Consider the following 57,671-nt stretch of genomic DNA (forward strand, 5'->3'; position numbering starts at 1 on the left):
ACGATGGCTAAAGAAATATTTTGGTGCAACATAGTAGCAGTGTAAATAAAAGCTAGTCGCCAAAAATAAAATATTAACGAAATGAGATATACCCGAATATGGTTTAAATTCGGCAATCTTGTCTGGTTGGTAGAGGTAAGTAATAAACGGAAGAAACAATAGTATAGTCCAGATGACAATATGCAAATAGAACTTTTTGAAGAATCTACCAATCATAACATTATTTTAAGCCAGAAAATTCTCTGATATTTCAAAAATATAAAATTATTCAACATTATTTCGAAAATTCATGATAACATTTATATTCGTATCGTATTGTAAGTGAAAAATGTTTTAAAACTCTTTCATTAAAAATTAACGCAACATGTTTACATTAGAACAGATCAATGAAGCTCATGGTAAAGTTAAAACAGGAGCGGGGTTTCCCTATTTCATAAAAGTAATTAAAGCTTTAGGCGTTATGCGCTATGAAGCTTACATAAAAGATGGACATATTGATTATTATGGTATTCATAATCATATCGTAAAGGCTGGTGAAACATACGAACCACTAGTAATTGCCAACAATGTAAAAAAAGAAAAATTTAAGACCGAATTATTAGCGCATCAACAAGGTGAAACAGATTTTTTAACTTTTATTAAAATGTGTGCTCAGGTTGGGATTGATAAGTGGGTTATTTGTATGGATAAGATGACATGTACCTATTATGATCAAGCAGGCAATGAAATTTTGGTGGAGGATATTCCTCCTATCTAAATACACTAACATGTGGTATACTCATGCTGAGTCAATTGATGAAGTCAATCTGCACCTTTAATTTCTTTATTTTACGTTATTTTTCTAAATAATTTCGTGTCGATTGTGGATCATTTTAATATAAATAGCATCATTAGGATAGAAGTGCCTTTTCTTTTTTATAATTACTGATACAGACATTCCAATCTACAATACCCGTTTGTGCATTAAATTCTGCTATTATATTTCCATTACGTTGCGCGTTGTTATATGAAGCCAAAAGGTTCCAGATTTTTCCTGATAAGCGGGGCTGTCATTTTTTATGGTTTTACTTCCTATCCAAAACATATGGCATTCGATAAAAAATCAATACGAAGCAAAAATGTGTTGTAAAGGCTGCACTTTTATTAAAGTAAAGTAAAACTATTGATTTGTTTGCATAATTCTCTTCATTATTTGTCAAATTTGTGATCAGGTTTATATTTACATCTGTTTTGTAGAGATATTACTTTTCTTGAAAATTTATCTTTATAATAATGATCTACAAGATATAGGATCTTAAAAGATCGCTTTATTTCTTATGTAAAATGTTTAGTATAATTACACGGTAAAGAAAAAATACAATATCAACAATTAAATGAGTATGATGAACTTGAATGTACCTGCAAAGACCTCAGAGTCAGTAAAAAAAATACTTCCGATCATTCTTGCGACTTCAATATTTATGCAGATGCTCGATTCAACTATCCTCAATACTTCCTTGCCAGCTATTGCCAAAGATCTGAATGAATCACCATTAAATATGCAGAATGCCATTATAAGTTATGTCCTTACTTTAGCTGTTTTTATGCCTGTAAGTGGATTTCTGTCAGATAAATTCGGTACAAAGCGTGTTTTTATTTTCTCTATCATACTCTTCAGTGCTGGTTCCTTATTTTGTTCGCTTTCTCAAAATTTGATGCAACTCGTAATCGCACGGGTGGTACAGGGTATCGGTGGTAGTTTGATGACTCCAGTAGGCAAATTGGCCCTCATCAAAACTTTCCCAAAAAAAGAATTACTTAAAGCAATGAATTTTGCGATCATTCCAGCTTTGATAGGGCCTGTATTAGGTCCTTTGGTAGGTGGGTATATGGTCGATTATCTTTCTTGGCATTGGATCTTTCTAATTAATATACCAATTGGTCTAGTAGGTCTCCTGTTGAGTCTGCGATATATGCCCGATTACAGATCAAATATCATTAATTTTGATCTAAAGGGATTTCTTATCTTTGGTGCCGCATCATTACTACTTTCGATTTCCCTAGAATTATTTGGCAATACCGCTCACCTAACACCAGTTTTACTCGTGGCATTAAGTGGATTTTTTATGCTGTATTTTTACTATCGCCATGCGGAAAAAGATGATAATCCTATTTTTCCTTTAAATTTATTTCAAGTGAGAACTTTTCGGGTCGGGATTTTAGGCAATCTAGCTACAAGATTGGGGATTAGTTCTATTCCATTACTATTGCCCATGATGATTCAGATTGCTTACGGTCAGTCTGCAGTGACATCAGGTTGGATCGTGGCTCCAATGGCGTTAACAGCTATCTTTGGTAAATCTGTAGTAATTGGGAGCTTAAATAAGTTCGGGTACAGAGCAACTCTGATGACCAATACATTTATTATTGGATTGCTGATCTGTTGTATGGCCATACCTGCAGTAAATTCGTCTATATATTGGTATGTACCTATTATAGCTACTCTTGGTTTTTTTAACTCTATTCAGTTTACATCGATGAATACCATTTCTATAGCCGATTTACGGCAGTACCACACCAGCAGTGGCAATTCATTAGTTTCTGTCAATCAACAATTGGCCGTTGGTTTTGGTATAGCATTTGGACTCATCGTATTGAAACTTTTTCAAGGTGATGTAAAATTGATTCATCATGAGATTCACAATGCCTTCAGATATACGTTTTTAGTAGTGGGAACTTTAACGATTTTATCGGGATTAATTTTTAGAAGATTGCATTTTAGAGATGGAGATAATATGAAGACCGAAGAGAATAAAGGCCAGTAATCAAAACGGTATTTTTGGACCATCATGACACTTTCAGTTCTATTCATGATATCTCTTAAAAATCAAACAGGAGATATCTGACTGCCTATCAGATATCTCCTGTTTAAATATCCTGTCATGAGCTTGTCCCATAAATATAGAATAGGTGATCATTTGTGCTTTGCTTGTATAACTGTAGTACTTGTTATAAAGAGTTTACATTTTATACAAAAGATCCCTCATGTTATTTTTTTCGAACAGCTTTAAAATTTCCGTTTGGCTGTTTGAATGTTAATGATACAGCTTTGTCATTGACCAGTTCAAATTGAAGGTTATATCCGGTTAATATATTAATTTTAAAAGTATGATTTCCAATAGCTGTAGTTTCATAATCCGTCTGTCCTGGAACAGAAGCGACCAGAATATTGCCCTTCAGGTATACCTTGATAAGAGTGCCTCCTAATATATATTCACCCACATACCGATCCATCACTTCTTTTGACAAATCGACTGCTTTGGGGCGGAAAGTAAAGAAAACAGATTTTCCGTCCATAGGTATTGTCAGACCTGCAATCTTTCCATCATTACCAAAGCTGAAATTGAATTTAAATTCACTATAAGCAGTATCAATTACTCCTTTTTTGTCGATATCTCTAGCCTCGAAGACATCATAATGAAAATGCTTCAGGAAAACATGTTCTTTTCCAAATTTTGAAAATAGTGAATCGCCTTTATGATAAACCTGAATTATTCCTGCAATAGGATTATCATAAAAACCGACATAACTGTCTACTTGGTGAGAGGGACTGGTATTTAAGATTTGTTCTTTTTCTGCTGTCAGGTTTTTATTTTCCTTTTTCTTAGCTGCTTCTTTTTTCTTATTCTGCTCAGCATTCCAATCTATCGGATTGATTTTTAAAATACGATCGGCAATGGTATTACTGATGATCGCTGGTACGGGTGAATTGCTTTGATTGCTCAGTACGACAATACCGAGTTTATCTGATGGAAAAAAGGATACACTTGCAGAAAAGCCATCAATATTGCCACCATGCTCTACTTTATAATGTCCACGGTAAGAGCTGATCATCCATCCTAAACCATAGCTGGCCGAATAAATATCCTTATGCTCTTTCGGTAAACCGCCCGCTATTACCATTTGTGCAGAAGCGGCTTGTTCTATGTAAGACGATGGTAAAATATCGTTACCCATATAAGATCCTCCACTAGTCCACATTTGCAACCAATGTGCCATATCATTTACACTGCTATTAATTGACCCAGCAGGCCCCATGCCCGATATATCATAATAATCCACTCTATCGATCAGGCTATCGTTTTTTAAGGTGTAAGGCAGCGAAGCATCCGAATCTTTTTGCATATCGTAGATACTGGTATTTGAACGTGTCATGGCTAATGGTATAAATAGCTTTTCTTTTATATTTTGCTCCCAAGTTTTTCCAGTTATTTTTTCAGCAATCATACCCTGAAGAAGAAACATATAATTATTGTACTGCCATTTTTCTCTAAGTCCCACATTAGGTTCCATGTACTTGATTCGTTGCATTAAGCTATCTCGATTTGGCGTATTAAAGAGATACCAAGAATAATCATATCTGGAAAGTCCCGTACGATGGGTCATCAGATCACGAACGGTTATTTTATTATTCATATCATCATTAATAAAACGCAAGTCCGGTAGATAGCTTGTTGCCTTGCCATCCAAAGATAGCTGACCGTCTTTTTCTAGTAAACCAAGTAGGGCACAAGTAAATGCTTTCGAGCTTGAGCCTATGGCAAAAAGTGTATTGGGTGTTACGGGCTTCTGTTCTTCAAAGTCCCGATAACCAAATCCCTTACTATAAATGACTTTATTTCCCTCAGTGATGGCTACAGCAAAGCCAGCAACTTTTTGATCATGTAATACTTGGTTTAATACAAGATCTAAATCTATAAGTCTTTTATCAAGCTTAACCTTTTCTTGTTGAGCAAATGTCGAAATGCTGATTAAAGAAAGGGAAAGATAGATAATCGTTCTTTTCATCATATTAAAATTTGTTTTGTTTTAATGGCCTTATTTTTTATAACAATCAAACTTATATGCCTATACATAAGAATTTTTGTTAAATCAATGATACGATATAATTATAATCTTTACAAGAAAAAAAATTATTGTATTGCAATATGGTATGGCTTGTGATTATTATTCATTTTTTATTACCTTTATTGATTGGTTTCATATGCAATGTTTGGTCATATTGCTACATATTAAAGCTCCAATAATCGAAATTATGCGAGATATAAAAGATGTCTTAAAACAGAAGCAACATGTGTTAGATGTTGGGTTTGCAGTGATTGAACAGATTTATTCAAATGAGGAAATAAATAGTATTTTGAATGCTATCCATAATGCCGATACTTCAAAACCTACATTCAGAAAAACAACAGACTTGTTCGCTATTCGTCAATTCTTAAAAGAAATTCCTGAAGTTTTGGCACTTATATTTACGGACAATCTAAAGAAAATCATTCGAGATATTATTGGCGACAATTTCTTTGTAGTAAAGAGCATTTATTTTGATAAACCTGAAAATTCAAATTGGTATGTGTCTTATCATCAAGATCTGACGATTTCGGTCGATAAGAAATTAGAAATTGAGAATTTTGGGCCTTGGACGACGAAACAAAATCAATATGCAGTACAGCCCACCATTGACCTATTAGAAAACATAATGACCATAAGAATTCATCTTGATGATACAGATGAACATAATGGAGCTTTAAAGGTTATTCCAAAATCCCACAGTAAGGGTATTTATCGCCCGGAGACAATAAATTGGGATAATGAGGTTGAAACAATTTGTTCCTTGAAGAGAGGAGGGATTATGCTGATGAAACCCTTGTTATTGCATAGCTCCAATAGAACTACCAATAATAAGAAAAGACGGGTCATACATATCGAATTTTCAAATTTAGAACTGCCGATTGACTTAAAATGGTCAGAACGTATAAATTTTAACTTCATGTAGACACGGGAGATAATCTCTTTTCCATTTTTGAAAGCGGTTTCGATTACTTATACAACTCAATATGAAATCCTCTATTTAGCATATACAGGATTGAGAGAATCCCATCCAAGTTGGAGGCTATCATGAACTGTTTAATAGATGATCTGGGAACTTTCTTTAATACTGTTCATGACGAAAATACTTTTTGTTTGTCCAATGCCCTCTATCTCAGAAAGCTGATTTACAAAAAAATCATGGAATTCATCCATATTCGGTGCTAGAATTTTTAACATAAAATCAAAGTCACCACTGATATTATAAAATTCCACTACTTCATTCAATTTGCTCACTTCTTCAATAAATTTAGATGCGGTCTTTTTGTTATGTGCATTTAAAGCGATCATACATATTACCATCATTCCTTTATCCACTTTTTTACGATCTAAAACAGCCGTATATCCTTTTATGATCCCCAATTTTTCCATACGCTTGATTCGCTCATGAGTAGGTGTTGAGCTTAGGTTAATTCGGCCAGATAGATCGCGGACACTAAGCTTAGCATCTTTTTGTAATAAACGTAGAATAGCGAGATCCTTTTCATCAAGTGTATAATTTTCCATTTGTTCTTTTATGAGGTTCAATATTAATATTTAAAGTGTAAATGTTCTTTATTTTGTTTTGATTATGATGTATTGTTCCAAATTTAATGAATAGTTTTATTATTTGTCCCAATAATTTTAATTTTGCAGGCAATTTGAATGATATGGGAACAAGGAGAAATATAATATTAATACTAGCATCGATAGGAACTTTTGTTGAAGCTTTGGACATTGCCATTATTAACTTAACTATTCCCTCCATTCAACAACAGTTTCATATTGGTGCAGATAAGGTACAGTGGTTACAGACCTTATATGTTTTATTTTTTGGAGGCTTTTTGATTATTGGAGGTAAACTATCTGATGAGATTGGGCGTAAAAAATTATTTCTTTTAGGCGGGTTGATTTTTATGTTCTCCTCATTAGGCGCAGGACTCTCTCCCAACTTTGAGGCGCTTGCCCTATTTCGTGCTTTACAGGGGCTTGGGGCCGCACTTATTATGCCAGCATCCTTGTCAATTGTCACCAATACTTTTACTGAAAATCAAGAAAGAAATCGTGCATTAGGAGTTTTTAGTTCATTTGCAGCGATAGGGTCTGGAAGTGGATTGTCGATAGGAGGGATCATCAGCACCTACCTGAGCTGGCACTGGGTTTTCCTGATTAATGTTCCCATTCTTTTCATCACGTTAATATTAGCATATCATTACCTGCCATCAGATGAAAAAAATAAAAATGTTCAGAAAACAGACGCTATTTCTGGATTATTATTGGTTTTAGGCTTATTAAGCCTGAACTATGGTACACATGAGCTTATCCATATCCATGAACATACCCTATTGGTAGTTGGGTCACTTGCATTGGCCGCATTTATATTAAGCACTGTATTTTATCGTTTAAAAACAGTGTCACAACCCCTAATCAACCTCGAGCTATTTAAATATAGATCACTGGTGGCTTCCAATCTTGCATTCTTTACTTTAGGAGCATTTTTCATAGGATTTTTATTTTTAATATCCTTGATGCTACAGAAAGATATGCATCATAGCGCAGCTTCAGCAGGTATCATGTTGGTACCTTTTAGTATCATGTCTGCACTAGTTGCTAAATTTATACTGCCCACTATTTGTCGAAAATTTTATCCTGCGCAGATGGGTATCTTAGGATGGTCTTTTATGTTAACAGGTGCCATATCTTTACTATTATCCATCTACTTTGGTCATCCGCTACAGATTGTTTTATTCGGCGCTGCATGTATTTCAGGAATTGGAATGACCATTTGTTTTACCAGTTTATCTATTTTAGGTATTCGTGATGTAGATTCCGTTCATTATGGTGTAGCTTCAAGTTTAACCAGTACGAGCTACTTTTTGGGAGCTGGAATCGGTCTTTCATTTATGACCCTAATGAGTCAGCTTTTTCCTTCAAAATTAGCCGTGGATCATTTAAGCTTAACTATTTTGGCCTGTTATGCTGTGATTGCTATGGGCATTTTGAGGTATTTGATCATTAAAGAATTAAAAGCTGAGAAAACTCAAGTTGCTATTTAAATGGAGTTACAGAAATGGAGTAAAAACTATGCCTAGCATCCTGTACAGTCTATTTTTATCAAACAAATAGAATACTGTCTTGGAGATAAGGGTATCCATTTTATCTTAAACTATGATCATGATCGTTTAAATATTTAAAAAGGAATGATTCAAGTGGAATGCCTATTGTGTTGTAAATCATATAAATAAAAAAATCCTCATTTAGAAATGAGGATTTTAAGCCGTGCTCCCAACTGGGCTCGAACCAGTGACCAAAAGATTATGAGTCTTCTACTCTAACCAACTGAGCTATAGGAGCGGTATGTAGCCTTTTTGATGGCTCTGGTGCAAAGATAATAAATTCAAATTTATTATAAAACAATAATTGATAAAAGGTTAAAATAGTAAGTATCGTATATGTTATCATTTCAATTTTAACTTTCAATCCTTCGTTTTTTATCATATCAAAATAGGGAAGGAGAGTCCAAAAATATTTTTTTCAGCGTTCTTGGATAGACCCATAGTGATATCGAAATTTTAAAGAAATTAATAAATTAAAATTCGCTTAAAGATATTGCACATTAAAATTTTTACCTTTACAAACGTAAAAATCATAAAATGGAACAAAATAAATCAATGTCGGCCACCAGATTGTTTATTCTTGCGTGGGTATTTGGACTTATATTCTATTTTTTAGATTATGTGATACGTTCTTCTCCAGCAGTTATGCTACCTCAATTAGCCGAACAGTTTAAGGTAACTCCTGTTACTCTTGTTACGATAATAGGCACTTATTATTATACCTACTCTACGGTTAGTTTACTTGCAGGTTTGGCGCTCGACAAGTTCGGAGCTAAATATTCTTTATTTATCGGAACTTTTATCTTAGGACTAGGCTGTTTACTTTTTGTACTCTCTCATTCATTTTCAGGTAATGCAGGTCGTTTATTGCAAGGTGCAGGTTGTGCATTTGCCTTTCCGGGATGTGTCTACTTAGCTTCAAAAGGATTTTCTGCAAAATCATTGGCAACAGCCATCGGCTTTACACAATGTATAGGCATGCTTGGAGGCTCTGCTGGACAGTTCATTGTTGGTCCATGGATTGAACAGGGCTTGAAGATTAATCATTTTTGGCTCATAACTGGTCTAATCACGATTGTAGTTGCTTTTGGGCTTTTACTCGTCATACCTAAAAACGCTGATCAAGTTCAACCGGTTAATCAAGATAGTTCAAAAGGGATTTTATGGCCATATAAAGTTGTTTTTTCTAATCCGCAGTCTTGGCTGTGTGGTATAATATCAGGGTTATTATTTGCGCCTACTACAATATTTGCCATGACTTGGGGTGTTGCTTTCTTTCAACAAGATAGAGATTTTAGTTTTCACACCGCAACTATAGCCAGTGCGATGATCCCCATGGGGTGGGTATTAGGCTGCCCTCTGCTGGGGTATATAACGGATCGAATTGGTGCACGTAAACCTGTATTAATGGCAGGTGCAACAATGATGATCTTAGCTATCTGCCAGGTCATTTTTATGCCAGATCTGTTATCGGCATATACCACTAATTTTATATTTGGAGTTGCTTCTGGTGCTGCCATGATCCCTTACTCGGTCATTAAAGAATCTAACCCAGATGAAGTTAAAGGTAGCGCTACAGGGGCGATCAACTTTATTACTTTTGGAGTTACCACATTGTTGAACCCCATTTTTAGTAAATTTTTTGGACAAACTTTATCTCAAGAAGCTGATAAATCTACACATTTTCAACTGACAGGATTATTTTGGATTGCCGGTATAGGACTTGCCATTATTTTAATGTTCTTTTTAAAAGAAACAGGACAAAAAAAGGTAAATAAATCGATTTCATAAGATCGATCCACTTTTCATAATGAAGTTATAGCGTTATCCATTCATCTGTATTTTTAAAGATTTTAAATGGCTAGTTTTTAGTTATTTAAATTGAATAGGGGTAATAAGCTCCTTTGATAGATGTTCTATTCTATTTTTTTTATGATGTTTTCTAAATGGTCAACCACTAGGTTAATTATGATTTTGTTGCCCGGATAAAATCTTTCCATCTCCGCTTGAAGGTCTTTGTAGGATTGCAATGCCTGATCGTCATTTGCCGTTCCAGCAACAACCGAAATAGAAATCACATAGGTACTATTTATTTTTTCAGCATACACATACTTCGTTACTTCCTCATCAAAGAAAGTTGTTTGGGTCAGGATGTCTGCCAGTTTATCAACATCATGATTAGTCAGGTTTTCACTGTCAAAAACAATTTCATGTTTCATAACACCATAGGTATTAACTGTTTCAGTTGTTCCTGACCGATCCGTAACAAATATGACAGAAAATAGTATGATCAAGGTGACTATAAGACCAATTATTCCAACGCAAATTATACGTCCCCAACTGAAAACCTCTCCACCTGTCGCGATATAGTTTTCAATATTTTTACGCTGAAAATAGTTTAGTAAACCAGCAGCAATAGTGGTATAAATGATAGGAATTATTTGATTTGGAATTTTGATATGTTCTGGAATTAAGAATATACCACCACAAATTATAATGGTCGTAAATGGTCGTAAGAATGGCGTAAATCCAAGTTTTTTTAGCTTTACCGTATTCTCCAAACACTTTAAAATTTTCTGCGATAAAGTAACCTGCAACTAAGGGACCACCTAAAAATGTTCCAACCCAAATTGCTTTATCTTTATAAATTTTTTTACTTCCATTCTGGATTTCAAGTGTTTGTTCCATATTATTGATTAAAGGTGCATTCACACGCTGTTTTTGGTATTAAATGTAATATTTTCACCTTAAGTATACAAATTCACCTTCACATTTCCTCCGTTCACCGAGTTTTTCCTTGCGTTAGTCTAAATGTTATGGTTATCGGTTTATTTTTATCCTACTTTTAAATCAACAAATAGGGCAGCGGCTTCGGAGTTTCAGTTGTTGGATTTTGAGCATAGCTGGAAATGCTTATGATAACTTCATCAAAGATGAATAGCAAAATGTTATGTTTTAATTATCAACCTAAATTTAGAAGATCATGAAGATTATAAAACCTCTCCATATTACATTTATTTTCGCCATGTTGGTGACAACTGTTTTTGCACAGACCAGCAAGGAGCTGCAAGAAGAGATTACAAAAGTAGAATCCGGCCTAATACCACCAGTGCGGTTTGAGGGCGAATCTTCATGGGATATCGTTTCTCGGATGAAGTTTTATGATGTTCCCGGTGTAAGTATAGCTGTTATCAAAAATTCCAAAGTCATCTGGAGTAAAACATACGGATACGCCGATCTTGAATCTAAGACCGCAGTGAGCGCTAATACCTTGTTTCAAGTAGCTTCGATGAGCAAACCAGTAAGCGCTTATGCTGCTTTAAAGGAAGTAGAACTTGGTAGGCTAGATCCTGAAATGGATGTGAACACATATTTGATATCTTGGAAAGTTCCCGATAATGAATGGACAAAAACGAAAAAAGTCACGCTTAAAAATATGCTGAGCCATACTGCTGGATTCACTGTAAGCGGATTTCCCGGTTATACAATAAAAGATCCAATTCCCACAGCAGTTCAAGTATTGAATGGCGAAAAACCCTCTAATACGCCTATGGTTTTTGTTGATAAAATTCCTGGTGCTAATTTTCGATATTCAGGAGGTGGATATACCGTGATGCAGCAAATGCTTGTGGATATTGAACAGAAGGACTTTACAACCATAATGCGTGAAAAAGTGCTCTTACCTCTTCATATGAAAAACAGTACTTTTGCACAACCACTTCCACCATCTATTGCTCAGTTTGCAGCAACAGCCTACAGCGCAGACGGAAAACGAGTGGAAGGTAGATATCATATCTATCCGGAGCAGGCTGCTGCAGGTTTGTGGTCTACTGCAGAAGATTATGCCAAATTTGTCATTGATATTCAAAATACATTGAGCGGCAAAAGTAATGTCATTATTTCCAAAAAGACGGCTGAACAATTTACTAGTCCTTTCATAGAATCATTTATAGGCTTAGGTATTTTTCTTGAAAATTATGACGGCGAGATGTATGTCTCCCATGGTGGCTGGAATGAAGGGTTCAGTAGCAGTTTTATTGGTAGTAAAACAAGTGGTGACGGAGTGGTAGTGCTTACGAATACCAACAAGCCTCTGTTTATCAATGAACTCGTCCGTTCCGTTGCTTTAACATACAGTTGGCCTAATTATATGGCACCTGCTCATAAAATTTTACCTTTAACCCAACAAGATCTAAATTCCTATTTAGGAAGATACAAGTATGATCAGTATGGGTTTATCAAAGTATATAAAGAAAATGGTAAACTGATGGCTGTTCAGAACTTAAATGATCCTACAGAACTGATTAAAGTTGGAGAAAATACATTCGCTATGCGAGACTGGAATTTTAAGGTGAGTTTTGTACAAGATACCATCTCAGGAAAGAAAGAACTCATACAGACGTTGGCTGATCAAACTATCCGGTCTAAAAATCCAAAATTAGTTAAAGATGAAATTGTACCCCTGGAATTAATTTTAGAAGGTCATTTTGAAAAGGGTTTACAAGCTTATCAAAAAGCAAAAAAAGAGGATAGTGATCATGAACAACTTTCAGAAGGGTTTCTGAATACGATGGGATATGTACTGCTCCATCGGAATAAGACTGATCAAGCTATTGATCTTTTTAGAGTCAATACACACTTATATCCCAATAGTGAAAATGCATATGACAGCTTGGGAGAAGCTTATTTAAAAGCCGGTAATAAAAATAAAGCAAAGCAGAGTTATCAACAGTTAATTAAAATCAATCCTAAAAACGAACGTGCTATTCAGGTTTTACAAACGCTATAATAAAAAAACACAAAAAATATAGCAACTCATGTGATGACTCTCAGTGAAGAAATAAAAAAGATATATGGATGTACCATTCATGGACATTTTTTGGACTTGAAAAACCTTTTGTAAGACACTGTGCAGTCGCTATTCGATACTATTGATAAATAAAAGTTTCGCGATATTTTATCCATGATTTTTTGAATAAGCAAAAAGTAAGAATTTATTCATCAGCTCGCTACTGTATAGGACTACTGCCTTACGATAACGAGTAAACAAGTCTCTACAAATTCAAAAAAAATAGAAATATGAGAAACAGATGCCAAGAATCATTGTTTATCATAATATGATACTAAACTCGTCTAAGATTCCCTTACGTTATATGTTTAACAAAGTAAAAAAGGAAATCACTTTGGTCGCCATTATTGGCTTAATTTTTAATGCCTTTACTTATGTATTGGAAGATAGGCTTCCCGATATGCCATTGGGGGTTCCTGCATTTTTAGGAACAGCGATATCGGTTTTATTATCTTTCAAAATGAGTCAATCCTATGAACGATGGTGGGAAGCCCGAAAGATATGGGGCGCTATTGTCAACGATTCTCGGTCACTTGTCATCCAGTTACAGGGCTATCTTGATGCCGAATATGCAAGCGTTATAAAGGAAATAGCATACAAGCAGATTGCTTGGTGTTATGCATTAGGGGATTCTCTTCGCGGTCTCAATCCTCTTGCTAGACCATTGGAACTGACACAGGATGAAATCGATTTACTTCAACACCATAAAAACGTGCCATTGGCAATCACCCAATTACAGGCACTCACGATCAAGAAATTATCAGAGAAGCAAGCTATGCACGAGTTTTACCGTGTTCAGTTGGATCAGACCTTAGTGCGTCTGGTAGATGCTATGGGTAGGGCCGAACGTATCAACACCACTGTGTTCCCAGTTACATACCGGCTTTTCCTGCACGGAGCGATATATCTTTTTTTAATCACTTTATCGATAGCCATACAGGATGTAAGTCCGATTTTCGAGATTCCACTATTAGTTCTTATCGCAGCCTTGTTTTTCCTTGCTGATAAGACAGCATATAATCTTCAGGATCCCTTTCGTAATCGACAAAGTGACACACCAGTAACCGCCATAGCCCGGAACATCGAGATCAATATTAAGCAATTGCTTGGAGAAGAAGATATTCCAGAGCCATTGAAACCAAAGACATTTTTTATTCTCTAGTTTTTTTTGTAGAAAAGCAGTTTATTATCAGTATATTAAAGAAAGGGTTAGGAATTACAATTGTTTAGTTGAAGGTCAGTTTAATCAGTGAAAAAGATATCTTTCAATCCTACATGATCATAAATCTGAGCAACTCCCATTATATAAAGATAAGTAATGGGAGTTGTTATTTCATTTATTGTATTGATTTATAATTTAACTTTTATCTGATAAATTCTAGTTTCCTCTTCCCAGGGATGGTATCCCTGACCAATATAGTCAAATCCTAATTTTTCATAGTATCCGATATGGTCCGTGCAGAGATTTAAATAGGTAAAACCAAAATTTCTTGTATCTGTTTTTGCTCGATCAATGATTAGGTTGCCATAATTGTGGCCCCTATATTTTTCATCAATAAATAGTGCGCAAAGCCATGGATATAAATCCATTCGGCTAATGAAATCGTTTGTAATCAATCCTGCACAACCGATTATTTCATTTTCTTTCTCTAACAAATACCATTGAGGTAATGGTTGTTCTGCGTCTATACAATTTGTTATGCAATCTTCATAAATAATTGGTAATACTTCAGACCAACTGTTTTGTAAGTATTGTATGGCTTTCTCCTTATATTCTGGATTTTCTCTAACAGAAATTACGTTCATTTGTTTGATTTTTATGATAAACAAAGAGTAGCATAGCTATCCTTTAATATGCTCTATTGATGTTGTTCGTTCGATAATTTTACGAGGATACTATTTATATTGTAGGATTACAACAGATATCGATTCTATTACCGAATTTAATATTTCTTGTTTTAAATTTCCGCTTAAACTAAATCTTAATTTTAGCCAGAAGATCATTATATATGATGAAGTTTCCTTTATCAAAGCTAACGACTATAACCTTAGTGATTTTATCGTTGTTTTTAAGATAGATTATGGTCATACATAAAAAGCGCCATTTTTAACTAGCGCTTTTTATGTAAAATTATTTGATCTCGATGTAATCTTCGGATTGAATGACCCCTTCATTAATGTTAATTGTAACCCGGCCTTTAGTTTGCATAAAGTTGGAGGGGGCCAAAAATTGAAAACTATCATTTGTCCGATTCACGACTTGTACATACTGTCCACCTAGAAAAACCTGTTCTGCATGCATAATTCCTTTCCCTTTGACTGTGATGAGGTCTCCTGGATAGGCATACAGCGGACTTACACTACTGATGGTACTTTTTTCAATGTTGAATGATAGGTTACCTTCTCCAAATATTTGATCATTCGTCCCGTAATAATACACCTTTATGAGCGCTTTACCCTCTTTTTGATCCGGTATTTTAAAGGTCATCGTACCATTATTTAACTTTTTGTCATAAATAGCATGGTCATTGAGGTTTACACCATATTCTATGCCGTCTATGAATGTACCGCTTACTTTTATCTGATCACCGATGTAGGCTGTTTTAGTATCGACCTGAGATAGCGTAAGTTTACGGACTTCAATTTTATTGTTACTCGTTATTTTATCGTAGTACGGACTATTGATGCTAATAGGGTAGGAGCCATTACTAATATCAGGAATCTGTAGTTGTATGGATTCATCGTAATTAAGCTGGCCTTGATCTGCTGCTAGCTCGCCAAACTGTACCGTAAACCGGCTGTTATAGAGGAACTGGTTGAATTTCATACCACTTACTTGTACAGAAGTTTTTGGATGAACGACAGATCTATTGAAGATCATGTCTGCACCGTTGGGCAAAATTAGTTGCACTGCAGTTGGGAAAATTACCTCATTTATACCGTTATGATAACCGATTTTAAATGTATTACCCTTTAATCCTGCGATATCAAATAGATTAAATGGATTTTGATATTTAACTTTTATTCCATTTACAATCAAAAATAGGTCCGTTGTCTCTTGATATCGATCGGGTAGATTTTGGCCAGTTAATGTAATAGGCGTATTTAAATACATATTGCTTACGATTAAAGGATCGATCGTAGCTACGACCTTCACGCGAGGAAGAGCATAGCTTTCATAGTCCGGATATCCGTTGTTAGAACCTGCGCTTGAGATGTTCTGTAAAAAGAATTCGAGTGTCGAACCATGTGTTGCGGTGGTTTTGGGAATCACGTATGTTAGTTTCTTTTTATCTGAACTAATTTCATAGGGAATAATCGTTTGGTAGTATGAATTTCGGATAAGATAAGATTCGTTTACGCCTTCAAAATTTCCATTGATGGTTATTTTATCACCTGTCCGAACAGATTTGATCTCAGCAGGTTCAACAGAAATATTGTTCCAGCGTATCATAACTGCTGTCGATCGATAAAAGCCTTTATCAGTCTGTATATAGAAACCTACAGCATAGCGATCTGCACTTTTTAATCCACCTTTAGGAGTAAAAGAATAGCTCAGGGTACCTATTTTGACATCTTTGCCCAAGGCAATTTGCTCCTCCTTACCACTATTACCACTTTCAACTCTAGAGATCAGCACGCCATATTCAAGAATATTTTCTTGATTAAGGGATACTAGACGAGTGGATACCGTTGCACCAGATTGGGATATTTCCTCTATTTTAGAAAATTCAAATGCGATGGGTTTGGACTCGATTATGGGTACTAATTTTTCTTCGGTCTTTTTACAGGCAACGCAAGTCAGCGCTGTCATAAATAGCATATATAGGATTTGTTTCATTTTATTTATAGAGTTGTGCTGAGCAATTAATGGATTTCAAAATAATTTGTTGATGATATGAGTCTACCATTGTTTACAATGGATAACCTCACTTTTCCTTTGGAAATACTAAGAGGGATCTGAAACATGATCTCATCGTCACTATAACTAATCGGAATAATTGGAATATCTCCAATAAAGATTTGATCGGCGTATTTGATAGCTTTTCCTTTCATTGTAATAATCTCACCTGCAGTTCCTTTTTCAGGTGAAAAAGAATCAAATGTAGGTGCTAAGACCGTTATTTTAATGGGTCGCTTGGAAAATACAGTTGACCATTATACTGTTTATATCCAATTTTCCAGCTGGTTTGGCCCATTGCTATGTTGGGTATTTGAAAGGTCAGCTTATCCTTTTCTGCACGAAACTCATTTTCATAATCAGAATTTTCTAACTTTATTGTATATGGATAGCCTGCTATAAAATTACCGCTGATTGAAATCATATCGCCAATATAGTGTTCACTATTTTTTTTCGCAGACCATTGGAAGGGCTTGACCTGTATCATCTTATTAGAAGCTATATTCCCGATGGCATGGTTTAGTTGGAGTGTGTAGTTAGCTTCAGGAATATTATCGAGGTAATATTCTTCGTAATCATGCACACTTCGTTTCAGCATATAGTGCTTACTACTATTTGTTAAGGAAAGCGTCGGAACTTCTTGATTATAATAAAATTTATTGAAATCATCAAATTGCAACCTGACCACCGTGTTTGGATGTGCTTCTTTTGCCGTTAGATGAAATAGATCTCCTGTAGCTCGAGCGATCGTGATCACCCCAGGAAACATCACCGAGTCCCGACCGTTTAAATAGCCGATACGTAAAGTGTTTCCCTTTAAATTTTTTAAGTTGCTTAAACTTATTTCTCGTTGATATGGAATTGTTTGGTCTCCAATGATAACGCGTAGGCTATTGTTATAATTATTTATTTGGTAAGAATTTACTCCTTCAAGATTAATGCTTTCATTGAGGTAATAGGTACGCATACTTGGAGCTTTAAGATGACCAAGCGTGCGGATATCGACAAGTGCATGACTGTAAAATGTTGTAGACTCGTATCGGTTTAATATAGCACTAACATTTGCGTTATGTGTCCCCAATGTGGCAGGCATAACAAAAGATAGCTCTGTCTTTTCTTTGTTCAGCACGATTGGTATCTGGTAGGCTTTCAGTTCCTTAATATCCACACTGTATCTTTCATCAACTTTTGAAAAATCACCTTGGATACGCACGGTGTCACCCGCAGCTTGAAGGAGCGTGCCCATAGCGTTGATCTTGATACCGTCAATCGTTTGATAATACACAACAGATTTGGCGTAGGACCTGTCTGTTTTAATGTAGAAATAATAACTGAACTGTTTTCCCAATTCAGGTTTATTTTTCGGTTTGTAGCTGTATTGAAAAGGGCCTATCTTCGGCACCATACCCATATCGATGGTGATTTCTTCATCTGGTGCATCCAGTCCACGAATGATAAGACCAAACTCCTGAATGTTTTCGTCGTTCAGTTTTTGAATCACACCATGGAAGATAAATTGTTCTGCACTGATTTCGCCCATAGGAGAGTTAGCAATCATGATGGGGCTGATATCGACATAGGTGGTTTTGTATTCTTTTGTACAGCTCGATAGGATGGGGTGTAGGGTAGTCATGAGAATAAAAGCTCCCCATAGGCTGTATCTTTGTGTTATATATAGCATTTTCATGTTCTTTTTTAGAGTGCCGTTACTTCAAATACTTCTGGAACTTGCAACCAGCGATCTGCAAGTCTAGCACTGATTTTGTATTGACCAGGTGTTAGGTAGTTCGGTAAGGTAACCAGCACTTCATCATAAGTGTTAGCGATTTGTGAAGCGTAGATCTGATTACCTCCCAAGTATATCGTTGCAAATGCAATGGATTTACCTTTCAACCGGATTGCTGTACCGCCACTTCCTTTCAGTGGTGCAAAACCTGTATAGGTAAATGGATTCACCTGAACACTGAGGTTTGTATGAACTGGTATACTGTTGCTTTGTATTTCATTCCAGTATCCTACTGTTACCTCATGTTCACCGCTTTTGAGCACGGGTATCGCAAATCGAATCAGACCCTCCTCGGCCACTATTCCATAAATTCCGTTATCTGCAAGGTGGACACTGTAATACTGACCTTTTATAAAGTTTCCCGATATGGTGACCTGGCTGCCCATTTCATGGCTATTTTGGATAAGCTTGTTCACCTTCAATTTTTCGACTTTAAGTTTCTTTTCCGTAATCAACTCATAATTCATGTTCTTGATCGTTAACGGATATTCTCCTTCGGGCAGATCTCCAGCTGATAGTGTATAACTACCCACCTGTGTATCTAGGCCCATTTGGACAGGATAGGTTCCAAGTGTAAAAGAAGTGGGGCCGAAGAGTTGGTAGGAACGTAATCCCATCACTTTGGTACTTCCAAAGGGGTGCACACGCGTTGTCTGAAAATAGATTTCTTTGGTATCGGGTCGAGCTAATTGCAGCTTTTGTGGAAAAATTATGGTATCTCGACCATTAAAGTAACCTATACGATAGCTATCACCATTTTCAGGTTTAAGATAGTCGTATAATCTCAAAAATTGCTGGTAAGGAATAAGTTGGTCGCCGATGAGGATTGAAGTCCTGTATGCGAGACCTTCTTTTGCACTTAACGTAAGATGAGAGTAAATATCCATGATATAACTTTCTGGAGGATTGAGGCGTGCAAGGTATGTGACTTCCGTAAGATAATATCGATGATCAGCATCTTCAGAATTTGTTTTCGAGACTAAATATACATACGCAGATTCTGTTTGGCCATTAGGTGGTAGTTTGAAGCTTAGATCGATATTATTATTGCTAACGGTAAATGGTATTTTATCGTTTGATTTTCCAATATAGAGATCGTAGCGTGCGTATACATCTTTAAAATTACCCTTTAGAGTAAGCTCATCTCCACTATAACCCCTTAGAGATTGGTTAGGATGAACCATAAAGTCTTGTGAGTGGTTAACATAATACTGTAAGTATTGACCATAAATATCATTTTTGGTCGTTTTTATGTAATAACGAAATTTTTGGACATAACCTAGATCATTCAACACACTTTCATCGAGAGTCAAAATCATGCGTCCAATTGCAGCAGGAGTTTTAATCTGAAAGTTCTTGATCACTTCTTTACCATCGTTGATACTGATAAATTCGAAACCATGTTCGATAATTTTATCTGCATTGAGATAAAGGACGTTCGATAGTAAGCTTATTTTTTTGTCTGGAATAATCTCAAATCCATGTGTCTCCAACTGGATTGGTCTAGTATCCTCAAAAGGTATTGTCTCAACCTTATTGCAGGAAATTTGCGTCAAGAATAGTAAAACTATACAACGCATAAAATGCTGTCCCTTCATAAATATAATAAAATGGCTACTTTGGGGCAAAGATATAAAAATTCCTGTCTAAGTGAATTTTTAATTTAAAATTATATTTTCCGTTAAAAAAAAGAAATCAATTGTAGAGAATTGCAGTAATGAACGAATTTCAGTAAGTGTCAGTTCAATTGTTTGCCTTCGATTTTAATTAGAGAGTTAATACATTGAACATTAAAAAGGACTGTAAATACCACTTATCAGCAAATTATCGACATCAAACATATTGCTTCTTACGAAAGTATAGAAAGCATATATAATATGCGTTATTTTACAGGAAGACTATATGTCGCTTATAGCCGGATCTGAAGATAGTACAAGAAACCAGTTAGAGATAATTCAGGAGCAATACGGTATCGAAATTCGTAAATTTATTACCTATTCAACTAACTTCGTGAAATGGATCATCATCTTCCTACTTTTGTATGAAAAAACTAGGAAGATGATATTATAAATCCAATTTTGTTGATGCAAAATGATCTAATGCCAATCAAAGTAGCAGTGTTTACACTGTCTTGCTAGCGGAGTTCTTGCCAACTTGCCACATTTTGGGCAATTGTTAAAAGTAATTTGTGAATGATGGTGAGCCAAGATACGTTCGGCAGTATTTTTATAAAATTTTTCCGATCCATCACGGATGAGTGATAAAGCTATACGATCTTTAGTAAGCCAACCAGTTTTAAGGTAGATCTTCTTCATTTTATCCAAATCCTTATTTCCTTCAAGTTTCAATAATGAATGTATATGCTTATAAGCTAATTTCTCATGTGGAGACATCAGATGAAGATAATGGGTAATTACATAGTTTTGAGTATCTTGATCTATCATAATTTTAAACATCAATTACCATCTAGTGTGGAGGTTATTATATTATAATTAATAGTTAGCAGGTTGATTGAAAAAACACCATTACATTTTTTGTTGTTTCCTTTCGATTGGATCCTACGCATTTTCAATGATTTGTCATTGGTAATAGCGATAGTTAAATAATGAATATAAAAAAAGGAAATAAGTTCTTTTTTTATTTGACAAATACATTTATCTAAAATCATATGATAGGCTTCTATATGGTCTGTAAATATAATAAGGAATAATTAATAATCCGCAAACATCTCCAAATAAAACAAGCTAAAAATAATAGTAATTATATGCTAATATAGTTAGTTTTATTATCTATCTTTGAATATTGAATAAGGATGGACACTATATAAGATAATCGGTTGCTCAATATTCTTACGTGTTCATCCTGTTCAATATTGGATTAAAACAGGGGAAGTTCTATAATTAATCTATTAATTTTAAAAGCTAAACAGATGAATTTAAAGCAAATACAACAAGAATATATCACTAAACATCCTACAGCTGTAAAAGTAAATACTAAAGGAAAAGCTCAGTTATCCTTTCAACAGGTTGCTGGCATCCGTGAGTCCGCTTTTAGTATTTCCAAGCTATTTACCATTAGCGAAGGCGAGCAGGTGATTAGACAAGGTTTTGCTCGTTGGCCAGATATGATAGCAGGAGAGTTGGAGTTACTCAACAAGAGATTGGTGGATTAGTAATTAATTCACCTTCTTTGAACCTTTCTTAGGCGTGCATTTGTTATAAATTAAAATCATTCATAGCCGGCATATTGATTTCCTTTACACAACTAGCATTAGAAGTTGATATGATAAATTTCAATGCATTAATCACATCTTGTAAAGGAATTAGGTTTCCATCAGTTTTTTCTATTACAGTTTCTATACTTTCACCATTGTCAAATTCGGTTGCTAAATAACCTAAGTTTAATATGGAAACCCCAATTTTATACTCACGAAGATTCTCTCTCAATGAATGTACTATACCTCTTAATGCGAACTTAGTCGCGGCAAAAGTTACTTCTTTTCCATTATTGTTATCTAGTCCCCAAGTTGAGCCAATTAGAATTATTTTGTCGTTGTCAGATTGTTTTAAATTTTCAATTACTGATTTAATATTCAAAATACAGGATGTGATATTTGTATTTATCAAAGTAGATATTTCTGATTCAGAATTTTCTTCAAAACTATAGCTTTCTGTAAAAGCTTTACTTTCCCATATTCCAACATTATAAATGAAGTAATCTACTTTTTTATCCCCTACATTCGCTTTTATAATCTCTGACGATTTTTTGGGGTTTGACAGGTCCGTGCTAATCCACTTGATATTCATTTTTTCGTGTAAATAGTCTGGTTTACTTCTTGAAATTCCCAATACTTCATCATTTTCATTGGGTAAGCATTTAGCAATTGCTTTTCCCAGACCTTTACTTATTCCAAATATTAAATAAGTTTTTATTTCCGCTTTCAAATTCTTCTACTTTTAAGGATGATCTCCGTCTTGTCGCACCATTGTATTCAGATGTACTTGGCAGTGCGGACGGTTTTGACTAAATACAAAATTTAAATATAAGAGCTTCACTTGAAAATTTGCATAACTGGATCTAATTGAATTTTCTTTTTTCAATTGCACATCTACCGATGAAATGTAGAGTATCATTAGAGGAGATTCGTATTAACTTAAATAAAATTTATGGCTCAGATTATAATAGATCACCAGCAAATCCAGTATAATTCTTAATAGAACATTTATCAAACTTACCTGAACCTGGGGGAGCGATAACGTGTAAATGTCCATCAGTTAAATGATTGTCTAATTCGTCAAGCACACGTTGTTGGTATTTTCTCCAACTGTATTTAAATTTTATGTCTTTAGGATATTCTGTCCATGTATCGGTAAGTTTTTAAAAGCCGTAGTATGAAATATTATTGTCCAACGTTATCTGTCCTAAGTTTGTTCAGTAATTCAGTTGGCGCATAGCCATAGTGTTTTTTAAAGGCGTATGAAAAGTGCGACAGGTTCTCAAAGCCTGTTTCATAACAGACATCAATGGGACGTTTCTGTTTTTCCGTAAATTGGTAATGCGCCAGTTCTAGCCTTTTTTGAGTGAGCCAGCGTTGTGGCGTTGTATGGAACGCTTTGCTGAAGTCTCTTTTAAATGTCGTCAGGCTTCTTCCGGTCAGGTAACCGAATTTTGCAAGAGGAAGGTTAAACATAAAGTTTTTCTCCATATATCCGGTCAGATCAATTTTTCCAGGTTCTTCAAAATTAGCCAGTATATGGTCTATGCTTTTATCAATTACCCTTAGAATACTAATGGCTTCTGTTATTTTTAATGTTGCAATATGTTCTGGTAGTTCTTTGATATCAAAATACGGAATCAGGGAAGACAAACAACTTTCCAATAAAGGATCATTGCTAAAATGATAAATTTTAGGCGACTCTAATGTTTTGGAAACTACATCCAGATGGGCATAAAAATCCCTTAATCTTGCAGTGGTCAGATGCATCACGACTGTCTTATGTGGTTTCCCGTCTATTGGATAATTGATGATGGTGGCTAACTGGTTTCTAGGAATAAGGAAAATATCGCCACCTTTAAACACATAATTGGCATCCGCTTGGACTATTTTTGTCTCACCTGAAATGAACCAGATCAACATGTGGTGCTCAAATAAAATGTCCGATTTAAAAAACTTATCCTCGTAACAAGAAAGCTTGAGATCATCCGTTATGTATTTTGCTTCGTATTCCATCATCGTTTCTTATTGATTTTCCTAAGGGAAAAGATTACCTTAAAAATAAAAAATATAATTAATTTTTTTCGTAAAAGGCGGTATAAATTTTTGTTGATAGTAATAGACAGATGGTGTTCTACCGTTCTTTTAAAATTTTCTACCGCCTCACGATTATATTGATTATCTCCATCTAAATGACAACGATCTTATCTGCTAGCGCCTTCATATCTTTTACTTCGGTTTTAAATTATAGGAAAAGTGATACCGCTGATTTCTTCACTCCATTTCCATAGTTGTTTGGCATTATCCTCATCCAGAGCGTATTGTTTTACTCCCGAAGATATTCCGCTGTCGGATGCCAGTGTGGCAATATCTGCATCTTCACAGTACACGCCTCCTATATTATCGAGCAACGACGTAGTCGCACACCATACTGTAGTTGCCGCCCCCTGCGGGATGGTTTTGAGTGAAGCCACTACCTCGGGAAGCATATTTCCCTTTTCATCCATAAAACCCATTTTTATAAACAGGTCCAATGGAGCTTCCCTTCCAAGTTCTGTCCCAGCTATAGAACCCGGATGCAGGCTATATGCCCGTACATTGAATGCTCTAGCTCGGTTATCTAGTTCTAGAGCAAATAAGTTGCTTGCAGTCTTTGATTGACCATAGTCCTGTAATGTTTCGTATTCACGGTTTTGAAAATTTGGATCATTGAAATCGAAGGTTCCGAAATGGTGACCGTGCGAAGATACATTAATGACTCTAGCACCATTTGCTTGTTTCAAAGCAGGCCACAGTTTTGTTGTTAACTGGAATTGGGCAAGATAATTAGTAACCAGCTGCGATTCGATAGCACGGCTATCGTAGCGAAGTGGTACCCACATAATTCCCGCATTGTTGATCAATAGGTGAAGCGGTCTGCCTGACGCTATAAATTTATCTGCAAATCCATAAATGGAAGAGGTATCCATTAAATCCATCTGCTCTATTTCCACTTGGTCAATTCCTTTTAGATTCTGTTTTGCTTTTTCGATATCTCTTGCCGGTACAATAACGGTTGCCCCTGCAAGTGACAATGTCTTGGTCGTTTCTAGACCAATACCAGTGTTACCACCTGTTACGATTGCTATTTTTCCTGTCAGGTCTATACCTTTAATCACGTCTGTTGCTGTTGATTTTGCATTGAAGCCAGAGCCTATTGGTTTTTGTAGTGCTCCCTGATAATTGTATTGTTCCATTTTTTATAATTTTATTTGTTATTGTTGAAACAAATATAGATGGATGATTAAAAGCTAGGTTTGTTCAAACGTCCGAAGTCACTTTGCTTAAAGGTCCACTGTTATTTTTTAGTAGCTTATGCGGAGTTGTGTGTTTTTTGTATAACTGCAATCCGGAGCCAGCTCTGTGAAGTTTGCTTCGCAGATCTCTTCGGGATTTTTCAGTGGGCCCTCTCGCAATTATGAGAATAAATTACATGAACTACATAAAAGCCTGATGGACTATTTAAAGCAAAATACCCATAGCCACCGGGCAGACGCTGTTATAGACTTCAGCGTCAATATTGACGAACTCTCGGGCAAAGAAACCCACGATCGTTTATGATCACCGCTATCACCGTTTAAGTCTTTTTTTGTTAAGACTTAACATCAACTCCTCTGCAGAAATTACTGTAGTGTTATTCTATGATATTATCATAACAGTTGTACTAGGAATTGTTTTGAATTTTTAATTTGGTTATTTTATTTTGTTAATTAGTTGATTATGTGTATATTCATATAACCTTTCATAAAATATGCACATGCAGAACTGCTGTGCTGCGAAGCCTCCCAACCTGGAGGCTTCGCTGTATAGTGTCCTCGTAACCGCTAATGAGGAAGAATGCAAATTTTTTCTTGTGTTGTTTCATAACCTTGTTTTTATTGGACAGATAGAAAGAAATTTTTGCCTTGGACGTTTATTATTCTTTTACTTAAGATGACTTTAACCGATTTCATCCGACCTGCTATAACAAAGTTCAATAGAATTTTTTGTTATTTTTTGGGATTTGTAGCCCTATATTTTGTGAATTTATACCCAATAATTTGGGTATTTGAACCCTAATTATTGGATAGAAGCTACTTTTTTCTACCGTTTTCCTACTCTTCTTCTGACTTTCTTCTGACCAACTTCTACCTTTTCTTTAGTGCGCTTCGACTGGGCTTCGAGGCTCCTTCGATACAACAGCATGAAAAGTCGAAGCCGACTCGAAGCGCACTCGAAGCCGACTCGAAGCGAGCTGGGCAATAGGTAGGAGTTAGTATGGTGTTGACTGCCGATTGTGATGGAACGATCTATACTAACATCCATTTTTTTGCTTTCTTTTGCCGTGTTCGGTCGGATGTAGGTCAATAACATGATGCCGATCGGTTTCAAGTCGGTCATTCTTCTTTTAACTATTGATGATTGTTTTGTTGTGTAGTATGTTTGTTATGTCAATGGATAGTTTATTTCTATAGACCTCAGAGATGAAGGGAGAAATCATGGAGTGAGTACAAGCTTTGGACAAGCTGAAGGCTTTGGTTGACGCATTTTTGGAAAAAGATTAGGTTGGGCACTTTGTTCCCTCTATGCGAGCTTTTCTTTTGGAGATTTGATACAAACTGCTTTGATGGCTGTAGTCGGGACGCTCGTGAGGTATGTGACGGGCTGATTGTTGGGCAAAATAAAGTCAAAAATGAAATAAGGTTCTATTGTAATAGGTTAAAATCAATAAAGGAGATACCCCGTATCTATCTCCCTTGATATTTCGGATTATGAATCAGGATGCTCTGCTTTAAATTTTAATAAATCAAAGCTCTCCCAATTGATTTTACTTTAATGTTGATATATTTTACAATAGGACTTAGTTATATTCTACACCAATAGCTTTTTCTTTATTTGCTGTTTTTTTCTAATGATTAGCGCAATTACCCAAATTGATATCAAGCAAAGTACTAATAAGACTTTAATAGTGTTCATGTCTGGAAAAAAGTTATTAAGGGAGTGAAACGCAGATACTGCCAATAGAGAATATGTCTGATTGGCAACTTTTCCGATCCCCCAACTTCCAAGAATTAAAATCCCAAAAAATAATAGATTTGAGCTTGTGAAATCAAAGTTTAAGTGCCAAACGAACCACAATATGGCTACTATGAAAATATTTAAAATCTCCGGTAATGGCTTAAGCTGTTGCTGCAAAAAACCTCTCCATCCGATCTCTTCTAAGAGACCATAGATTAAAATTGCGGTAATGGCTTCAAATGATATTGTTCCTTTAATACCATACTCGACACCTAGAATCAGTACAATAGGTAATGTCCAGTATAAAAGAAATGGGGTAAGTATGTGGCCATAGTTTCCCTTTAATGTCAGAATCGGTTTTATTTTAAATACGGCAAATACCGTTATTGCAGCAATAGTTGGCGATATACCTTGCAGGATAATTTTAATGAAACCGCTTGGTACATTGCTTAATAAATCAGTTTTATTGGTCAGATAGCGAAGGGCAATTGCGATGATAAAAAACGTCAGAATAGCAAGATAATTAACTTTATTTTTCATGTTTAAAGGCTTTGTTTAGTACCCAAAAATAGAAAGATGATTTCGTTAAAAACTTGACGAAAGTTAAGAAAGTACATTATATGTTCTTTTTTCGAATTCTACTTAAACTTTCTGCAGCAATGCCTAGATAGGAACAGATGATTTTTAGAGGCGTTCTCTGAAAAACTTCTGGACGATCTTGTATTAACTTCAAATACCTTTCTGTAGGAGATCGTGTAAGTAGATTTATTTGCTCAGATTGCTTCCTGATAAACATGGCATCAGAAATGGCTTTACCAATAAGTAACCCTGTGCTGGATCTGGTGTATAATGCATGGAGATCGTTGTAGCTGATCGACCATACGTGTGATTCTTCTAAAGCTTGTGTTTTTATAACAGTTGGAGACTGGGTCAGAAATGAGAGATAGTCACTGAATAATTGTTCTTCGTAATAAAGGTTAATGCATACGTCTTTTTCATCTGCCAAAACAAAGTGAGCAACTGAACCACGGATTAAAATGTTAATATATTTTTCTTGTTTGTGGTAATCCTTAATTAATTCATTTTTTTTAAATGTGCGAACATGCAGATATTTTGCAAATGCTGTCCAAAGGTTGATATCCGCTTTGTAAAATGGATCAAATATTTCTTTTACTCGTTGAGGTGTTGGCTGTTCCATCAATAGTTTTTGGCTTATACGGTATTATTAAATGAATAATAGCATCATCTTAATTCCTTTCGTTGCTGACGATCATATTTTTATACTCCTCTAATTTAAGGCTTCGCAAGTATGACCTAGTTTTTCAAGGCAGATGCTGCTGTTATTGGCAATTAGTACATTTTTGATCCTCAAGATATTGTCACAGTCATCAAGATCGAAATTGATTTTATAGCCTGGATTTTCTTTGGATAGAATGACAGATTGAAGTTCTGCTTCAATTTTGTTTGTTACATTTGTTTTGAATATCTGTACCATAAAAGTTGGAACGTTTTGTATAAGCAAATCTATAAATTCATTTCACATTTTGGATGTAAAAAAGTATTGACACGGACAAAAATGAACTTGAAGTTTAGACGCTTCACTAATGGGTATAAGGGTTTCGAGCCGTAAATTTTGATTAAGCTGCCATAGTAATCGTCTCCAGTAGTATCTTAGCAGTACCTTAATAAATACGAATAATACGATCTTTTTATCGACCCTTAAATACAATCTGAATGAATAACAAGGTTGATGATTAATTAATATTAGCGTAATATCCTCAAGCTATCTTTGTCGGGTCATGTCTACCCAAATTAAGAAGGAAATCCTTTATTTATCTCGATTCAAGAACGGAGATCCGCGTGCATTTACTTTTTTCTTTGATACTTATTGGGCAGAGTTATATATACTGGCTTATCGGCATGTGCAGGATGAAGCAATTTCGAAAGATATCGTTCAGGAAGTATTTATTCAGATCTGGGAAAAACGCCACCTGCTTAAGGAAGATTACGAATCGTTAAAACCTTATTTTTTTAAGGCAATCAAGAATAAGATTCTAAATCACTATGCGACTGAAAAAGTACGAGAAAACCATATGGAAAAGATGTTATACCGTATGGACAAATTTACTTTTTTAAACGATCATACAACAGCACAGTATCAAGGCTTAGAAAATATAGTAGATCTTGCTGTATCGAGGTTGCCCAAAACCATGCAGGAGGTATATCTTTTGAGAAATGACAATTATTCGATCCAGCAGATTGCCCAAAAACTGAGTATTGCCGAGCAGACAGTAAAAAATCATCTGTCTGAGGCAAAGAAAATACTGAAACAGGATCTGACAAAGCGTTTTGCTGACCATGATGATATCTTTTTAGTTTTAGCGAGTGCTTATCTATTTCATCATTTCTTAACATAAAGAAAATAGTTTATTAAAGTACTTTGAGCCTCTTGTCCTGTAATAAGTAAAACAATAGGATACAAGTGAAGGTACAACAGTTTAAAAATATCATACAACGTTATCTCGATGGCAAGCTGTCTGAGGAGGAAAAAAAGAACGTAGATAGTTGGTATGATGAAGTGTCTTCTGATCAAGAAGATATTTTTAGAGATCGGCAGCATAAATCGGAAGTAAAGCAGGCGATATTTGCTGCATTTCCTCCAGCCATACAAGTTGCTAAAAAACAGATTCGTGTCGTACGATTGCGTTGGATTTCCGTCGCAGCTTCGATGTTGATATTAGGTGCTTCGGGTTTGTTCATCTACCAAAATTTACCACGAATTATTCAAGGGAATACTGCTGCTTCAATTTCTTTAAAAGAGCTGTCGACCCATACTGGTGAACAACGGGAATTACTACTTCCAGATCATTCTATCATCACGCTGAATGGAAATACCCGGATTCGATATCATGAGCAGGGGTATCTGAAAAACCGAAAAATTTATCTGGAAAAAGGAGAGGCCTTTTTTGAGGTGCAACGCGATACTTTACATCCATTTTCAATCGAAACGGCAGCATTGACAATCGATGTGCTCGGTACTTCTTTTAATGTAAATCACTCAGAAAAATCAAAAAACATCACCATAGATGTTAAAACGGGACGTGTACGCGTTGCTAACAAATTAAATGCCTCGGTACACGTGCTATTAGCAGGTCAGAGTTTGCAATATGAAAAAGATCTTGGAAGCTATAAACGGTATGATACTAATCCAGATTACGCCAATATCTGGACACGTGGAGGTATTTTAATCTCTGGAGCTAATTTTCAGAAACTACAGGAACTGATTTATAATCGGTATGGCTTGATCTTACGCAGTGACGGTTTAGATACTGCCAATTTTAGCTATTCGCTGCTTTTACCCCACGTCAAATCGGTCGATCAGCTGCTTCATATGATCTGTAATATTCACCAAATTAAATTTAGGAGGGAAGGCAATGATATAATACTACATCAATAAACTTATAAAAAGTAAAAGAATGGGAAACGGGGAAGTTTTTCCATAGTAAAGTGCTCATCTGGCAAACCGCAAAATCAACCAGTGAGCACCCTTAGTTCATGTTAATATAAACATTAATGCAAATATATGTATAAAATTACGAAGCTCAGCACAGTTGCCGCTGCATTAGCTTTCAGCTCATATGTACCCATTTTGAAAGCTACTACTGCATCCGTAAATGTCCATAGTAGTCAAGTGAAATCACATGGAATCAATATCCATCTAAAAGCAGGAAATGCCTCTCAGGCCTTATTGCTGTTATCGGAGCAAACTGGTCTTGGCATCGGTTACGATAAAAAAGCGTTGCAATTAGAGAAAGTTGTTATAAAAGAGCGCGCCTTTCAAAATGCTAGTTTTGAAGAGGTACTGCGCTATATTTTGAGAAATACTCATATCCAGTTAAAAAAAGTAAACGGTGGAGTAGTTTTAGTGGCTGGACAAGCACAGCAAACTTTTAATGTGCGGTTTCATGTCAGCGATAATGCCGATAAGCCTATTGCAGGAGCTTCTATTAAAATAGTAGCCAACGGTCAAAGCATATTGACCAATGCTCAAGGTGATGCGCAACTGAAAGTTCCTGCGGGCATTTATACGATTTTGGTTACCCATATATCTTATGGGGCCAAACAAATAAGCGCCGTAAAGGTGGATGCCAATACTTCTGGCGTTCAGGAAGTTGTTTTAGAAGAAAACAAAAATGAAATTGGAGAAGTGGTCGTTACTGCCTTGGGAATCAAACGGCAGGACCGTTCGTTGGGTTATGCCGTCGGTACGATAAAGGGAGAAGATCTCAATCGGGTGAACAATGATAATTTTATGGTTGCTATGGCCGGAAAGGTTCCAGGGGTGTCTGTTAGTGCGACTGGCCCAACCGGTTCTTCAGTTAGTATGGTGATTCGGGGTGCTTCATCCTTAAGTACCGACAATCAGCCTTTATTTGTCGTTGATGGGGTACCGATCATGAACAAGCTCAATAACATCGGTCAAATTGGTGATGATAACAAAGTCGATTATGGTAATGCGATATCCAATATCAATCCAGAGGATATCGAAAATATTTCCATCTTAAAAGGCCCCAGTGCTGCTGCGCTGTACGGATCTAGAGCTGGCAACGGTGTGGTTTTGATCACCACTAAAAGCGGTAAAAATGCCGAGAAAATGACCATAAACGTGACGAGCAATACCGTTTTCGATATTCCTTATCGCTATATCGACTTGCACAATAAATTTGCAAGTGGCACTATGCCCTGGAAACCCGGAGATATCAATGGCGACCTTAAAATAGAGGAAGAGTCCAGTTACATGGTAGGACCTGCATTGGATAAAGGATATCAGGCCATTCAATGGAATAGTCCAATGGATGCGGATGGAAATCCGATTCCGACGGAATTAAAGTCTTACCCGAATAATATCAAGAATTTTGTCCAGACCGGCATAACGAGTACCAACGGGATTTCATTGGCTAATCGCAGTGAACGACTTGATTATCGGTTTTCTTATTCCAATATGAACAATAGGGGTATTGTACCTCATGCTGATTTGTTTAGAAATACGTTGAATATCAATACAACGATGCGTTTGCGCGATAATCTTTCATTAGGTATGTCTCTGGATGCAAGCCGTAATAATGCTAACAACCGCCCAGCTACCAATCGTGGTACAAACCCGCTACAGGCGGCATATGAAGTTGCCCCGCATATTAATATCTTGGATTTGAAAGATTACTGGATGCCTGGACAGGAAGGGATACAGCAACGCTCCCAGTCTGTAGGAAATTTTAATAATCCCTATTTTCTTGCGTATGGCGTCAACAATGGTTTCGTACGTGATCGGGTATTCGGAAACCTGCGCTTAGATTGTAATATCCGTAAAGATTGGAGTGCGATGATCAGGTATGCGACAGATATTTACTGGGAGAATCGGGAAACCAAGATTCCTTACAGCTATACCAATGAACCAAGAGGTGCTTATGGTATTGTCAATTTGATGAATCTGGAACAGAATATCGATTTTCTGACCACCTACAATAAAAAGATAGGCGATTTTCAAGGTACGGGTTCACTAGGTGGCAATCTGCGCTATTCAAAGGCAACTTCTGTTCAAAATACTTCCAAGCTTGGAGCTGGTCTAACCACTCCCGGTTTATATACGCTTTCCAATATCAGTCCGTTGAATCTGGATTTTGCGAGTATACTATCTGAGCGTGCGGTAAATAGCGTATATGGATTGGTTAACTTAAGTTATCGGGATATGGTATATCTGGACCTTACTGGACGAAATGATTGGTCGAGTACGCTGCCGGCTGCCAACCGTTCTTATTTTTATCCTTCCGCTTCGTTGAGCTTATTGGCAGACCGCATCTTGATGTTACCAAAAGAAGTCAGTTTATTCAAATTACGGGGCGGTATTGCGCGTGTAGGAAATGATACTGGAAGTTATAATCTATTTAATGTATTGAGCAATCAGGGGAGTTGGGGAGATGTATTGCGCCTCACACGTTCTGGAAACCTCTTAATACCTGACCTGAAACCCGAACAGGCTACCTCCTATGAGGTGGGTACAGATATTGGCTTCTGGAAAAACAGATTGAAATTTGAAGGAACCTACTATACATTGGACAATAAAAATCAAATCATCTCTACCGCACTACCGAGTTCCAGTGGTTTTAGTTCGAGAAATATTAATGCCGGTCTACTGAGCAGTAAGGGGATAGAGCTGGCATTGTCTGGACGTCCTATTGAAAAAGAAAACTGGACCTGGGATCTAGGTGTTAATTGGCACCGTAACCGAACGCGTATTCAGGAACTTTCAGAAGGTGTTGAATTTCACACGTTCTGGACAGATGGACGTGGTGGAGCACGTACTTACGTTGGGGAAGAGATCGGCGATCTGTATGATTCTAAACTCGTGACTGTTGAAGATCCATCATCGCCTTACAATGGTTATCCTATCTTGGATAAAAATGGTTCTTGGCAGGCCGTCCGTATTAATAATAGCCGCAATAAGATCGGTAATTTTAATCCTGATTTCAGTATGGGTATCCAGTCTTCCCTACGCTATAAAAAGTGGACCATGAACATCGCCGCCGATATGCGTTTTGGAGGTAAATTTATGTCCCAGACTTACCGATATTTTGAATCGAACCTCACTACACAGCGATTTTTAGATCAGTTGATCAATCCGAATGGATTGACGGGGGAATCTTTACGTAACTATTTGATTGAAAATGATCTGGTGCGTGTGCAGGGTAATCGTTATCCTATTGTTGGCGGACCTGGTGATGAGTATGGTGGTTATCCAATAAATGTAGGCGGAACGGTCGGAAATTTTGGGGTGTTCAACCCAGGTGTCATTGCGGAATACGATGCCAAGGGAAATATCACGGGATATAAAGAAAATCTCGGAGGTGAGGGTACAAAATATATAGCTTATTCTGATAATTACCCTTGGGATTTTATGAATGCGGCAACATTTGACGCTTCATTTATTAAGTTGAGAGAGTTGTCTTTTAGCTATGACTTGAAAGGGAAATGGTTGACCCGTATGGGAATAAATGGCGGAAGTGTGGGTGTTTATACGCGTAATCTTATTTTATGGACAAAAGCCAATGTCGGTGTTGATCCTGAAATGGCTTTTCAGTCGGATACAGGAATTGGATTTAAGCAGGGTATCGAGAGGTATAACGTGACTCCCTGGGCAATGCCGATCGGATTTAAAGTTAATATCACTTTTTAATAAAAAGCTATAACGATGAACAATCATTTTAAAACTATAAAAATAGCCCTATTGGCATTGACGCTCAGTTTACAGATATCGGGCTGTAAAGATCTTACTGAAATCAACATCAATCCCAATGGTGTAAGTGAGGAGCAGGCAAATCCTAACCTGCTGTTGCCGACTATACTTGCTGGTACGGCTAGTAAATATAATGAACTCAGTTTTACAGATCTTGGAGGGGTCGTGCAGTACACGCAATTGGATGCCTGGTTTGATGCACACAATGATTATAAATGGACCGGTGGAATCTTAAGCTGGGATGCTTATTACGGCTATCTACGTGATAACGAGTTGATGCGTCGCCGTGCAGAAGAATTAGGACTAGACTTTCATCAAGGAGTTTCGCTGGTCATGCGTGCTTACCTTTTTGGACTGATCACCGATCTATGGGGTGATGCTCCATATACCGATGCGCTCAAAGCCGAAATGGGAGGGGTGCAGTACAATTTTCCCAAGTTTGATCGACAGGACGTGATCTATAAGGGCATAATTGAAGAACTGAAACAGGCAAACGCCTTGTTTTCAAAACCTAATGGCCGCTATGATGTTTTGGCAAGCGCAGATATCTATTTTGGAGGGAATGTGTCCAAATGGCGTCGCTTTGCCAACTCGCTGGCGCTTCGATATTATATGCGTATCGCTGAGAAAGGAAGTTCGTATGCCAGAAAAGGAATAGAAGAGATGGTCGCAAGTCCGACAGATTTTCCATTAATTACATCTGCGGAGGATGATGTGTTGATGGATTTTATGGGAAATAATGCAGCAGATTCCTGGCCGTCCAATACCGTTTTTGATGCCAGTGGAAGTAACTTCCGAAGAATGAAAATGTGTGCAACACTTGTCGACCGTTTACAAGAGCTTCATGACCCGCGTATCGCTGTATGGGCTAAAAAAGTAGAGATTCCAATTGAAATTCGCTCGACAGAGCCAAATGGAACGGATAAAATTGTAAATGGTAAACGTATTGTTTCTCCAGATGTAGTCAAAGGTATTGCTGTAGATGTAGATGTCGAATACGTAGGATTGCCACCTAGTGTTTCTAAAAACCCATCAGCTTATAATCTCAATCCTAGCCCGGGGCAGACTTCGATCAATCCACATGTCTCTTATCTGAATGATCGTTATAAAGCCGCTAAAGGTGGGATGCTGAAGGCTCGTTTACTTGCTGCATCTGAGGTGAATTTTATATTGGCAGAAGCTGCCAAGAAAGGATGGACCTTAGCAGGTTCTGCTAAGGCATACTATGAACAAGGGGTGCGCAATTCGCTTAAAAGTTGGGGCGTAGAAAATGATTATAGTGCCTATATTCAACAGCCTGGGGTTGCTTTTGATAATACATTGGCACAGATCATGGAACAGAAATGGATTTCGAATTGGACTACTGCATCTCAAGCTTGGTTTGACTATAGAAGGACAGGGCTTCCGTTGCTAAAGGCAGGTCCTGCAGCTAGCCGTTCACAACTACCCCTAAGGATACCCTATATGCAGAATGAAATGAGTGTCAATCAAAAGAATGCTGCAGAAGCTTTAGCACGTATCGAAAAGACAGCATACTCCCAAGCAGATAATGAAAATAGTGCATGGTCTAAGTCCTGGCTTTTGCAGGGAACTAATAAACCTTGGTAAAACATAGAAAAAACTAATAAAGATGATCATGAATATAAAAAATGTAATGGTATTATTGAGCTTGTGCTGTCTCACACGCATAAGTACGGCGCAAATTCAGAACCAAGGTGCCTATCCTGACCGTATGGTCCTGACTTGGTCCGATAATCCTGCTACGACACAATCCGTGACCTGGAGGATAAATAGCAGTTCCAATAAAATCATAGGACAGGTGGTTGAGGAGCAAAGCGGACCCGATCTGGAGCAGAGCGCACAAACAGTGACAGGGATCAAGAGTCAGTTAAAAATAGAGGGCAGTAGCCAACTAGATAGCTATGGACAAGTTACGTTTGCGCGATTGAAAGCGGGGACAGTATATGCTTATCGTGTAGGCGATGGGGAGAATTGGAGTGCGTGGAATCAGTTTCGTACGGCAGATCTAAAGGGTGGTTTTTCATTTATTTACCTGGGCGATGCACAGAATGATTTACGTTCGAAATGGTCCCGTTCCATTCGTAAAGCTTTTCAACAGGAGCCTAATGCACGTTTTATTGTTCATGCTGGCGATCTGATAAACCGTTCCAATAACGATAGCGAATGGGGTGAATGGCATGAAGGAGTAGGATTTATCCATCAGATGATACCTGCTGTACCCACACCGGGCAATCATGAATACCGCAGGGACTCTTTGGGGCAGCTGGTCTTAGATCCGCACTGGAAAATGCAATTTCATCTTCCTAAAAATGGACCTGCGGATATGCAGGATGCGGTGTATTACCTAGATTATCAAGATGTGCGCATGATCTCATTAAATTCACAATTAATCATGTTGGATTCTATTGCTGCTCAAAAACAAGAACAATGGTTAATGGATGTTCTGGCATCCTCAAAAGCTAAATGGAATATTGTTGTGATGCATCATCCGGTTTATTCAACAGCAAAGAATAGAGATAACACGATCCTTCGTGAACGTTTTAGACCTATTTTCGAAAAGTATGGCGTTGATCTGGTTTTGCAGGGACATGATCATACCTATGCAAGAGGAACAGCTGGTCAAGTTCGTCCGGTATATCTCCTTTCAGTAGCAGGACCAAAGATGTATGGCTCTGATTCGGAACGTTGGATGGAAGTGTCAGGTGCGCAGACACAGCTCTACCAAGTTATTCGGGTGACTGACGAAAAGCTTTATTTTTCAAGTTATAAACTCAATGGGCAGCTGTTTGACTCATTTGAATTATCTAAGAAATAAAATGGGACATGCTATTCGTATATTTTTGATCGCATCATGTTTGTTGTTTTCAACGGTCTATGCACAGTCTGTGCGATTGTTAGCAGAGTTGGGCAAAAAGGACATCCATATTGCGGCACATCGAGGGGTGCATACACAGTATCCTGAAAATTCTATTCCAGCGATATTGGAGGCCATATCTTTAGGGGTTTCTATCGTTGAGATTGATGTCAGAAGTACAAAAGACGGGGTGCTACTCGTGATGCATGATGCAACAGTGGATCGTACCACTACAGGGAAAGGAACGGTCAGTAATCTAACTTATGCTGATATTCAGGAGCTTTATTTGCGGGAGACACCTCATGGTTCTGCTTCTCCATATCAGGTTCCTACTTTGCAGGAAGTACTTCGTATATGTAAGGGTAAAATTATCGTCGATATCGATTTTAAGGAAGAGAATAAAAAATATATAGCAAACGCTTTTGACCTGATTGCTGCAGAAAATATGATTGACGAAGTCTTGTTTTTTCTCTATGATCACCAAGATATGAAACAAGTTTATTCGCTTCATCCTATGATCACCCTTTTTCCACGAGCAAGAAATAGGAAAGACTTGAATGCCATACTGAAGTCAAAGTTGACCTCTGTGGTGCATATCGATGAATCTTTCCAAAACGTTGAACACTTGAAAAAGCTTAAAGATCAGGGTGTCATCTTATGGATGAATAGTTTGGGTGATATCGATAAGCAAGCGCTTAGGCAGGGTAATCGTGTTTACGAACTGTTTCTAAAGGAGTATCCTTATATTAAGATTATTCAGACGGACTATCCAGCGCTATGGACCAAGATGTTAGGGAGTGAAAATAAATAAATGGAGCAATTATAAACACGAAGTGTCTTCTGTCATATGATAGAAGACACTTCGTGTTTTAAAAGCCTGTTTGAGGCTCTATGCTTTATTTGTGAAAAAATAATGTCATTATAGTGCCGTTGATAGGGTATAACTTTTCCATTGCTCTACATCATTGGTGAGAATATCTATCTTTTTATAAACAATATCATACGCATCGCTTCCCAAAAACAAATGTACGGGTGGATTTTCTGATTTGCTTATGGCGATTAATGCATCGGCTGCTTTATCAGGATCATTGGGCTGATGGCCATCAATATCGTTCAAGTGTGCTTGTTCAGATTGACGGGCGGCTTCGTATGCTGCTATCGTATGCTGCGGAGTCTGGACAGATCCTTTAGCTAGAAAATCGGTGCGAAAATATCCTGGATATACGACCGTTGCCTTTATTCCAAATCCTTTTACTTCTTCAGCTAGACTTTCTGTTAAACCCGCAACAGCAAATTTAGTGGCACAATAAATTCCCCAACCTGCAAATCCCCCCGAAAAACCACCTATCGAAGCAATATTAAAAATATGTCCCGATTTATGTTGGCGTAAATAAGGCATCGCGTTTCTAATGATATTTAAGGAGCCGAAGACATTGATGTCAAAACTGCTTCTCGCTTCTTCGTCCGTTAATTCTTCTAAAGTGCCTATTTGTCCAAAACCTGCATTGTTAACGATAACATCTAGCTTTCCAAAATGAGTCATACTCGTTGCAATTGCATTTTTTACATCCTCGTTGTCGGATAAGTTTACTTCTATTGGTAAAAATAAATCCGATACATCACCAAGCTCTTGGATCAAAGCGTGTTTATTCCGAGAGGTGGCAATTACCCTAAATCCTTCTTTTAATAATTTTTTCACTAGTGATAAGCCCAAACCTTTTGAAGCTCCTGTGACTAACCATACTTTTTTTGTATTCATCGTTTTGATTTTTATGATAATACAAATGTAAAATGATGCTCAAGAGTAGGATAACGAAAAGCTAACAATAACTTACGAAATTCTAACATTTCTAAATTTCGTGGGATTAATGTCTAAATGTTTTTTGAAGAAATTATTGAAATGCGTCACTTCGGTAAAGCCTAATGCAAAAGCAATTTCAGATACATTCCAATCGGTTTGGACTAAAAGAACTTTGGCTTCTTGTAGCAAGCGTTCGGCAATGATTTGGGTGGGAGTTTTATGGGTGATTTCTTTGACTGCTCTGCTCAAATGGTTGACATGCACTGCAAGTTGACCAGCAAAATCAGATGCAGAACGAAAATGTACCCTTTGTCTGGTATCTTCAATAGGAAATTGTCTTTCTAGTAATTCCAGAAACAAAATAGCGATACGATGTGAAGCATTGATTTCCTGTTTTTCGATCTTTTTTGCGGGCTGCATTTTTAAGGTTTGATGCAGGATTTCAAACACCAAATTTCGCAATGCGTCGTATTTATGTACATACTCCGAATCAATTTCTTCGAACATAGTCAAGTAGATATGCTTTATCTTTTCGGTTTGTTCGTCGCTAAGTTCAAAAATTGGAGTTCCATTAGGCTGGAAGACTTCATAATTTCTTAAGTTTCCGAAATGATGAAAAAATGAAGGCGTAAACACACAGAAAAAACCGGATTGCTCGTCATCAATTGATTCCCAATTATAGGGGATCTGAGGGTTGGCAAATAAAAGTGCTTGCTTTTTTATCTCGATTTCCTTATCGGCATAATAAATTTTGTTTTTGCCAATAATTAAGCTGATTTTATAATAGTCTTTCCTACTGTATGGTACCGGTTTGGCATGGCTGCCTACAAAATCATCTAATCTAAATACATTAAAATGGCCAATCTCTTTCCGGATATTATCAGGCACCCAATTGAGCTTGGTCTTATAAAAATCTTCGATTGATTGTGTCTTTTCCATTTTTCAAAGTTACAAAAAACAAACAAATGAAAGCGTGCTCGTTTTTCTATAATAGTCTTTAATCCAGACTTCATCGTATCTATTTGAAAAATTTTGATAGATACAATTGGTATAAATCCATTAGTTATTGATGTCCTAGCAGCATTTTTAGCGATCATGAAAAGGGGTGCAATGGATGATTAGTTTAACAAGATCAAGAAAAATTTAGCTTAGCAACACTATGTATCACCAAATTGGATATTATTGCAACTGTTGAAGAGATGGGTCAATATGGAAAAATAGGAGTCTGGTTCCAAAAGGCGTGAGAGTGGTTTTTATGTAAAATGATCTATAATTTTTAATTAAGGTATGGAAAAAAAGGAGATACAAAATCTGTATCTCCTTGTATTACTAGATTGTTTTATTGCTCCTGTTTACGGTGTATCGATAGAAAGGATGGTGCTGTAAATAACGTTTCCTTGGTGGTCGATGCACTGCACCTGTAATCGATCCTGATTTAGGGAGAAGTACATAAACCCATAAATAGAGGCCTCAAAGCGACTATAACTTAAACCCTTTTTAACGGGAGTCACTTCAGAACCGCTTCCTGAAATAAACTGATGAAAACAATTGTTATCCATCTTTAAATGCTGCATAGAATGTTCGTGTCCAGACAGGTATAATGGAATCCGATGTTTGGTTAACAAGGGTTGCAAGACCTTCCTGACGGCTAATGTATCATAGTTCTCCGTGCGTGGACCTGCCGTATATAGCGGATGATGCCCCACTACAATCTTCCATTTTGCTTTAGAAGATTGAAGGAGCTCATCTAGCCAAGCGATTTGTTTTTCAGGTTGTTGACCCGTCACATAGGGCCCATATTCGCTATTCTGATAGAATTCGGGTATCAATGGATTGGTGTCTATAAAAGCGAAAAGCACCTCGACGTCATCCTTGATCTTAAATGTTTTGCTATAATAACGTGCTGGCATCTTCCACCTCCGGCTAATGCTGCTGTAGCGTATCTGGGCATCTGGATCTGACTTGTAATCATGATTTCCCAAGATCGGATACCAATCCCATTGTAAAGAGAAATCGGTATAGACATTTTCAAATGAATAATGCCATAGCGGATCGTGTTCGCTGGCAACACCTGAAGGATAAAAATTATCACCTGTCGAGATGATAAAATCATTGGGATGTTCGCTGGCCCATTTGCCCATTTGCTGTGCCACCTGGATCTGATGATCAGCACCATTGCGTCCCCAATCGCCAACAGCTAAAAAATGCAGATCATACTCGTCTCTTAGCAAAGCGCGGCTATCGATATCTGCGCTTTCTATTCTTGTTGTTGATCCAGCAACTATAGGACCTAAAGGTAAAGCAGAAAGTCTACTGACCAGAGCAGTACCCAAGGTACTGATGACAAATGCTCTTCTTTTCATGTTCAACTGTGATTAGTACCCGTTATTCTGTTTCCATTTTGTATTCACTTCCATCACAGGTCTTGGGATAGGAAATATACGGCGGAAGCGTTCTGAATATCCTGCGCTGTATAAAGATTTGAATCCCCAGTCTTCCTCAAATTTACCAAAACGGATCAAATCATTTCTGCGCCAAGATTCATCAGAAAATTCCCTTGCTCGCTCGTCCAGTATATCGGTTAAAGTAGGTGGAGCAGTTAATGCAGGAGCATGGACATAGGCACGTATTTGATTCATGAGCGACATGGGTGTTTCCCCATGAGTAGGTGCTGCACCCCGCAAGATCGCTTCGGCTTTCATCAATAAAATATCGGCATATCGGAAGATCGGCACATCGTTACTTTGGTTTCTATTATTTGCAGCCGTGACGTTTACATCCATGTAAAATTTAACCGACCGGTAGCCCATTGATCGCCCTTTTTGATCATTACCTGCATTGAGTGTCGGACCTCCATCTGGGCGAAGTTTGATTTCTTTGGTCGTTTCCATATGCCAGTCAAAAGTGACATTAGCATCGCTTCCGGCATAGTCTTGATCGATCCCTTTTTTAGAAGTTTTGATTAAAAATGGACGCGTTAAATCTGGAGTATAGTCAGACCAATAATATTGAAGTCCACCCATGTAAGCCGCATTTCTGTCATCACCCGTCAGGTTGAATTTGGCTAGAAAAGTGGGTAATACGCGAAATGTGCCACCTACGCTTTGTGGTAGTTTGGCAAATTGATTTTGTCCGCTGCGGTGTATCCAAAAGCGTGCATAATTCATTCCTTGCTGTTTCTCTCGATCGAAAGGCATAGCAAATATGAAATCTTTGATCTGTGGACCATTGTCGGGACGGAATTTTTCCATGAACTTGTGGCTGCTGAGGTTAAATTGACCAGACCCAATAATGTCATCGCACATCGCTACTACTTGTGCTAGTTTTTCATTGGGCATGCTTGCGGTGTAGTTTGCGACATCACTCGAAGTATATACGGCCCAATTGAGGTATAATTTGGCTAACAAAGCATCTGCCATGTAACGTGTTGCTTTACCATATGTGGAGGCAGAAACTTCTTTGGGCAAACGATCTCGAACAGCTAATAATTCGGTGGAGATGAAGTTGGCAATTTCAGATCGTGAGGAGCGATCTGGAATTTGATCAACCTTGCCGGTGATCAGTGGTGCTCCTCCAAAATTGTCCATCAATATAAAGTAAAAGTAAGCTCTCATGGCGCGCATTGGTGCGGCTTTATCACTTTCATTATCCCCAAAAATAGCCAGTACATTGTTGGAAAGATTGATACCGGACATAGCTGCATTCCAAATCGTTGGCAGGATGGCATTATCAGGAGTCCAATTATGGACGTGGAGTTCGCGGAATCGACCACCATCATACCAATCGGTACCCAAAGAAAGGCTCACGGCTTCGTCAGAGGATAGGGTTTGCGCCATCCAGTGATTGTTGCCTAATGCAGCTCGATATGCAGCATAAACATCTGCTGATATGGCTTCTGCTGCTCTATCACTAGTTGGAAATTCGGTATACTGTGATTTGATGTCTACATCTAAATCGGTACAGGCAACTAAAGTTGCCGCAAATGCAGATAGGGTAAAAAGACGTAAATATGGTTTTGATTTCATGATAAAATATGCTGATTATAAGTTAAAGTTTACACCTAACAGGATGGTTCGGGTGCGTGGATAGGTCTGCCTGTTATCAATACCAGGGGTGAGGCCACCAAGATCTACTTCAGGATCTACCCCCTTATAGTTGGTGAGGACAAATACATTGTTCATGGTAGCATAAAGCTTGATGTTTTTCAATTGGTCACCGATATTTCGAATGTTGTAGGACAGTCCGAGGCTGGCTAAGCGTAGGTAATTGCCATTTTCCAGATAACGGTCTGATAAATAGTGTGCATTGATATCGGTTGCTTTTTCCGTCTCGATCACACTGGCTAGGAGGTTTTTCTGACCGGCATTGCCCACAACATTGGAATGGCGTGCTCGTGTCGCATTCATGACCTTGTGACCAAATACTCCTTGAAACATACCGGTTAAAGCAAAGTTTTTGTAGGTTAACGTATTGTTCCATCCTAAAGTTAGCTTTGGTTGCGCACTTCCGGTGATGGTGCGATCTTTATTGGTTGGCGTGATGGTGGTTTCACCTGTCCTTTGTTTGGTTTGTGCATCGCGTACATAGAAGGTTGATATACCTGCATCATTATAACCAGCCCATTCCCACGTGTAGAACTGACCAATTGGGGCACCCTCTTGAAGCCGTTGCTGAAAAGCATTACTTTGACCGGCTCCACCTAAGTCTGCTAAATCTACATAGTCAGTCGAAAATTCTTGGTTGGTAATACGGGTTACTATATTTTTATTATGGGATGCCACGATGCCTGTGTTCCAATTGAAATGTGTTGATTTTACCGGAATAGCATGGAGGGAGAGCTCGATTCCTTTATTATTGATTTCACCGACATTGGCTGTTAATGATCGATACAAATACTTGGTCGTGGAAACGGCATAATCATAAATGAGGTCCGTGGTGTTTTTATCGTAAAATTCTAATGTACCACTTAATCTATTATGGAGAAATGCGAAATCTAGACCTAGATTGAGCATCCCAGTGCGTTCCCATCGTAAATCTGGGTTTGAATTACGAAGCGCTGCGAGCGTCCGAAGATCGTTGCCGAAAGCATCGGTGTAGAAACTTGATGTGGCGCCGTAGACTTGTCTTGCGGTAAATACATCGAAGCCCAAAGAATTGCCGCTGACGCCATAACCAGCACGCAATTTAAGATCATCGAAGAAATTCATATCACGAATAAAGGATTCTTCGGATAGTCTCCATGCTCCCGAAATGGAGGGGAAAGTCGCCCATCTGTTGTTGGCTCCAAATGCCGAAGATCCATCTCGTCTTACTGTAGCTTGAAAAAGGTACTTATTGTCATAAGCATAATTTACTCTTCCATATACAGAGATCATACGTAATGTCGAAAGGTAATAGTTACCAAACCCCAAGATATCCACAACATTGGCCATACCTGGATTATAATAGCTTAATCCATCATCGTAATAGTCCGAAGTCGTCAACTGAAACCCATCATTATTATTGTTTTCTTCCCAGGAATAACCGGCTAACGCTGAAAACTTGTGTACATCTCCAAATGTGCGATCAAAGCTCAGGTTCATCTCCATGATCTTGCGTTCATCTTCTACTGCAGCGCGGATAGATTTTCCATTTTGATTACGTGCTGCCATGGATAAACTAGAATAGTATTGCGCATTGTTATACTGACGGTTCTGTAAGGAGAGGTCAATGTTATAGGTCAGGCTGGGCAATATTTTATAACCGACTTTGGCATGCGCTTGTATCATTTTGCTTTTGGTATAGTTCGTATTCTCTTCTATCAATGACACGGGATTAATATATTGAGAACGATCTGTTTTTTCAAACCAAGCACCAGATTCTGTCCGGACCGGAGATACGGGTAAATAATAATACATGGCATCGTATACACTTAAGCCATCGCCAAGCGCTAGGACATCATTTTGTTTGGTGATACTGGTATTGATATTGAAAGAAGCAGTCAGGCGATTGTCCAGTGCTTTGGTTTGTACAAATCCACGCGCGATCTGGCGGCCTAAATCTGTTCCTTTGATCACACCATTGTTTTTAAAGCTATTGAGGCTGGCACTATATTGCGTTGTCTCTGTACCACCGATAAGGGATACATTATGATTATTGGATATGCCCGTACGTGCTACCTCGCGTTGCCAATCGGTATTTGCAGCGAGGTCATCTGTAGGTTCCATCGAAAATTTGTTGTCAGCAATATACTGTCTATACTGCGCTCCGGTCATCATCTCATACCGTTTAGCGATGTTGTCTATTGCTAAATATCCGTTGTAACTGATACTTGCCTGTCCAGCTTTACCGCGTTTGGTCGTCACGATAATTACACCATTGGCGGCTTTGGATCCATATATAGCCGTTGCCGATGCATCACGCAAGACATCGATCGACTGGATGTCGTCTGGTGCCACAAGCGCAAGTGATGCCCCAGGCACTCCATCGATCACATAATACGGTTCCATTGCTTCTCCACTTCTTAAGGTCGAAGCGCCACGCAAACTGACCGAAGGTGCGGCATTGGGATTACTATTGTTGGTAGATATGGTCAATCCCGGTACTTTACCCTGAAGCATCTGAGCAGGAGAGGTCATGACACCAACATTCATATCTTCTGCTTTGACGGTCGTAATGGAACTGGTAAGATCTTTTCGGGCGATACGGCCATATCCGATAACCACCTCATCCAATGTCGTTGCTGTGGGGGTAAGCTTGACACTTAATGCCAATGGTTTTCCAGGTTGGACACGGTAACCGGATAGGGTATCTGATCGAAAACCTACCGAAGAAAATATAAATTGATAGGGACCACCTTCGGGCAGATTGCGAAAAGAGAAAAGTCCTTTTTCGGAAGAACTTGTCGTGAAAGCTTTACCCGATTCCCGATGAAGGGCTTTAATGCTGACTCCAGATAAAAACTTGCCATTTTCATCTTGTGTTGCTCCTTTTACTTGTTCCTGCTGTGCTTGTACTTGGGTAAACCCTGCAGTAAACAGTGCAAAGAATAACATGCTTTTTCTGAATTGGTTCTGTTTGTTAAACATGATTTTATTAGTAATTGATTTATGGATTGATAAGCTGATCGGTTATGGATTCTTTTTGACGATAGATGGTATAAGAACCATCCGGTTCTTGCACATAACGCAGGTCATTGATGAGACAGATCACTGTCAGTACTTCTTGCAGTGTTTCGTGCTGTGGATCGATACTGCCTGTATATTGGATGTTAGCTACGTCTTGCTCACCTATTTCTATTGAAGCGTTATAGGTTGTATTGAGGGTAACAAAAACCTCAGACAATGGAATATTGTTGAGTTGAAGTAAAGTAGGGCTTGTCTTATTTTGGTCAGGAGTACTGATCGCTGTTACTGCTTGTTTAATAACACCGGCATGATGCGCTATGATATCCATCTTCGTATTAAAATATAGCGATTCTCCGCTGTTTTTTAGGAATACATTTTCAAATGCAGGGTGCTGAGCAGTTGAAGCAACGACAACTCTTCCGGTATGGAGTGTCACAGATATATGTTTTGCTTGTTTGCGTGTATCAATAGTAAAAGAGGTGCCCAGAGCAGTTGTTTTTGTTCCGCTAGCGTATACGCTAAAGGGACGTGAGGCATCTTTTGCAACTGAAAAATAGGCTTTCCCATCTAAGTAGATGATGCGGTTCTGGTTGCTGAAATGTTTTGGATAACGGATGGTACTTTGCGCAAATAATCTGACTTTAGAGCGGTCAGGCAAAGTATGTGTCTGGATGGATGTCTGGTTGTTGATTAATGAAATCCAGGTCGTATCCTCTTTAATACTTGTTTTTTTTTGTTGCTCGACTAGATTAGGACTGTTGATATAAGTATTTGGTTTTATCCAAAACCAAATACCTAATGATAACAATACGATGACCGAAGCAGCGGCATAATAGGTAACCCGTTTGAGATCAATTTTGCTATTGGAATGCTGTTCTAGAGGTTTACTTTCCTTGTTGATTCTGTCACGGATGTACTGTGCCATTTTAGTTGAGGGAGTGATCTGATTAGGATCTCCTTCATGGGACTGCCATTCTTGATCAGGAAATATATCTTCAATGATGGATGGATCTTTCCATAAATATTTTCGGATAAATTGCTTTTCCACACTTTTCTGCTGATTGCCTGTTTTCTTTTTTCTGAACCTCATAATAGTATTACGTGGTTCGACAGGCTATCCCTAGCGACTTAACAATTATTTAATCTAGGATGGATGGAATACGGAAGTATTTTTAATTTTATTTATCTTATTATGAATAAGTTAATGGTTGCGAAATGGAGTGTCTAATTTGTGTAAGATACCTATATGTCACCTAGAGCATAATCGAATATATATGCTGTTTGAGTTGCATAAGCGCTTTGCCAATATGGTGTTCGACCGTTTTTGGGGAAATGGAGTAGAGCTGAGCAATTTCTTTATGCGTGAGTCCTTGTTTACGACTCAATTCAAAAACAATACGACGCATTTTGGGCATATTTTCGATGTCCTGCTCCATGATCTGCAAGATATCTTTACTTTCGATAGCAGTTATCAAACTGTCGGTGAATGGGGTATTTGCCGATTCGCCTTCATACTTAAAACGGTTAGACTCTTTTCGGAGCAAATCGATCATCACTTGTCTAGCCATTCCAAAAATTTGGATATGAATGCCCAGTTGTTCGTTCAATTGGTTTCGTTGCTTCCATAATTTGATGAACGTAAGTTGTGTTACTTCCTCAGCAATGTATTCGGAACGGGTTTTTAGTAGAATAAAGCTATAAATTTGGGTATGATATTGGTCATAGACCTGAGTGAAAATTTGATGGTTATCTTCTTTTATTGCTTTAATATGTTCCATACCTGAGCAAAGGTAAATTGTCCTTGCGGCATATTTATTAAGCGAATATTATGATTTTGTAAAGAATCTATCCATTTAAATTTTGATCAGGATACTCATCCATCCTGATGTATGGTATACTTTGCCATTGATCAGGATGGATTAGTGAGACTGTTTTAAGTCATTAATACCTAACTTGTAAGACTATTTCTCCTAGATCGGCTAAATCTTCTTGTGTTGTGAAGACCACACGACCTTTTTTTGACAATACTTCCCAAGCGATATTACTCACAATATCATCAACTGCATTTTCGTGGTTTGTATCTTCTACTAGATCAAAAGTTCTTTCGTCTAGCATGACCACTGGTTGCGCAAAATCATTATGAACGATCAGAAGCTCTCCGCGACCATCTAATGCCGCTTGATAGATTTCTTGTAAGTCGGTCAGTACTTTACCTGTCCCAACAGCTTCTTTCATCTGACTGATGGCTTGTGTGCGTTCTTGCTGTTGTAGGGATTCAATAATCTTCCAAGATTGTTTGACGATTTCATGAGGAGCTACATGATTATAATTGATTGCGGCATGACCAATATAAGCAGCTGGTATATCGGCTACCTGTTGTAGTTTGCTGTAATTATCTTCTGTAGCAATCACGATGCAGGGCAATCCAGTTTCGTGGTGCACTTTTACGAATGCTTTATCGACATGATTTAGATACTCGCGCACCATGTTGTCCACTTTCCGGGCATTGCTGCCCTGGTCTGCATTTTCAACTTGAAGTGTATTTTCAGCAAAAGGAAAGTCATCATTAGTGATTTCACCGATTATGCTATCATTGACGGCCTCATAAATATGTACGCCACTCTGAGACAGTAACATCAATACATAATTGGTACTTCTATTGTTGGATTTGATGAGTGAGCGTACAGCAAATCTTTCGGCGATATGGACACCTTGGTGGCTGGTCTGCCATGCGGATTTTATAATTTCTTCGGTATCATTGGATAGAAAAATATGTAAACTGTCCAAGCTATAATTGAGATCAATTTTAGCACTTATAGTCTGTATTTTTTCTAATAGTGGTGCGATCGTTTTTTTATCAAACTCTGAAGTCAATCGATCCTCGGCTTCTTTAAGTAAATTTTTCAATGAAACTGCATCTGTCAGGTTGTCGGGATGCGTACGATGTGTATTCAGTGATATGGTTACACAAGGAATACTTTTTACATTGGCGATTTTCTGTAATTGTTCTTTTAATATCATAACTTTTACATTTTATTAATCAGAAATTTAATTTAAAACTGATATTTGTTGTGTGTTTTGTTAATATAGTTAAAAAACACTTCATACCCAAGAAAGTTTGGGTATTTAACTTTATCTTAACAGGGAAAAGATCTTGTTGCTGAATGTGTAGATGAGCAACGATAAGGTGTATTTATGGGAGCAGAGTTAAGGTAGTTGCAAATTAACCAGAGATACCAGTAGTATGTTAGGAACGACAGGGATATGAGGGCATGATGGCTAGTATTTTTAATGATGTGGATCTTCATTCAGGTGCATATCTTTAAGGTACTGATTTTGAAAATAAATTAATAGCCCTGTAAAGATTATTTAATTGCGGTTTTAAAATAGGCTGATCTTGTATGATAGGGCAGCGTTCCCAAACTTGACCTGGTACAGTTTTATTATTTTTTTGTTTTTGTTAAATAAAATACGGTTCTTTATATATTAAATGTCATTGAGACATATAAATTGAACTGATGCACTGACCTCTGTGCGTTCGTTCGAAGACCAAAAATAAACGAACAAACTGCAAACGATTATGAATAACACATCAAGAAGAAAGTTTATTAAAAATTCAACAGCCGTTGTTACAATGGCTGGATTGACGGCTATATTTCCTAAACTATATGCTGGAGTAGGGGATGATCGTAAGATCCGTGTTGCCGCTATTGGTATCAATGGTATGGGCTGGTCCGATCTTAATGCCCTATTAAAGCATCCTGATGTGGTCTGTACAGCGCTTTGTGATGTTGATAACCATGTCCTTCAGAAGCGGATAAAAGAACTTAGAGAAAGAGGCATTACCGCTACAGGTTATACAGACTATCGTGATGTATTAAAAAGTAAGGACGTGGATGTGGTGGTGATCGGTACTCCTGATCACTGGCATTGTTTACAGATGATAGAAGCATGTCAGGCAGGAAAGGATGTTTACGTTGAAAAACCCTTGGGCAATTCGATCGCAGAATGCCGCGCGATGATGGTAGCTGTAGAGAAAAATAAATCAATTGTACAAGTGGGACAATGGCAACGCAGTCAGCAGCATTTTAAAGATGCTGTGGCTTTTGTACACTCTGGTAAGTTGGGTAAAATACGTCTGGTAAAAGCATGGGCATACCAAGGATGGATGAAAAGTATTCCGGTCAAGCCAGATGGACCAGTCCCTGCTGGTGTCCATTACGATCTGTGGTTAGGTCCAGCAAAGAAACAGCCTTTTAATCCAAATCGTTTTCATTTTGATTTCAGATGGTATTGGGATTATGCAGGTGGATTAATGACGGATTGGGGTGTTCATATGCTTGATTATGCACTACTGGGAATGAAAGCATCCACACCGATTTCAATTATGGCTTCTGGTGGAAAATTTGCTTATCCGCAAGATGCTGCCCAGACTCCTGATACTTTGACAACGGTCTACGAATTTGAGGGTTTTAATATTCAGTGGGAGCATGCTACTGGTATTGACGGAGGTCCTTACGGAAAGGACCATGGGGTGGCATTTATTGGAAATAACGGAACATTAGTACTTAATCGGAGTGGTTGGGAGGTCATACCCGAAAAGGGACGTATGGAGGGGGTTGCTTTTCAACGTGCCGTGGATGATGGATTGGACCTGCATGCCGTTAACTTTATCGAAGCCGTTAAAAGTAGAGATTCATCTACTTTAAACTGTCCTGTGAAAGCAGGTGCTGAAATTGCAATTTTCTCACAAATGGGTAACATTGCATACCGTACAGGAAAGAAAATTTATTGGAATCCAGATACGTGGTCTTTTGGTATGGCTGAGGCTGATCAATTAATTTCGGCAGCTTACCATAATGGATACCGCTTGCCAAAAGTTTAAGTTTATCCTTAACTATTGTGTTTGTGGCAGAGCACTTTAATATGCTCACACAATGACAATCTGGAGGGTTCTCATAAAAGCTATTCAATCTTAAGAATTGTGATCGATCAATAAAATTAGCAAAGAATATCTTTAACTGTGTTGATGTAAGGACATGTACAGTTAGAGAATTATGGATAATATCAACTTGAGGAGATTAATTGTTCAGTATGCTGATGGTTTCTTTCTAAAAACAGCGTGTAGATCTACATAAAAAAAATCATTAAATAAGAGACATTTTGGATCGTTTTCTTATTTAATGATTTTTTTGTTTGATTGCTATTGGGATCGGATTTATAGTAAATACTAATCGCATTCTTTATTTGGTTGATTTTTACTATTTATGATGTTTATGTTTTGTTTTTCAGGGGCTTTAGAATATTGAATTATAACTTTATATTTGTAAAAAAATGGTAGCGGTATGAAAAAGAAAGTTGTGCTTATTCAGGATGACGAAGATATTCTAGATATAATGGATGAAGTATTGAAAGATGAAGGTTTTGAGGTTACTTCATCGTTATCAACTGAGCCCATTGAGAAGATTGACGAGATCGATCCTGATGTTGTAGTCGTGGATGAGCATATCAGGGGCAGTAAAAAAGGTTCTGAAGTTATTGAGCAGCTGAAAAGTGATGCAGAAACGGAAGATATTTCTGCTGTGTTAACATCGACATCTTATGACTTACCTCAAAAGGCAAAAGACTGCAAAGCTGATGATTATATTGAAAAACCATTTGATCTGGATCATATGGTTGATGTGGTGAAAAAAAATTCTTAATTGTAGAATGGCTTCTTTATCTTCAATTGAAGCCATTTTATTTTGATGCTACTTGAAAGATCGATTTACATCCATAACTGGAAATTTAAATGATTAAAAAGTTTTTATTGAATATTTCTTACAACAAGTGAGATCTCAATAGAGAAAGAAGACTTAGATTAAGTTTAAAAAATGTAGTTTTGAAGGTGTGATCTAAGCCTCTCTTTCTTTTAATCTAAAGAAATTATTGCACTCCAAAGCTAGGGCAGGGCTAGATTCCTTATATATTTATATTCATTATTATGTTTAGGCATCGAGATAGGGGACGTACTTTTGTCCATAATGTGCAACTGGCGGCATTATTGTCGATTGTTGCTGGTGTGGTGAATATCGTGGGGGTTTTGTCTTTTAAGACATTGACAACAAATGTGACCGGACACTTCGCTTTTTTTTCAGAAGAACTTTTTTCAAATAATTATGGGTTAGCTTTTTTAAGCATCATCTATGTCATTTCATTTTTCTTGGGCGCATTTTTAGCGAATACAACCATGGAAATGACTTCCAGAGGTGCGGCTCATTATTCTTATATGCTGCCGCTCTCTATTGAAATTTTTCTCCTTGTACTTGTTGCTTTTTCACCGGCTAACTATGCTGTTGTGTTCTCCTGTGTATTATTGATGGCTATGGGGCTACAGAATGCACTGGTGACAAAAATATCAGGTTCGGTGGTACGTACCACTCATCTAACAGGGTTGTTTACAGATCTAGGAATAGAATTATCCCAAATGATTTTCTATAAAAAAAGCAATGAACGTAAGCGCCTAAAACGTGCTATCCTGCTCAAAGCAATTATTATCGGAGGTTTTTTTTGTGGAGGAATAATAGGAGCATTGATGTATGGATGGTTTGATCGAAGAACGTTGTGTCTACCGATATTTATTTTATTGGTGGCGCTTTATAATGACCGAATGCTATTGGGTTATTATAGATTCATAAGAAAACATCAGAGCAATCATCATTGATCAGGCGAAATCTAGTTATTTGATTTTTGTCCAAAAATTGAGTAGTCCACTACAGGCGGTCTTATCCAGATCGAAACTCGTGGGAATCTCATCCCATCCGCTCCAATAAGAAACAATTCGTGTACCGATCGGCATTTGTACGAGTTGTTTTCTAAGGTATTCGGTATAGGCATGATAGAGCTCTTTGTCGGGTATGATATCGTGATCTATCGGACAAGATGTATCCATATTTTCATAAAAAGAATTGTAAAAATAAAAAGCGTCATAATCTGCAAAAGAGATTTGATCAATGTTTGCATGAATAAATTCTACGTTATCAATAGCATGTTTTTGTGCGATTTCATTGGAAATCTGGACCAGTGATTGGCGTTGTTCAACTCCATAAAATTTACCTGCTGTACAAGATGCCCCAACAAGACAAAATTTGCCTGCACCTGCACCTATATCTAAAACCTTGTCATTTGGGTGCTGTACCAAATAGTTGGCGGCCATCTTTGCAACATCCACCGGAGTCCAATGTCTTTGTGCTAATTTTTTTATGTTAGGGGGGTATAAATCGTTAAATGTACTATCATCAACATTTACATCTGATCTCAATGCTTTAAAAATCATTTGTTTTTGTGGTTATGAATTAATAGGATGATCCAGTAAATAGATGGGTCCTATCATTTATGTAAGCTATTCGTGTTAAAATTCTTTAAGTAGATGATTATCGGTTCAGGACTCGTCATTAATTGTATTTTGAGCTGATTTCATCATCTAAATTTGCCGATAGACATTTCTTGTATTTCTTTATGAATATCATTTTCAAATGTTCTCGTGGATTTGTATGGATGCATCCAACGGTATCAGCTCCATCACGGATATTTAATTTTACTAAATTACAATAATATATTTTGCCTACAACCATTATGCTGCTACTTTAGATTGAGAAATAGTCTTTTTACAAAAATAGTGAAACAACATAAGATTTAAAATTGGATCTGTGTATTGCTGAATCCGTAACTCATGTCATGGTGATATCGATCTCGATTGTGAAAATGAGATGTAGCGGGATAGGAAATGATGAATATTAAATATGCCCCAATAAATTCGTTACTTATTGGGGCATATCTATAACTTATAATCGGAAAGTGATAGGAGAATGGATCTGCAAGCGATTCGCTACCTATTAGTAGCGAGCACCCCTATCATTTAACTGTTCATTTGGATATCGCCGGAAGAGCAGATTAGGATTCGTCTTTTGTATTTTTGACTAGGCCTATGCCTGAGAAAAAAAAGATTAGCCCGATCATCCCCACTACGATAAAGGTCGTATATGCTGTACTTTTATTGATAAGTTCATATCCTGTATAAATTAAAGCAATAATACCCAGAATAGTGAGTACAGTGCCGAAAACGCGTTTTACATTCATTTTTATTTATTTTAAATTGTATAAGTATAGACTTTTCTGATAATTGTAAAACCACCTTTGTTTTAATTACGAAAAACTGCTCGATCTCTAATACTACCAGAAATAGTAAGCCTGATTGCTATTATTCATTTGTTAGCAAGTGAATTAAATAATTTGTTTTTCAAAATTTATATTTTTAATGCCTATTGCTGTAATTTGATCAGCAATTCATACTGTATATAACCTCTGAAGGAACGGAAAGTTTTTTATTATGAGAAAAAAGAAACATTAGAGTTGATTTGAGTTGGGATGATCTATACAAGCCTATTACCATTAGTTTGGTAATAAGCTATTTATTTTTGTTATGATATCATCAAGGTCAAAAGGTTTGGCTATAAAGCCGTCGGCCCCGACTTCCATCGCTATTTTATTTCCATCGCCACTTGCGGATAAGACAATAACAGGTAGTTTTTTTATCTCCGGTGTATTGCGAATGGCTTTTAAAATTTGGTCACCAGACAAGACGGGCATCCATAAATCCAGTAAAAGGATGTCTGGGGAATACGTTAGAATTTCTTTAATAACATGAATACTATTAATCTGAGGTAAAACTTCAAATCCCTCTAATTCGAGTAACATTTGAAGTACATCAAGTATTCCTTGATCATCATCACAAACCATTATTTTTTTACTATCCATAGTTTTTATTTTTCATGATTGGTAATGTAAAATTAAATGTTGATCCTTCACCAATCTCACTTTCAACCCATAAAGTTCCTTTATGATTGACAACAATTTCATGAGATACATACAATCCTATTCCTAAGCCAGGATATTTTTTTTGAATATCGCTTGCTCTAAAAAATCTTTCAAAGATTTTGATCTTATCTTGGTGATTAATACCCATTCCATAGTCTTTGACGGATATTTTAACAAATTTCCCTACATTATTGATATAAACTTCCACATTTTTAGATCCTGGAGCATATTTGATTGCATTGGAAATTAAATTATTAATTACCTGTAATATTTGCATTTCATCGCCAATAACAGTCGCATTTGTACAGCCTGTAAATGAAATCTGATGTCCAGGTATAGCAACAGACAGATTTTCGATCGCATCCTTTATGGTTTTATCAATTTCAAACGGTTCCATATGCAATTCAATATTGCCGGAATGGATTTTAGATGTATCCAGTAATTTCGAAATAAGCTTATTCAATTTTTCAATGTATACGGATACTTTATCGAGAGAAGTAGTAAACTTTTCTGGATTTTTAGCCGGATCCATACGTTGAAGAAGTTGTACCAGACTCTTTATGGTGGTAAGTGGAGTTTTTAATTCGTGACTTGCTATCGAAAGAAAATCATCTTTACGACGATCTAATTCTTTTTTTTCTGTAATATCTTCTATTGCTATTAATATCCGATCTTTATATTGTCCTTCGAGCTCTATTCGATATGCATTGAGCAGCATTACTTTTTTTCCGATGTGTTGAAAATGGTGTTCTACTTCATAATCAGTAACTGGATTATTGGTAGGCAAAATCTTTGTCAAAAGGTCTTTTAGGGGGGCAATGTCCCATTGATGGTTTCCTAATTCAAAAAGAACTTTACCAACAGTCTCTTCTTGTGATACTTTAAATGTACTTAGAAAGTGATTATTGGCACTTAATACAACATAATTGGAATCGAGTACTAATAAGCTTTCTCTCACCGTCTGAATGATACTGGACAAGAATGCTTCTTTGACCATAAGTTCTTTGGTACGTTGGCGTATTTTATCTTCTATAAAGGATTTTTCTTCACGCAATTCATACTCTACTCTTTTTCGATCTGTTACGTCATGTTGCACACCGATAAAATGTGTGATTAAACCTTCCTCATTTTTGACTGGGGAAATTAATAACTCATTCCAAAATAATTGACCATTTTTGCGGTAATTTCTAATTTCGACCTTACACTCTTTTCCCTCTCTTATACTATCTTTAAGTAATTGCCTTTCGGCTTGGGATCTGTCCTGTGCTTGTAAGAATCGACAGTTGTGACCGATTATTTCATCATTTGAATAACCTGATATTTTTTCAAACGCACTGTTGCAATAAATTATCGGATTATCTGGTTGCAAATTATCAGTGATGATAATACCAGAGTTGGCCGAGTTTAAGGCCTGTAAATATATATGGAGATTTTCATTTATCATATACTTTAATTTCATTTTGTGAAGTCTTGTGCTATAAAAACTTCATCTTTAAAACTTAATATCTGTATGGTGATTTTACAAATATTATGCCTTTTCAACTCCTTTTGATTCAATTATTTTTTAATTGACCCTCATTTGTCCCCCATAAAATTAAATCATTCATCTTTCACATTCATCTATTGTATCCTTTTATTCCACTATTTTTCTTTGTTTAAAGATGATAAACAGAAGTTTTTGATTGTTTTCCTTTTAAAGTACCCAGATGTAATCTTCAGTACTAAATGATGCAGGTACCCGTATTTCTGAACTATACATAGCGTATCGCAGAGTGTAATACCCGTAGAAATCCTGGTGAGACACGTATTTATCGAAATGATACTAAAAATAATATAGTAAAAATTTTAGGATGGAATCTCACTCATGTGGCTGTGATTGTTTGTTATCATATTAAATATTATTTTCTTTGAAATAATAGTGTTAACTTACTATCTAACTAGTTGGCTTATATATGGCTTATCCAATTCCTAAGGACCTAAAAGGTCTTAATGCTGCGCAGGTCAGGCAGTCAGTTGAAAAAGATGGTTATAATAGCCTGAATACAAAACGCGATTCTGGTACGCTTGATCTATTGCTCAATATCGTGAAAGAACCGATGTTGATCTTGCTGATCGTGATTTCCGTTATTTATTTGATTGTTGGAAATTATACGGAGGCCTATTTTATGTTGGCTGCGCTTACCTTTGTCTCCGGAATTTCTTTTTATCAAGATGTGAGGAGCCAAAATGCGATGCGGGAATTAGAAAAATTAAATGAACCTCTAAGTAAAGTAATACGTGATGGTCAGATCATTGCTATTAAAACGCACGAAATAGCCGTTGGGGATCTATGCATAACGGAAGAAGGTCAAATTATCAATGCCGATGGAATAATTGTGCATAGCCATGATTTTTCAGTAAATGAATCTTCCCTAACAGGGGAGAGTCTGTCTGTGTTCAAAGATGCTAATGGAAGGGATAACTGTGTCTACAGTGGTACGATCACGGTATCAGGTTTGGCCGTTTATGAGGTAAAGAAGATCGGACAGCAAACCAAGCTGGGTCAGATCGGTCAGTCTATGAAGTCTATAAAAGAAGAAAAATCGCCGTTGCAGTTGCAAATTGAACGCTTTGTGAAAAATATGGCGCTGATTGGACTGATCGTTTTTATGTTGGTCTGCCTGGTGAGCTATTTTCAGACACGCAGTGTTATTGATAGTTTATTAAGTGGTCTTACGTTAGCCATGTCTATCCTTCCGGAAGAAATCCCAGTAGCATTCACCACTTTTATGGCGCTAGGTGCATGGAAATTAATGCGCGAAGGAGTCATTATTAAAAAATCAAGTATTGTGGAGACACTGGGTAGTACTACCGTAATTTGTACGGATAAAACAGGTACAATAACCGAAAATACAATGAAATTAGTAGCTGTTTATAGTGAAGCAAAGCAGCGTACGGTGTATGAGCAGGACTATC

General features: G+C 37.2%; 47 protein-coding genes and 1 tRNA gene (2 of these 48 running past the window's edge). 18 read left to right on the forward strand and 30 right to left on the reverse strand.

Annotated elements, in window-relative coordinates:
- A protein-coding gene (locus B3P23_RS06405; protein WP_248753402.1) for a sensor histidine kinase crosses the window boundary here: on the reverse strand, nucleotides 1–216 show its 5' portion. The gene continues 825 nt to the left of window position 1, outside the view; the window shows 216 of its 1,041 coding nt (coding positions 1–216); it begins with the start codon at nucleotides 214–216; its stop codon lies off the left edge, out of view.
- A 148-nt stretch (nucleotides 217–364) separates the two neighbouring features.
- Between B3P23_RS06405 and B3P23_RS06410 the strand changes: the two genes are divergently transcribed.
- A complete protein-coding gene (locus B3P23_RS06410; RefSeq protein WP_293925128.1) occupies nucleotides 365–757 on the forward strand; it encodes a DUF1398 domain-containing protein in 393 nt (130 codons plus the stop codon).
- 133 nt (nucleotides 758–890) lie between these two features.
- On the opposite strand, the gene B3P23_RS06415 is transcribed toward B3P23_RS06410, so the two are convergent.
- On the reverse strand, nucleotides 891–1,016 hold the full coding sequence (locus tag B3P23_RS06415) for a hypothetical protein (RefSeq protein ID WP_293925129.1): 126 nt from the start codon (nucleotides 1,014–1,016) through the stop codon (nucleotides 891–893).
- 363 nt (nucleotides 1,017–1,379) lie between these two features.
- Here B3P23_RS06415 and B3P23_RS06420 point away from each other — a divergent pair, with 363 nt between their 5' ends.
- The gene (locus B3P23_RS06420) at nucleotides 1,380–2,804 is read left to right on the forward strand and encodes an MFS transporter (RefSeq protein ID WP_293925130.1); all 1,425 of its coding nucleotides are present in this window, start codon (nucleotides 1,380–1,382) and stop codon (nucleotides 2,802–2,804) included.
- A gap of 223 nt (nucleotides 2,805–3,027) precedes the next feature.
- Here B3P23_RS06420 and B3P23_RS06425 read toward each other — a convergent pair whose 3' ends face one another.
- Nucleotides 3,028–4,830 (reverse strand): serine hydrolase, encoded by a 1,803-nt coding sequence (locus B3P23_RS06425; protein ID WP_248753405.1) that lies wholly within the window; start codon nucleotides 4,828–4,830, stop codon nucleotides 3,028–3,030.
- A gap of 244 nt (nucleotides 4,831–5,074) precedes the next feature.
- Here B3P23_RS06425 and B3P23_RS06430 point away from each other — a divergent pair, with 244 nt between their 5' ends.
- On the forward strand, nucleotides 5,075–5,812 hold the full coding sequence (locus tag B3P23_RS06430) for a phytanoyl-CoA dioxygenase family protein (RefSeq protein WP_293925131.1): 738 nt from the start codon (nucleotides 5,075–5,077) through the stop codon (nucleotides 5,810–5,812).
- 131 nt (nucleotides 5,813–5,943) lie between these two features.
- On the opposite strand, the gene B3P23_RS06435 is transcribed toward B3P23_RS06430, so the two are convergent.
- Nucleotides 5,944–6,411 carry an Lrp/AsnC family transcriptional regulator gene (locus B3P23_RS06435; protein WP_094773410.1) on the reverse strand — a complete coding sequence of 156 codons (468 nt, stop codon included), beginning with the start codon at nucleotides 6,409–6,411 and terminating at the stop codon, nucleotides 5,944–5,946.
- Between the two features lie 86 nt (nucleotides 6,412–6,497).
- Here B3P23_RS06435 and B3P23_RS06440 point away from each other — a divergent pair, with 86 nt between their 5' ends.
- Nucleotides 6,498–7,940: an MFS transporter gene (locus B3P23_RS06440; RefSeq protein WP_293925132.1), complete on the forward strand. Its 1,443-nt coding sequence runs from the start codon at nucleotides 6,498–6,500 to the stop codon at nucleotides 7,938–7,940.
- 224 nt (nucleotides 7,941–8,164) lie between these two features.
- Here the strand turns inward: B3P23_RS06440 and B3P23_RS06445 are convergent.
- Nucleotides 8,165–8,238 (reverse strand) — tRNA-Ile (locus B3P23_RS06445).
- A 299-nt stretch (nucleotides 8,239–8,537) separates the two neighbouring features.
- On the opposite strand from B3P23_RS06445, the gene B3P23_RS06450 reads away from it, so the two are divergent.
- Complete coding sequence (locus tag B3P23_RS06450; RefSeq protein WP_293925133.1) at nucleotides 8,538–9,791, forward strand: MFS transporter; 1,254 nt, start codon at nucleotides 8,538–8,540, stop codon at nucleotides 9,789–9,791.
- 125 nt (nucleotides 9,792–9,916) lie between these two features.
- On the opposite strand, the gene B3P23_RS06455 is transcribed toward B3P23_RS06450, so the two are convergent.
- Nucleotides 9,917–10,561, reverse strand: coding sequence for a hypothetical protein (locus B3P23_RS06455; RefSeq protein WP_293925134.1), 645 nt, complete (start codon nucleotides 10,559–10,561; stop codon nucleotides 9,917–9,919).
- A gap of 422 nt (nucleotides 10,562–10,983) precedes the next feature.
- Between B3P23_RS06455 and B3P23_RS06460 the strand changes: the two genes are divergently transcribed.
- Both B3P23_RS06460 and B3P23_RS06465 read left to right on the forward strand, forming a co-directional pair.
- Nucleotides 10,984–12,789, forward strand: coding sequence for a beta-lactamase family protein (locus tag B3P23_RS06460; protein ID WP_293925135.1), 1,806 nt, complete (start codon nucleotides 10,984–10,986; stop codon nucleotides 12,787–12,789).
- Nucleotides 12,790–13,153: 364 nt separating this feature from the next.
- Nucleotides 13,154–14,011, forward strand: a complete 858-nt coding sequence (locus B3P23_RS06465) for a bestrophin family protein (protein ID WP_248753410.1) — start codon at nucleotides 13,154–13,156, stop codon at nucleotides 14,009–14,011.
- Between the two features lie 188 nt (nucleotides 14,012–14,199).
- Here B3P23_RS06465 and B3P23_RS06470 read toward each other — a convergent pair whose 3' ends face one another.
- The 6 genes from B3P23_RS06470 to B3P23_RS06495 all read right to left on the reverse strand — a co-directional run bounded on the left by B3P23_RS06470 (nucleotide 14,200) and on the right by B3P23_RS06495 (nucleotide 20,980).
- On the reverse strand, nucleotides 14,200–14,655 hold the full coding sequence (locus tag B3P23_RS06470) for a GNAT family N-acetyltransferase (protein ID WP_094773407.1): 456 nt from the start codon (nucleotides 14,653–14,655) through the stop codon (nucleotides 14,200–14,202).
- 325 nt (nucleotides 14,656–14,980) lie between these two features.
- Entirely contained in the window at nucleotides 14,981–16,690 is a 1,710-nt protein-coding gene (locus tag B3P23_RS06475; protein WP_293925136.1) for an IPT/TIG domain-containing protein, read from the reverse strand.
- Between the two features lie 26 nt (nucleotides 16,691–16,716).
- Nucleotides 16,717–16,980 (reverse strand): IPT/TIG domain-containing protein, encoded by a 264-nt coding sequence (locus tag B3P23_RS06480; RefSeq protein ID WP_349681556.1) that lies wholly within the window; start codon nucleotides 16,978–16,980, stop codon nucleotides 16,717–16,719.
- Nucleotides 16,971–18,431, reverse strand: a complete 1,461-nt coding sequence (locus tag B3P23_RS06485; protein ID WP_293925137.1) for a hypothetical protein — start codon at nucleotides 18,429–18,431, stop codon at nucleotides 16,971–16,973. Before B3P23_RS06485 ends, B3P23_RS06480 begins: the two co-directional genes overlap by 10 nt.
- 14 nt (nucleotides 18,432–18,445) lie before the next feature.
- A complete protein-coding gene (locus B3P23_RS06490) occupies nucleotides 18,446–20,116 on the reverse strand; it encodes a hypothetical protein (RefSeq protein WP_293925138.1) in 1,671 nt (556 codons plus the stop codon).
- Nucleotides 20,117–20,632: 516 nt separating this feature from the next.
- The gene (locus B3P23_RS06495; RefSeq protein WP_248753411.1) at nucleotides 20,633–20,980 is read right to left on the reverse strand and encodes a hypothetical protein; all 348 of its coding nucleotides are present in this window, start codon (nucleotides 20,978–20,980) and stop codon (nucleotides 20,633–20,635) included.
- A 485-nt stretch (nucleotides 20,981–21,465) separates the two neighbouring features.
- On the opposite strand from B3P23_RS06495, the gene B3P23_RS06500 reads away from it, so the two are divergent.
- On the forward strand, nucleotides 21,466–21,708 hold the full coding sequence (locus B3P23_RS06500; protein WP_248753412.1) for a hypothetical protein: 243 nt from the start codon (nucleotides 21,466–21,468) through the stop codon (nucleotides 21,706–21,708).
- 43 nt (nucleotides 21,709–21,751) lie between these two features.
- Here B3P23_RS06500 and B3P23_RS06505 read toward each other — a convergent pair whose 3' ends face one another.
- The 6 genes from B3P23_RS06505 to B3P23_RS06530 form a co-directional block, all read right to left on the reverse strand.
- Nucleotides 21,752–22,480 carry an SDR family oxidoreductase gene (locus tag B3P23_RS06505; protein ID WP_293925139.1) on the reverse strand — a complete coding sequence of 243 codons (729 nt, stop codon included), beginning with the start codon at nucleotides 22,478–22,480 and terminating at the stop codon, nucleotides 21,752–21,754.
- Nucleotides 22,481–22,935: 455 nt separating this feature from the next.
- Nucleotides 22,936–23,769: an AraC family transcriptional regulator gene (locus tag B3P23_RS06510; RefSeq protein WP_248753414.1), complete on the reverse strand. Its 834-nt coding sequence runs from the start codon at nucleotides 23,767–23,769 to the stop codon at nucleotides 22,936–22,938.
- 221 nt (nucleotides 23,770–23,990) lie between these two features.
- Nucleotides 23,991–24,986: an SDR family NAD(P)-dependent oxidoreductase gene (locus B3P23_RS06515; RefSeq protein WP_293925140.1), complete on the reverse strand. Its 996-nt coding sequence runs from the start codon at nucleotides 24,984–24,986 to the stop codon at nucleotides 23,991–23,993.
- Nucleotides 24,987–26,640: 1,654 nt separating this feature from the next.
- Nucleotides 26,641–27,327: a CPBP family intramembrane glutamic endopeptidase gene (locus B3P23_RS06520; protein ID WP_293925141.1), complete on the reverse strand. Its 687-nt coding sequence runs from the start codon at nucleotides 27,325–27,327 to the stop codon at nucleotides 26,641–26,643.
- Nucleotides 27,328–27,403: 76 nt separating this feature from the next.
- Nucleotides 27,404–27,985 (reverse strand): Crp/Fnr family transcriptional regulator, encoded by a 582-nt coding sequence (locus B3P23_RS06525; protein ID WP_293925142.1) that lies wholly within the window; start codon nucleotides 27,983–27,985, stop codon nucleotides 27,404–27,406.
- A 90-nt stretch (nucleotides 27,986–28,075) separates the two neighbouring features.
- Nucleotides 28,076–28,282: a hypothetical protein gene (locus B3P23_RS06530; protein WP_293925143.1), complete on the reverse strand. Its 207-nt coding sequence runs from the start codon at nucleotides 28,280–28,282 to the stop codon at nucleotides 28,076–28,078.
- Between the two features lie 304 nt (nucleotides 28,283–28,586).
- Between B3P23_RS06530 and B3P23_RS06535 the strand changes: the two genes are divergently transcribed.
- The 6 genes from B3P23_RS06535 (at nucleotide 28,587) to B3P23_RS06560 (ending at nucleotide 37,764) form a co-directional block, all read left to right on the forward strand.
- Nucleotides 28,587–29,204 (forward strand): RNA polymerase sigma factor, encoded by a 618-nt coding sequence (locus tag B3P23_RS06535; RefSeq protein WP_293925144.1) that lies wholly within the window; start codon nucleotides 28,587–28,589, stop codon nucleotides 29,202–29,204.
- Between the two features lie 65 nt (nucleotides 29,205–29,269).
- The gene (locus B3P23_RS06540; protein WP_293925145.1) at nucleotides 29,270–30,244 is read left to right on the forward strand and encodes a FecR family protein; all 975 of its coding nucleotides are present in this window, start codon (nucleotides 29,270–29,272) and stop codon (nucleotides 30,242–30,244) included.
- Between the two features lie 126 nt (nucleotides 30,245–30,370).
- Entirely contained in the window at nucleotides 30,371–34,018 is a 3,648-nt protein-coding gene (locus B3P23_RS06545) for a SusC/RagA family TonB-linked outer membrane protein (RefSeq protein ID WP_293925146.1), read from the forward strand.
- Nucleotides 34,019–34,033: 15 nt separating this feature from the next.
- Nucleotides 34,034–35,686: a SusD/RagB family nutrient-binding outer membrane lipoprotein gene (locus tag B3P23_RS06550; RefSeq protein ID WP_293925147.1), complete on the forward strand. Its 1,653-nt coding sequence runs from the start codon at nucleotides 34,034–34,036 to the stop codon at nucleotides 35,684–35,686.
- Nucleotides 35,687–35,714: 28 nt separating this feature from the next.
- Nucleotides 35,715–36,914 carry a purple acid phosphatase family protein gene (locus B3P23_RS06555; RefSeq protein WP_293925148.1) on the forward strand — a complete coding sequence of 400 codons (1,200 nt, stop codon included), beginning with the start codon at nucleotides 35,715–35,717 and terminating at the stop codon, nucleotides 36,912–36,914.
- Nucleotide 36,915: 1 nt separating this feature from the next.
- The gene (locus tag B3P23_RS06560; RefSeq protein ID WP_293925149.1) at nucleotides 36,916–37,764 is read left to right on the forward strand and encodes a glycerophosphodiester phosphodiesterase family protein; all 849 of its coding nucleotides are present in this window, start codon (nucleotides 36,916–36,918) and stop codon (nucleotides 37,762–37,764) included.
- 108 nt (nucleotides 37,765–37,872) lie between these two features.
- Here B3P23_RS06560 and B3P23_RS06565 read toward each other — a convergent pair whose 3' ends face one another.
- From B3P23_RS06565 to B3P23_RS06600, 8 genes are all read right to left on the reverse strand, one after another.
- A complete protein-coding gene (locus B3P23_RS06565) occupies nucleotides 37,873–38,712 on the reverse strand; it encodes an SDR family NAD(P)-dependent oxidoreductase (protein ID WP_293925150.1) in 840 nt (279 codons plus the stop codon).
- Nucleotides 38,713–38,784: 72 nt separating this feature from the next.
- Complete coding sequence (locus tag B3P23_RS06570) at nucleotides 38,785–39,693, reverse strand: helix-turn-helix domain-containing protein (RefSeq protein WP_293925151.1); 909 nt, start codon at nucleotides 39,691–39,693, stop codon at nucleotides 38,785–38,787.
- 413 nt (nucleotides 39,694–40,106) lie between these two features.
- Entirely contained in the window at nucleotides 40,107–41,117 is a 1,011-nt protein-coding gene (locus tag B3P23_RS06575; RefSeq protein ID WP_293925152.1) for a purple acid phosphatase family protein, read from the reverse strand.
- A 12-nt stretch (nucleotides 41,118–41,129) separates the two neighbouring features.
- Entirely contained in the window at nucleotides 41,130–42,779 is a 1,650-nt protein-coding gene (locus B3P23_RS06580; RefSeq protein WP_293925153.1) for a RagB/SusD family nutrient uptake outer membrane protein, read from the reverse strand.
- A 15-nt stretch (nucleotides 42,780–42,794) separates the two neighbouring features.
- A complete protein-coding gene (locus B3P23_RS06585) occupies nucleotides 42,795–45,821 on the reverse strand; it encodes a SusC/RagA family TonB-linked outer membrane protein (protein ID WP_293925154.1) in 3,027 nt (1,008 codons plus the stop codon).
- Between the two features lie 19 nt (nucleotides 45,822–45,840).
- Nucleotides 45,841–46,950: a FecR family protein gene (locus B3P23_RS06590; protein WP_293925155.1), complete on the reverse strand. Its 1,110-nt coding sequence runs from the start codon at nucleotides 46,948–46,950 to the stop codon at nucleotides 45,841–45,843.
- A gap of 163 nt (nucleotides 46,951–47,113) precedes the next feature.
- Complete coding sequence (locus B3P23_RS06595) at nucleotides 47,114–47,638, reverse strand: sigma-70 family RNA polymerase sigma factor (protein WP_248753431.1); 525 nt, start codon at nucleotides 47,636–47,638, stop codon at nucleotides 47,114–47,116.
- Nucleotides 47,639–47,801: 163 nt separating this feature from the next.
- A complete protein-coding gene (locus B3P23_RS06600) occupies nucleotides 47,802–48,881 on the reverse strand; it encodes a hypothetical protein (RefSeq protein WP_248753432.1) in 1,080 nt (359 codons plus the stop codon).
- Between the two features lie 559 nt (nucleotides 48,882–49,440).
- Here B3P23_RS06600 and B3P23_RS06605 point away from each other — a divergent pair.
- The 3 genes from B3P23_RS06605 to B3P23_RS06615 all read left to right on the forward strand — a co-directional run bounded on the left by B3P23_RS06605 (nucleotide 49,441) and on the right by B3P23_RS06615 (nucleotide 52,563).
- Nucleotides 49,441–50,745 carry a Gfo/Idh/MocA family protein gene (locus B3P23_RS06605; protein ID WP_293925156.1) on the forward strand — a complete coding sequence of 435 codons (1,305 nt, stop codon included), beginning with the start codon at nucleotides 49,441–49,443 and terminating at the stop codon, nucleotides 50,743–50,745.
- A gap of 460 nt (nucleotides 50,746–51,205) precedes the next feature.
- Nucleotides 51,206–51,562, forward strand: a complete 357-nt coding sequence (locus B3P23_RS06610) for a response regulator (protein ID WP_045755869.1) — start codon at nucleotides 51,206–51,208, stop codon at nucleotides 51,560–51,562.
- A gap of 281 nt (nucleotides 51,563–51,843) precedes the next feature.
- Complete coding sequence (locus B3P23_RS06615; RefSeq protein WP_293925157.1) at nucleotides 51,844–52,563, forward strand: YoaK family protein; 720 nt, start codon at nucleotides 51,844–51,846, stop codon at nucleotides 52,561–52,563.
- Between the two features lie 15 nt (nucleotides 52,564–52,578).
- Here B3P23_RS06615 and B3P23_RS06620 read toward each other — a convergent pair whose 3' ends face one another.
- From B3P23_RS06620 to B3P23_RS06635, 4 genes are all read right to left on the reverse strand, one after another.
- On the reverse strand, nucleotides 52,579–53,175 hold the full coding sequence (locus B3P23_RS06620; RefSeq protein WP_045755871.1) for a methyltransferase domain-containing protein: 597 nt from the start codon (nucleotides 53,173–53,175) through the stop codon (nucleotides 52,579–52,581).
- Between the two features lie 617 nt (nucleotides 53,176–53,792).
- Nucleotides 53,793–53,978, reverse strand: coding sequence for a hypothetical protein (locus B3P23_RS06625; RefSeq protein WP_045755873.1), 186 nt, complete (start codon nucleotides 53,976–53,978; stop codon nucleotides 53,793–53,795).
- Between the two features lie 312 nt (nucleotides 53,979–54,290).
- Nucleotides 54,291–54,656: a response regulator gene (locus B3P23_RS06630; RefSeq protein ID WP_045755874.1), complete on the reverse strand. Its 366-nt coding sequence runs from the start codon at nucleotides 54,654–54,656 to the stop codon at nucleotides 54,291–54,293.
- Entirely contained in the window at nucleotides 54,649–56,175 is a 1,527-nt protein-coding gene (locus B3P23_RS06635) for a PAS domain-containing sensor histidine kinase (protein ID WP_293925158.1), read from the reverse strand. Before B3P23_RS06635 ends, B3P23_RS06630 begins: the two co-directional genes overlap by 8 nt.
- 493 nt (nucleotides 56,176–56,668) lie before the next feature.
- Here B3P23_RS06635 and B3P23_RS06640 point away from each other — a divergent pair, with 493 nt between their 5' ends.
- Nucleotides 56,669–57,671 carry the start of a cation-translocating P-type ATPase gene (locus B3P23_RS06640; RefSeq protein WP_293925159.1) on the forward strand. 1,511 nt of this gene lie beyond the right edge of the window, so 1,003 of the gene's 2,514 nt are visible here — the first part of the coding sequence; its start codon is at nucleotides 56,669–56,671; its stop codon lies off the right edge, out of view.

This window comes from Sphingobacterium sp. UBA6320 (genome assembly GCF_002440335.1).
Classification (GTDB): Bacteria; Bacteroidota; Bacteroidia; order Sphingobacteriales; family Sphingobacteriaceae; genus Sphingobacterium.

What these genes read in the sequence shown, in the direction of transcription:
- B3P23_RS06530 (WP_293925143.1), bottom strand. Translation starts at nt 28,282, where the DNA reads ATGGTACAGATATTCAAAACAAATGTAACAAACAAAATTGAAGCAGAA.
- B3P23_RS06495 (WP_248753411.1), bottom strand. Translation starts at nt 20,980, where the DNA reads ATGATAGATCAAGATACTCAAAACTATGTAATTACCCATTATCTTCAT.
- B3P23_RS06425 (WP_248753405.1), bottom strand. Translation starts at nt 4,830, where the DNA reads ATGATGAAAAGAACGATTATCTATCTTTCCCTTTCTTTAATCAGCATT.
- B3P23_RS06600 (WP_248753432.1), bottom strand. Translation starts at nt 48,881, where the DNA reads ATGATATTAAAAGAACAATTACAGAAAATCGCCAATGTAAAAAGTATT.
- B3P23_RS06475 (WP_293925136.1), bottom strand. Translation starts at nt 16,690, where the DNA reads ATGAAACAAATCCTATATATGCTATTTATGACAGCGCTGACTTGCGTT.
- B3P23_RS06605 (WP_293925156.1), top strand. Translation starts at nt 49,441, where the DNA reads ATGAATAACACATCAAGAAGAAAGTTTATTAAAAATTCAACAGCCGTT.
- B3P23_RS06630 (WP_045755874.1), bottom strand. Translation starts at nt 54,656, where the DNA reads ATGGATAGTAAAAAAATAATGGTTTGTGATGATGATCAAGGAATACTT.
- B3P23_RS06610 (WP_045755869.1), top strand. Translation starts at nt 51,206, where the DNA reads ATGAAAAAGAAAGTTGTGCTTATTCAGGATGACGAAGATATTCTAGAT.
- B3P23_RS06595 (WP_248753431.1), bottom strand. Translation starts at nt 47,638, where the DNA reads ATGGAACATATTAAAGCAATAAAAGAAGATAACCATCAAATTTTCACT.
- B3P23_RS06565 (WP_293925150.1), bottom strand. Translation starts at nt 38,712, where the DNA reads ATGAATACAAAAAAAGTATGGTTAGTCACAGGAGCTTCAAAAGGTTTG.
- B3P23_RS06535 (WP_293925144.1), top strand. Translation starts at nt 28,587, where the DNA reads ATGTCTACCCAAATTAAGAAGGAAATCCTTTATTTATCTCGATTCAAG.
- B3P23_RS06470 (WP_094773407.1), bottom strand. Translation starts at nt 14,655, where the DNA reads ATGAACGTAATTTCTGTTAGAGAAAATCCAGAATATAAGGAGAAAGCC.
- B3P23_RS06465 (WP_248753410.1), top strand. Translation starts at nt 13,154, where the DNA reads ATGTTTAACAAAGTAAAAAAGGAAATCACTTTGGTCGCCATTATTGGC.
- B3P23_RS06550 (WP_293925147.1), top strand. Translation starts at nt 34,034, where the DNA reads ATGAACAATCATTTTAAAACTATAAAAATAGCCCTATTGGCATTGACG.
- B3P23_RS06510 (WP_248753414.1), bottom strand. Translation starts at nt 23,769, where the DNA reads ATGATGGAATACGAAGCAAAATACATAACGGATGATCTCAAGCTTTCT.
- B3P23_RS06615 (WP_293925157.1), top strand. Translation starts at nt 51,844, where the DNA reads ATGTTTAGGCATCGAGATAGGGGACGTACTTTTGTCCATAATGTGCAA.
- B3P23_RS06570 (WP_293925151.1), bottom strand. Translation starts at nt 39,693, where the DNA reads ATGGAAAAGACACAATCAATCGAAGATTTTTATAAGACCAAGCTCAAT.
- B3P23_RS06590 (WP_293925155.1), bottom strand. Translation starts at nt 46,950, where the DNA reads ATGAGGTTCAGAAAAAAGAAAACAGGCAATCAGCAGAAAAGTGTGGAA.
- B3P23_RS06620 (WP_045755871.1), bottom strand. Translation starts at nt 53,175, where the DNA reads ATGATTTTTAAAGCATTGAGATCAGATGTAAATGTTGATGATAGTACA.
- B3P23_RS06440 (WP_293925132.1), top strand. Translation starts at nt 6,498, where the DNA reads ATGAATAGTTTTATTATTTGTCCCAATAATTTTAATTTTGCAGGCAAT.
- B3P23_RS06520 (WP_293925141.1), bottom strand. Translation starts at nt 27,327, where the DNA reads ATGAAAAATAAAGTTAATTATCTTGCTATTCTGACGTTTTTTATCATC.
- B3P23_RS06485 (WP_293925137.1), bottom strand. Translation starts at nt 18,431, where the DNA reads ATGCTATATATAACACAAAGATACAGCCTATGGGGAGCTTTTATTCTC.
- B3P23_RS06635 (WP_293925158.1), bottom strand. Translation starts at nt 56,175, where the DNA reads ATGAAATTAAAGTATATGATAAATGAAAATCTCCATATATATTTACAG.
- B3P23_RS06460 (WP_293925135.1), top strand. Translation starts at nt 10,984, where the DNA reads ATGAAGATTATAAAACCTCTCCATATTACATTTATTTTCGCCATGTTG.
- B3P23_RS06525 (WP_293925142.1), bottom strand. Translation starts at nt 27,985, where the DNA reads ATGGAACAGCCAACACCTCAACGAGTAAAAGAAATATTTGATCCATTT.
- B3P23_RS06545 (WP_293925146.1), top strand. Translation starts at nt 30,371, where the DNA reads ATGTATAAAATTACGAAGCTCAGCACAGTTGCCGCTGCATTAGCTTTC.
- B3P23_RS06430 (WP_293925131.1), top strand. Translation starts at nt 5,075, where the DNA reads ATGCGAGATATAAAAGATGTCTTAAAACAGAAGCAACATGTGTTAGAT.
- B3P23_RS06490 (WP_293925138.1), bottom strand. Translation starts at nt 20,116, where the DNA reads ATGCGTTGTATAGTTTTACTATTCTTGACGCAAATTTCCTGCAATAAG.
- B3P23_RS06420 (WP_293925130.1), top strand. Translation starts at nt 1,380, where the DNA reads ATGATGAACTTGAATGTACCTGCAAAGACCTCAGAGTCAGTAAAAAAA.
- B3P23_RS06450 (WP_293925133.1), top strand. Translation starts at nt 8,538, where the DNA reads ATGGAACAAAATAAATCAATGTCGGCCACCAGATTGTTTATTCTTGCG.
- B3P23_RS06410 (WP_293925128.1), top strand. Translation starts at nt 365, where the DNA reads ATGTTTACATTAGAACAGATCAATGAAGCTCATGGTAAAGTTAAAACA.
- B3P23_RS06515 (WP_293925140.1), bottom strand. Translation starts at nt 24,986, where the DNA reads ATGGAACAATACAATTATCAGGGAGCACTACAAAAACCAATAGGCTCT.
- B3P23_RS06575 (WP_293925152.1), bottom strand. Translation starts at nt 41,117, where the DNA reads ATGAAAAGAAGAGCATTTGTCATCAGTACCTTGGGTACTGCTCTGGTC.
- B3P23_RS06585 (WP_293925154.1), bottom strand. Translation starts at nt 45,821, where the DNA reads ATGTTTAACAAACAGAACCAATTCAGAAAAAGCATGTTATTCTTTGCA.
- B3P23_RS06580 (WP_293925153.1), bottom strand. Translation starts at nt 42,779, where the DNA reads ATGAAATCAAAACCATATTTACGTCTTTTTACCCTATCTGCATTTGCG.
- B3P23_RS06625 (WP_045755873.1), bottom strand. Translation starts at nt 53,978, where the DNA reads ATGAATGTAAAACGCGTTTTCGGCACTGTACTCACTATTCTGGGTATT.
- B3P23_RS06500 (WP_248753412.1), top strand. Translation starts at nt 21,466, where the DNA reads ATGAATTTAAAGCAAATACAACAAGAATATATCACTAAACATCCTACA.
- B3P23_RS06555 (WP_293925148.1), top strand. Translation starts at nt 35,715, where the DNA reads ATGAATATAAAAAATGTAATGGTATTATTGAGCTTGTGCTGTCTCACA.
- B3P23_RS06435 (WP_094773410.1), bottom strand. Translation starts at nt 6,411, where the DNA reads ATGGAAAATTATACACTTGATGAAAAGGATCTCGCTATTCTACGTTTA.
- B3P23_RS06560 (WP_293925149.1), top strand. Translation starts at nt 36,916, where the DNA reads ATGGGACATGCTATTCGTATATTTTTGATCGCATCATGTTTGTTGTTT.